Origin of the sequence: Anaerospora sp., assembly GCF_032013335.1 — a bacterium.
Classification (GTDB): domain Bacteria; phylum Bacillota; class Negativicutes; order Sporomusales; family DSM-15969; genus Anaerospora.
In genome coordinates this window covers 1-57,671 of record NZ_DALZUO010000027.1, presented here as the reverse complement: position 1 = coordinate 57,671, position 57,671 = coordinate 1, and the positions used below count along the sequence as shown (strand labels likewise).

Genomic DNA, 57,671 nt, shown 5'->3' with positions numbered 1-57,671 from the left:
TCCACAGCCAGCGCAGGCACCGGAAAACTCCAGCAGCGGCTGTTCAAACTGACTGCCTTTTACCGTAAAGGGGTTCATGGGATTAGGTTTAGCAGCTAATGACATGGCATAATCCCATAACTGCACTCCCGATAATTGCGTAGCCAACGGTTTCATGACCAGCGCTTTTTCCTTAGAAGGACAGATTTGTGCACAATTACCGCAGCCAGTGCAATCAAGGGGAGAAACGGCAATTCTGAAGCTATACTCTTTTGCTCCTATTGCAGCTTTAGCAGCAAAGCCCGCCGGTGCAGACTGTATTTCCGGTTCCGTTACTAATACGGGCCTGATTGCGGCATGAGGGCAAACATAGGCGCATTGATTGCATTGAATGCAATTGTCCTTATTCCATTCCGGTACATCAATGGCAATGCCCCTTTTTTCATAGGACGACGTTCCGAGCGGGAATGTGCCGTTCTCCATGCCGATAAAAGCGCTTACCGGCAGTTTGTCACCTTCCTGGCGATTCATCGGAACAAGAATTTGTTCAATAAACGCCGGTACATCACGTGTGGCGGCAGCTTGATCATAAGCCTCCCGCCAAACTTCAGGTACCTGGACTTTTATAATCGCACCTATCCCCTGATCAATAGCCGCATTGTTCATATCAACAATTGCTTTTCCTTTATTGCCATACGAATGCTCAACTGCCTCTTTGAGGTAACTGACAGCCTCCTCTACAGGGATGATGTCGGCCAGCTTAAAGAAAGCGGCTTGCATAATCATATTAATCCGGCCGCCTAAGCCTATATCCTGGGCAATTTTCACAGCATCGATCGTGTAAAAACGGATGCTATTTTCTGCAATATAGCGCTTCATAGCAGCAGGCAGTTTTTCAGTAAGCTCTGTTTCACTCCAGGTACAGTTCAGGAGAAAAACTCCGGACGCTTTCAAACCTTCGAGGACATCATATTTGTCAACATAGGATTGATTATGACAGGCAATAAAATCGGCTTTATTAATTAGGTAAGGTGATTTTATTGGCTGCCGGCCAAAGCGTAAATGTGAAATGGTGACACCGCCCGACTTTTTAGAGTCGTAGGCAAAATATCCTTGGGCATACATACTGGTATGATCGCCGATGATTTTAATTGCATTTTTATTAGCACCAACAGTTCCATCTGAACCTAGTCCCCAAAACTTACAAGCTTTAGTCCCGCTGGGAGTAGTGTCTATATCTTTTCCCAGTGGCAGCGAAGTGTGATTGACGTCATCAATTATGCCAACGGTAAAGTTATCCCGGGGACGTTCTTGCTTCAAATTCTCGAACACAGCCTCAATATGTCCCGGTAATACATCCTTACCGCCAACACCGCACCGGCCGCCAACAATAACCGGCTGCCAGTCCTTCCCGTAGAAAACAGATTTTACATCCAGGTAAAGCGGCTCAGCCAAGGCCCCCATTTCTTTCGTTCTGTCCAGTACGGCAATTTTTTGTACAGTGCGGGGGATGTATTTGAAGAAATGCTCAACAGAGAATGGCCGGTAGAGATGGACGGTCAGCAAGCCGACTTTCTCGCCATTCGCATTCAGATGATCTACCATTTCTTCAATCGCCTCACACATTGAGCCCATGGCGATAATCATTCTGTCGGCATCTTCTGCGCCATAATAATTAAATAAGTGATATTCCCTGCCGGTGAGTTTACTGATTTCGCTCATATAGCCTTCAACGATTTCCGGCAGTTCCCGGTAGAACCGGTTGGATACTTCCCGTTGTTGGAAATGAATGTCTGAATTCTGGACTGTCCCCCGCAAAACAGGATGATCGGGGTTAAGTGCATCACGCCTAAACGAATCAAGTGCCGAACGATCAAGCAGCTGCGCTAATTCCTCATACTCGAGAACTTCTACTTTCTGTACTTCATGGGAAGTACGGAAACCATCAAAAAAGTTCAGGAAAGGGACTCTCCCCTTAATAGCTGACAAATGAGCCACTGCCGCCAAATCCATTACTTGCTGCACGCTGCTTTCGGCCAGCAGGGCAAAACCGGTTTGTCTTGTGGCCATAACATCCGAGTGATCGCCAAAAATATTAATGGCATTGGCACCAACTACCCGGGAGCTTACATGAAATACACCAGGCAGCAATTCACCGGCAATTTTATACATATTGGGGATCATTAACAGCAAACCCTGCGACGCCGTATAGGTTGTCGTCAATGCTCCGGCTTGCAGGGAACCGTGAACAGCACCTGCCGCCCCGCCCTCAGATTGCATTTCCACAACTTTTACGGTCTGGCCGAAAATATTTTTTCTTCCCTGAGATACCCACTCATCCACACTTTCAGCCATATTGGACGACGGCGTAATTGGAAAAATAGCAGCTACATCGGTAAATGCATAAGAAATGTGAGCTGCTGCCGTATTTCCATCCATCGTCTTCATTTTTCTCTTTAAATTGCCCATACCATTCTCCCCATTAATCAATATTTAAGACTCTCCGGCTACGTATAAGGAGCGTACCCGGAGAGCTTACCTTCAGAAAGTGCGTTATTTATCTTGCTCTACTATTTGTTTTGCCGCCTGTTTTTTCCCAATACCTGTACCAAAATAAACAGCTGTGATGATTGCGCAGAATACGGCTCCAGCAATCAAGCCGCCCCGCGTATCTTCATTAAACCACATACCAACTAGCACGCACAACAAAAATACAATGGTGAAATAGTTGCTAATAGGATATAACGGAGATTTAAAAGGATGAGCAGCCATTTCTTCCTTGCCCCATTTTTCCCGGAACTTCAGTTGGCTGATACACAAGACAAACCAGGGAGCCATACCGGGTAAAATACTGGCACTGTAGATATAGACAAATAGTTTGGAGTCAGGATAAATGTAGTTAAAGAATACGCCCAGCAATAAGCAAGCAATCGTTACTTTAATGCTATTGGCAGGCACTCCGCTAGGGGAAACCTTCTTGAAAAATGCCGGAGCCTGTCCATTTGCAGCTAAGGTATACAGCATTCTGCCTGCACTATATATCCCGCTGTTGCAGCCCGACATGGCTGCGGTAAGAACAACGAAATTAATGATGCCTGCGGCTGCGGCAATCCCGACTTTCGCAAAGGTCAGTACAAATGGACTGCCAATGGTTCCCACTTGGTTCCAGGGATAGATAGAAACAATAACAAAAATGGCACCGATGTAAAAAATCAGGATGCGCCAGATAATATTTTTCGTAGCCTTACGCAAGCTGTTTCTCGGATCTTCCGCCTCACCTGCAGTAATGCCGACTAGTTCGACCCCTTGATAAGAGGCAGTGACAAGACAAAGTGCAAACAGGAAGCCCTGCCAGCCACCGGCAAAAAAACCGCCATGTTCATACAGATTGCCAATTCCTAGTGGCTGCCCTGCGTTGCCTACTCCAAAAAATACGATTCCAAAACCAACAACCAGCATAATGATAATTGTAACTACTTTAATAAGTGCAAACCAAAACTCGAATTCGCCGTAATACTTAACAGCAGCCAAATTAGCTGCAGCAACGATAGCAACACCGATTAAGGCAGGTATCCACTGGGCCAAATCCGGAAACCAGTAGTTCATATAAATGCCAATTGCCGTAACCTCCGACATCCCTACTGTGACCCACAAAAACCAATAGCACCAGGCAGTTATATAGCCAGCCCATGGGCTGATATACTTATGACCATAAGTCGCAAAGGAACCGGTGACCGGCTCTAGATATAGCATTTCTCCCATAATGCGCATAACAAAGAACATCACAAGACCAGCTAATGCATAAGCAAGTAATACGGATGGCCCTGCCCACTTAATTGTACTTGCCGACCCCATAAACAACCCGACCCCAATTGTTCCGCCCAAGGCTATTAGCTCAATATGGCGGGCTTTAAGTCCACGGGTCAGCTCTCGTTCTTCCATATTCTGTGTCCCTCCTGCTCGTTATACAATTTTTACGCAATACTGATGTTGCTCCATAAGCTCTTTAATTGCAACTAGATGATCCTGATCAGCTGTTTCCAGTTCTAATTGAACTGCAGCATTCCCCAGGGCAACTCCGCCGGTTTCCCGGTCATGGGTAACAGTCAGCACATTTGCACCTGTTTCGGCTGTCAGCTTCAATAACTGCCACAAAGAGCCCGGTTTGTCGGGAATAACAATATTAAATATTGCTTTGCGGCCCGATTTTGCTAACCCTTTATTGATAATTCGAGCCATCATGTTCACATCGATATTACCACCGCTGACAATTGCCGCAATCTTCTTGTTTTCAAATACTTCCAGTCGGTTTAAAACTGCCGCAACGGCAGCAGCCCCCGCCCCTTCAGAAATCGTTTTAATCCGTTCCATCATCAATAGGATCGTACTGGCGATTTCTTCTTCATCAACTGTTACAATATCGTCAACATAGCGCTGCACCAATTCAAAGGTTATTTCACCGGGCGTTTTTACTGCAATACCATCAGCGATTGTCGGGCAGCCGTTGCAAGTCATAATTCTCTTATTGGCAATTGCTTCAGCCATCGAAGGCATATTTTTTGTCTGTACGCCGATAACTTTTACATTTGGCCTAAGGTTTTTAATTGCTACGGCAATACCTGCAATTAAACCACCGCCGCCAATCGGCACAACTACGGCTTCCACATCAGGCAGATCCTCCAGTATTTCCAGAGCAATTGTCCCCTGACCGGCAATAACCATGGGATCATTAAATGGATGGATAAAAGTAAGCTGTTTTTCTTCTTGAATGCGGCGTGCCTCTGCATAGGCTTCATCATAAACGCTGCCGTGAAGAATAACCTGGGCTCCATAAGCACGAGTAGCCTTTACTTTTGACAGGGGTGCATTTTTCGGCATCACAATGGCAGTTGGAATACCAAACAGAGTCCCCCCCAGTGCGGTTCCCTGGGCATGGTTTCCTGCTGATGAAGCAATAATCCCCATTCTCCTCTCGGCTTCACTTAAATTCGCAACCTTATTATAGGCGCCGCGCAGCTTAAATGAACCGGTGCGCTGTTGATTTTCCAGCTTTAAATAAACTCGATTACCCGTCATATCACTTAACGTATTGGTGTAAGCCAGTTCTGTCCGGCAAACTACCCCAGCCAGCGTTTCCCGGGCTTTTTTTATTTCTTCTAGTGAGACATTCATTTCAGCATCTCCTTATTGATTGTAGCTGCAATCTCCTGTCGACAACAGCATCGCCGGGAGATCCGTGGCTTTCTCTACCGTGTATTTTTCTTGCCCCCACCTCCACACGAGAATTGAGAATTTCTTATTATATTCAGGGCAGTTACCTGCCTCAAATACGCCTATCTTAAAAACCCATCACATTTCCGGTAAATCCTTATCACGATAACTTTTTATTATTACAAGAATACAAAAAAAATAGGTAAAATCAATAAGCACATGTTTTCTTATTTGCCGGAGAGATAGCGATAAATTGTACTTTCTGAGGCTTGCAGGGTACTGGCCACCTTTGTGATGGCTCCTTTTATTTTAAAAACACCATTTGCATTTAATTTTTGAACAATCGATATTTTTTCATTGATCGACATTCTTTCTACCGGCATATCGTACTCGCCGACGATTTTATCTATTGCTGAGTCAGCTACGTTCTCAATTGAGGTCTGCAGCGATTCTACTACTTTCTCCTCTTCCGCCGCAACGGCTCCGGCAATGGAATGATTGGCAACCAAGGCATTAATCAGCTTGTCTGCTAAATTATTTACAGCCATACCATCTGGTGACAATAAGATATTCACACACAGCATACCAATTAATTCGCTGTTTTCATTTTTAATAAAATAGGTAGATGACCGCAGTTTTTCTCCACTCGCAGTACGGCTCAAATAGTTCACAATTGCACTTTGATGAATATAGGATTTCTTTTCGAGCAGTTCCAGTCCGAGATCGGTTAATGGACAGCCAATCTGCCGCCCACTGATATAACCATTGCGAATTGCAATGACAGAGTTTTGCACATCCACAACGTCATGCAAAAGAACTTCACAATTGGGACCAATAATATCTGCAATAAAATTCACTAGTGGAATGTATGTTTCGAGTAGTTTCATTACTATGCTCCTTGTATTGTCAGAATTTATTTTACCTTTAGAATATTATACAATTAATAATTAATTCCTTCTTTTATGATAAAAAATTTTTACTATGACGTAAAAAAAATAAAAAGCCTCCACTTATTAGCGATCTAAAGCGCTCTAAGTGGAGGTTTACATTCATTACTCTATATTTTTAAGAGTTAGAACTTTAAGGTTGCACCAATTGCTATTTCATCCTTGTCTGGACCATGGTCAGGCATAAAATTGGTATATGTAGCATTAAGGTCAAGGTTAGAAGCTAAGCGATAGCTGGCACCTGCCTGCAGTTCATTAAACTTGTCACCGGCTATTATTGAAGCGTGACCATTAAGCTGCGGCGCTAACGGTCCTTGCAGTCCGAGACCAAGATAAACGGCTGAATCACGATAATCAAAATCGCGGTTGCCAATTATCCCTCTGAGGTTGCCCGTAAACTCATATTGACCATAAACATCTTTCATATCGCCATAATAATCGCGGTCAATGGATTGATACCCTAGAGTAAAGCGGTCACTTAATTTATGTTCAATGTAAAATGCATCTCCACTTAACCCTATTGCCGTTTGCTCATTATCCAAGTTGTTGAGCGGAGCGGCAAAGCTTGTACCTGCGCTTAGAATAACGAATGCTCCTGCCAAAAGTAACCCTTTTTTCATTGTAAAAACCTCCAAGACTTTGTTATTGTTCATTAAGCATTACCTTAATGAACGTAACGGAATTATTTACCTATAATTACTATATCGTATCATTTTTAGAATTTCTTTAGAATTTCTAATATTTTTTTACTCCAATTGTTGGTAATTTTCATATCTTGTTATAACGCAAGATCCGAATCAAGCTCCTCTTCCTCTACCACATCATCTAACCCTACCTCAATCGGCAGTGCTGCTTTTCCAGCTACCAGCAGCTCGCGGATTTTGCCTTCAATTTCATCGGCAACTTGTTTGTTATCTTTAAGGAAATCTTTCGCGTTTTCTTTGCCCTGTCCCATACGAATGCCGCCATAGGAATACCAGGTTCCGCTTTTAGCAACAATATCCATGCTTGAAGCAATATCAACAATACTGCCTTCCCGCGAAACACCACGACCATACATAATATCAAATTCAGCTGTCCGAAAGGGTGGAGCAATCTTATTCTTAACTACTTTCACCTTGGTTCGATTGCCGATAACATCATTGCCTGACTTGATTGCCTCGCCCTTACGAACCTCCATACGAATACTAGCATAAAATTTTAAAGCTCTGCCGCCGGTAGTCGTTTCCGGATTACCAAACATAACGCCTACTTTTTCCCGTATCTGATTAATAAAAATAGTCGTTGTTCTTGATTTGCTGATAATACCGGTAAGTTTTCGCAGTGCCTGAGACATGAGCCGGGCATGAAGGCCTACATGAGAATCTCCCATCTCTCCTTCAATTTCCGCACGGGGTACAAGAGCAGCAACAGAGTCAATAACCACAATATCAATCGCTCCACTGCGCACTAAGGCTTCGGCAATTTCTAACGCTTGCTCGCCGTTATCCGGCTGGGATATGAGAAGCTCATCCGTATTAACCCCCAGCGCTTTGGCATATACCGGATCAAGAGCATGCTCTGCATCAATAAAGGCTGCAATGCCGCCCAGCTTTTGAGCCTCGGCAATCATATGAAGTGCAACAGTTGTTTTACCGGATGACTCAGGTCCGTATATTTCTATTACACGCCCTCTCGGCACACCACCAACGCCCAACGCAATGTCAAGTGCTAACGCTCCCGTAGGCATTACCTCTATGTTCATTTTAGCGGCAGCTTCCCCAAGCTTCATAATGGAGCCTTCACCGTAATCTTTTCTGACTTGCTTTAGTGCATTTTCAAGAGCCTTTTCTTTTGTCATCCCCGGTTTGTTCAATCCAAATTCTTTCTCTGCCATAATACCCTCCGCCCAGAACGTTTGTTTGTATTAACTATATCACAGAACGTTTGTTCTTGTAAATAGATAAACAACTACCCTCCTGCAGTTTTTTTACAGAAAGGTAGTTGCTACAGACTCCTGTTTAGCGGAATTCATCCAGCAGTTGCTGCAACTGGCTTATCTCAGGCCTGCCAGCGGCCTGGCACAAAGGCGTAGCAGCGAATGCTGTCGCGGTTTGATAATCAGCCCGCTCGTCACTCCGGTATACAAGACCGGTGACCAATCCTTTATGTTCCATAACCGTCGTCATTGCCTGTATGCGATTGCCTGGATCATAGCCATCAATAGATGAAAGGCTGGTAATGTTCTGTCTGTACCAGTCGTAGGTATTGTGCCTGTTGAAGGTAACACAGGGACTAAAAACATTGATAAATGCAAAGCCTTTATGAGCCATTCCCTGTTCAATCAATGCAGTTAATTCGGCCAGATTCAGGGAAAAACCCTGCGCAATAAACGTCGCACCTGCCGCCAGAGCGGTTTCCAGCGCAGCGAGCGGCGCATCTACTGCTCCATGAGGAGTCGACTTTGTTTGAAAACCGATATCACTTCGCGGTGAAGTCTGCCCTTTTGTCAGTCCATAGACATGATTATCCATGACAATGTAGGTAATATCCATGTTACGCCGGATAGCATGAATGGTATGGCCAAGGCCGATGGCAAAAGCGTCGCCGTCACCGCTGCAGGCAATGACCTTTAGGTCGCGGTTGCCCATCTTAATCCCCTGCGCCACCGGCAGTGCTCTCCCGTGCAGTGCATGAAATCCATAGGCGTAAAGATAACCGGAAATGCGGCCGGAACAGCCGATCCCGGAGACTATTGACAGTTGATGGGGCTTTAGGCCGGCATTAGCAACAGCCTGCTGAATCGCATTCTGAATGCCGAAATGACCACAGCCCGGGCACCAGTTTGGTTTGATACCATTTTTAAAATCGGCGGCATTACTCATACTAAAGCCTCCCTGCAAGCTTGATAAACCTGCGCCGGACGCAGGATGTCACCATCGTATTTGAGAAGACTGCGAATATCGTGTCCTCCCCCCACTTGCATGCGGATAAGAGCTGCCAGTTGAGCAGTAGCATTATGATCGACAACCAATATCCGAGCCGCCGTGCTGAGCAAGGGAAATAAACATGTACTTGGCAGCGGATGCAGCAGCCGCAGGTGGATATGGTTGACACGATATCCATCTGCAAGCAGAGACACAAGTGCCTCCTCAATGGCTCCCCGGCTCGCACCGGTACCAATCACTAGCAGCTCACAGTGCTCAAATGGAGCTTGCGCATAAAAAGGCACAGGAAAACGAACAGCCAGATCTTTTAACTTATTTAACCGCTTATCCATCTGGACAATGCGATTGGCAGGTGCCTCTGCAGGCTTGCCGACAGAATCATGTTCAAGACCTGTGACCAGGTACATACCATTTTCTGTACCAGGCAGCACCCGGGCAGAAATGCCGGTTACCGAAGGCTCAAACCGCTTAAAATAGGCATTGGTTTTAAGCGGCGCTAAATCACCTGCAGTCAGAATGCTTCCCCGCCTGACAGTCACCTGCTCAAGGTTCGGCGGCTCCATCGTTTGTTTGCAGAGCGATAATTGCAAATCACTTAGTAAAATTACGGGACATTGGTATTCCTCAGCTAAATTAAAAGCCTCTACCGTATCGGTGAAAGCTTCGGCTGCAGTACCGGGAGCAATCACTATTTTTGCCGCGTCGCCATGGGTTCCGAAAACGGCTGCAAGGATGTCGGATTGCTCATGCTTTGTCGGTAGTCCGGTACTGGGACCACCGCGCTGGGTATCAATCACTACTAGCGGAGTTTCCGTCATAGCAGCCAGACCGATGCCTTCCTGCATCAAGGAAAACCCCGGCCCTGAAGTTGCAGTGAAGGCTCTGGCCCCGGCATGATTAGCACCGATAGCCATGGTACAGGCGGCTATTTCATCCTCAGTCTGAATAACTGCACCTCCAAATTGCGGCAGTTTTTCAATCATGTATTCCATAATTTCCGAAGCCGGCGTAATTGGATACGCTGCCATAAAATTCGCCCCTGCTGCCAGTGCACCAAGTGCAATGGCCTCATTTCCCAGCATAAAAAGACGTTCGCCCGGCTGCGGCCGGGGCAATGGGCAGCAATTGATCAGATGAGAGCCGTACTCCCTGATAAAATCAAACCCGCCTTGCAGCGCCTTTAAATTGTTGTCCAGAACCTCAGGCTTCTTCGCAAAGGCAGCAGCAATAACCCCAGCGAAATCGGCTGGAGTCACTCCGATAAGTGCAGCCGTCGCTCCAAGGGCAACACTGTTTTTCATGAGCGGCGAGCCATGGCCAGCCGCAATCTCCGTAAGGGGCAAAATAAACAGCTCCGGCATATCCAGCGCTTGCTGCAATACGGGCCGGAATTTAGCATCAGCCAGAATAACGCCAGACCGGTTCATTTCATGAATGTTAGCAGCAATCGTTTCCTGATCGAAAGCAACCAAGATGTTGAGTTCATCGGTTACAGTGCCAACGGGGCTTTTACTAATACGTATTTTGTAATGGGTATGGCCACCTTTGATCCGGGACGAGAAATGACGGTGCCCATATAAATAATAGCCCAACTGGTTAAGAGCGGTGGCAAATCTGTCACCGGCACTTTCAATGCCTTCTCCCTGCTGACCGCCAACTGTCCAGGAGATATCGGCTGCGGTCTTTTTCAACGTCAATCCCTCCTCTGCTTATGACTTACAATTTCCAGAATAATCAGCCCAATTCCTGCTAACTGCACCTTACCAATAAAAGATAAAGGACCTGCAGCGCTCTTTTATATAACGTTGCAGGTCCTTTATCTTTTTTATTTGCAGTCGCCCGTCCTAGGAGCAACAGCCACATACTTTCTCAATTTGGACAAAACAGGCAGTACGATAACGGCTGCTACACCAATCTGTACGAGATTACCGGGAAAATCCATGCCAAGCCCTCCCGCCAAAGTGCCAAACTTGCGTTTTTATAAAATGGCACCCCCTAGCGTATCACGATCAAATTTCTTCGCTACTTCATGCCAAGACTTTTGCTTCAGCATCCGGTGCTTCTGCTTTTGACTTATTTCCCCAATAGCTGGCTAGCAGACTCCCTGTCATATACTCCCAAACCGTCATCACTGCACCTGGTAAAGCTGCCATAGGATCCAAATGTGCCAATGCCAAAGCTACAGCAAGACCTGAGTTTTCCATACCGATTTCAAATGTAACTGCCCAGGACTTTTTCTCATTCATACCAACAGCTTTACCGGCATAGTAACCTAAAACAAGGCCGGCAATATTATGAATAGCTACAGCTACACAGAGTACAAGTGCCATTGTTGCCATTTTTGCTGCATTTAAGGCGACTACAGACGACATAATTGTAATGATAAATATGACCGATACAGCCGGAACTACTTTAATCAATTTATCTACTATTTTTGGAGCTGCCGTATGCAAGGCAACGCCAATGCTGATCGGGATTAAAACAATTTTTACAATATCCAGTAACAGGGCACCAATATCAATAGGAATCATCGAGCCTGCCAGAAAAGCAAAAATATAAGTGGTAAGTACCGGTGCCAGGATTGTATTCACACTGGAAACGGTGATCGATAACGCCGTATCGCCTTTTGCGATGTACGTCATAACGTTCGATCCTGTACCGCTCGGGCAGGCTCCCAAAAGTACCATACCAGCAGCCAACGCCGGTGACAGATCCAGCATCTTAGCTACGCCAAAACCGACAAGAGGCATAATCAAGTACCGGAAAAATACGCCATAGAACACATCTTTCGGACGGGTCAACACTAAGCGAAAATCTTCAAGAGACATCGTAAGTCCCATTCCCAGCATAATAATTCCCAGCATATACGAGATATACTTGCCAACAGGCTTAAACGGCTCTGGGTTATAAAAAGCAATAACCGAAATTACGATCACCCACAACGTCATATACTTGCAGATAAATTGAGCCAGCTTCTCTAATAGTTTCATAATCCATCCTCCTAAAATGATAAATCTCAATCAAAAAACCCCTTGCCCTTTAAGTCAATAGACTTAAAGGGGCAAGAGGCAAGTTTCTCGCGGTACCACCCTTTTTACAGATATGAAAATATCTGCATCTCTCATCAGGTCTAACAACCCTAGCAGAATAACGACTGCACTCCTTGCGGAGCCGAGACCGGCGCAGCTTACTTCTTACGATTCAGCCTTGCTGTTCAGGAGTGATTCTTGTATTTCTAGCGTTGCCGGTTCGCACCAACCACCGGTTCTCTGAAACGTTCAAAATACAACGTTCTCCCTCATCACATTTACACATTATATAGTTTCAGTAGGAACATTTATTTCTTCCAAATATACATCATTGTTTTTGAATTGTCAACATGTAACAATTATATTTGCATTATGCCAACTAACGCCGGCCTATTAATGTAACTACTCCTCTGGAGACTCTTTCGGCTTTTTTACCTTTGTACGAAGAGTCGAAATCGCCATATGGACTCCCGTCAATGTAAGCAGTACCAAGCTTATGGCCGTTAGATCTACGAGCCAGGTAAACTTCATATTTCCCACTATTCCTTTGTGAAAATTTTTGGCTAAGCCGAAACTGCCAGCCGGTGGATGATGCCCGCCTTGTTGAAATTCGGCAGGTGGAGCCCCCTGACCAACTATGCCCGGTTCGGCTAATAGTAAGCCCGTAAGCGCCTCAATTAGAATAAAAATAGCAAAGATTAAACCAATATACATGTGAATCTTACGCGAAAACAGATACAATACCTTCACCTCCATTATATTCTTGCTACCGCATTATCTGACGACGTTTTATTTGTAATTATGCTCCCCCATAATTGATCCTATCCGCATCACTCATACTCTGATTTTCCTTCAGACTCTACGGATCGTTTATTGATAGTATTTTTTTTATAGTCTAAACTAAGTTCTGAGGTGATACTGATGAATTGCGAAAAAATCGGCCAGCTAATTTATCGTTTACGAAAAGAAAAAGATATGACTCAAAAGCAGATCGCCGATCTCATGAATATCAGCGATAAAACAATAAGCAAGTGGGAACGTGGCCTGGGCTGTCCGGATGTGTCATTGCTTCCGGAATTGTCACAAATACTTGGCATTAATATTGAAGAAATCTTATTGGGAAAAATAGTACTAAATGAAACAGTAGGAGGAAATATGAAAAAGATTCAATTTTATATATGCCCCCAGTGCGGAAATCTAATCACAGCAACAGGAGATGCTACCATTTCCTGCTGCTCAAAGAGAATGGAACCATTAGCTGCGACAAAAGCCGGCCAAGACCATCAACTGGATATTGAGCCTATAGAAGATGAGCTTTATGTTACTTCAACACATGAAATGAAAAAAGATCATTTTATCTCTTTTGCTGCCTATGTTACAGGTGATAAGGTCTTTATTGTAAAGCAATATCCAGAATGGAATTTGCAATTCCGCTTCCATCGCCTTGGACACGGCAAGCTTTATTTTCATTGCGTAGAACACGGGCTATTTTATCAACTGGTTTAAGCAGGTAGATTAAAGGTCGGCCAGCTAATAAAATGCCGCAAGAGGAGAGGAGCATAAAAATGAAGATTGTATTGGTCAATGGAAGCCCTAAAGGCAGAAACAGCAACACGCACATCATGGCAGAAGCCTTTTTGCAAGGCGCTCAGGAAGCGGACGCAAAGACGGTAAATATATTCTTGGCAGAAAAGGATATCCGGTACTGCCGCGGTTGTTTTTCCTGCTGGCTCAAAACGCCGGGACAGTGTATTATCGCAGATGATATGCAGCCTATTCTGACTGAAGTAGACGGGGCCGACGTCCTAGTATTGGCCAGTCCACTGTATTTCGACACCATTTCCGGTATGCTGAAGGTGTTTATGGATCGAATGATCGTCAAAGGCGATCCTCATTTCAGCAAAACGGACTCCGGTGAATCACGGCACTGGAAAAATCCAGATAAGAAGCTTCCCTGCCTGCTGATGATGTCAAACTGTGGTTTTCCGGAACGGTCCCATTTCCAGGCACTGTCACACTGGGTCCAGCGTGCAGCCTTAAATATGCAGACGGAGCTGCTAGGTGAAATCTACGCAGCGCAGGGTGGACTGCTGTCTATGGAGCTGCCCCCAGTGAAATCCTATCTACAATGGGTCAAAAAAGCTGGTTATGAAATCGGGCTGGGGCAAGCATTATCGGACGAAACAAAGCAGGCACTGGAACAGTCATTTCTGCCTGATGACGTGTATATACGAAATGCCAATCAGCATTTCGACAATACGCTTGCAGAAAACAACCTTAATAGGAATCGGTAAAAATTAAATTGACAAAAAATCCTGCAGAAAAACTTTCTGCAGGATTTTTTATTAATTCTTTCTTAACACCACTAGTTTAGTCACGCTCCCCGGAGCCCCAGCCTGCCGGTGGAATACTTTGCGGATGATTAAATACGTTCTCAGGATCATATTTTTCTTTTATTCTGCGCAGTCTGGCAAAATTGGCTCCGTAATACGCCCGCCCGAAGTCCTCAATATACTCATCTGGAACATTTACATAAGATCCTTCAACAAAGGGTTCTAACTGCTCACGTGTTCTCTCTACCATCGCAATGTTGCGACGGGCATCAGAATCTTCACTCCAAGAGGAGTTCCACTCTAAATAATATTTTGGTCCCCGCCAAAAAAATGCAGTCTCTTCAGGAGAAATCCTGGCAGCGGCACCACCCCAGTTTAGAAAGAAAAACCCCGCTTCGGTTCCGGTCGACGCTTCGAGGAAGCGGCGCATAATTTTAACTGCCTCGCAGGGCAACAGATCATATGCCCAGGCCGATGAGAATTTAGTACTCTGATCGGATCTTCCCGGAATCGGTTCATCAGGTATTAAATATTCAACAGCATCCGGATAGTCTAGTGTTTCAATGTATACCGTCGGAGAGCCCGCACTGGTCAAAGGCTCCAATAAGCAAGTCAGTTCTTGCTTAGAACCAAGAAATAGTCCTTGTGCATGCAGCAAGCCATTTACCTGACTTAACGCTTCCATATATGTGCCTAATCGTTTGTCAACAAAAGGTGCCCAGTTTTGCCATGCCTCAAAAACAATTTCCAATTGCTCCCATGGCCAAATAAGCTGGAATACGGTTGCTTTGGCAGGGGCATTGTGCACCTTAAATTTGTATGCTGTATTAATTCCAAAATTACCGCCGCCACCACCACGGGTTGCCCACAACAAGTCCGAATTCTTCCACTCGTCAGCATAGATAACGCATCCCTCATAGTTAACCATTTCTACTCCCACGAGATTGTCACTAACAAGACCAATTGACCGCAGCAGCAGTCCGATCCCTCCACCTGCCGTGATTCCGCCGATACCGACTGTCGGACTGTCGCCAAAGGGAGCCATGTAGCCTTGTTTCGCCAGCCATTTTACAAGAGGCCCTACATGGACACCGGTTTGGACGACAGCCTCTTCCTCTTCCTCATTCATCCACACCTGATCCATACTGCTTACATCAATGACAATCCCACCTTTTACTACAGAAAGATTTTTATCTAGAGCATGACGTCCACTGCGAGTCCGAATGGGGACGCAATTTTCTTGCGCCCATTTTACAGCATTACTGACATCTTCTGTACAGCGTGCAAAAACAAATACGAGCGGGAATGTGTCAACATATGGATTCCAATTTTTACAGGCCTGATCGTAACCTAGTTCTCCTCTGAAAATAACTCGCCCGGTTAACTGCGTTTTTCCTTTCATCGTTATCACTCCTATCTTTAACTCTATAGACCATGTTCGTTAACTATTGCAAAAAAACATCCATCATCTTATGATATGGTATTATGTCTTCATATGTTCCTGTCAGCCGTGAAACGCACGTAAAAAAACCTCCACTCAACAGATACAGACTTTGACCCCTGTATCCATCCAGCGCAGGCTTACATTGTCTTGAAAAAGATAACTGAATGAAGCTATACTGATAAGTAGTTATTTCGGCTATTATGGAACGCGCTTTTGAAAAGAAAGGAACAATAATGGATGAACAATATTATGAAAAGCTACTAAATATAACAACTGGGGGAGAACAAAAAAGATTTAATGAATCACCTCACTATAACAGATATGAGCCAACCTCCTACTCTGTATTAGAAATATTAACTAAGCAATATACTTTTACAGCAGATGATCATGTCGTTGATTTCGGCTGCGGTAAAGGCAGGCTTAACTTTTACATCAATTACTTCTTTGATTCCACAGTCACAGGGGTAGAAATGAATTCCTTCTTCTATAAGCAGGCTGTTCATAATCAACAAGAATATCTCCAAAAACAGAAAAAGAAAACAAATAAAATACATTTCATCAACACCTTAGCGGAAGATTATCCGATTAGCCCCAAAGATAATAAATTTTACTTTTTCAACCCTTTTTCCTTACAAATATTTACGAAGGTTATCAACACTATTTTGCTGTCAACAAAAGATCGGCAAAGAACAGTAGACATTATCTTGTATTATCCGTCCTACGATTTTTTATGTTTTTTGGAAAACCATACTCCTTTTACGCTTTTCAATACCATAAACTTTCCTAACGATCGTGACCCTCGCCAAAGCTTTTCTATTTATAGGCTAGAGCGCACTATACGAACATGAATTTTTTCTTGTTAGTGAAGGAAAATGTAGAATTATCGTGAATAATGTTGTGTGGTGCTTGCGAACAGCATAGCCAAGGTATGCTGCAGAAGGGAAGTAATACTATTAAAGGTAATTTAATAACCGAAACTATTTGCCGTCACAGAATGAAAATCATCGCAATTATTTTGATTTTCTGCGTAGAATTATCCCTTTCATTCCGATTCTTCATTCGTGAACCGGTATTTCCGATGAACATCTTTATTATTGATGCATCGAATGCTATTTTTCGCGATTTGCTGCTGGCCGGTATCTTGCTGCTTTTTAGAAACAATAGCAGCCGTATCAAACAAGTTGTCAAAGATTACTTCCCGATCGTGATTATAGCCTCTCTTTGGGTTGCCATCTCAATGGTGATTATGCATTCATTAAACTTAATTTGCAATGCAATGACAATTGTGGCCTTGCTCACAGGGGTGATCAATAACAGCCTGCTCGTACTGGCTGCAGGCTATCTATACATGAAACGGGGTACACCATTCACTAAAGCGGTTTATTTTTTTGCCTATCTGCTTACCATCTTATTTTTCTATAGTGATACCGCTTATTTTCTTGTCACATCCTCCCATATTGAAAAAATGCTGTTTGAAAACCTAAATAACTACTCCATCCTCAGCGTGATTCATACAACAGATAAGCTTATTTTTCTAGGTATCGGCATCAGTTTAAGCTTACTGATACTTTTATTCCGCGTTCCGAAAAAACTGTATTATGGTCCTAAAGGAAGCTCTGTAGCCATTATTCTATTCATTTGTATCGCTGTGAATCTCGTGAATTTTGTCACAGCCTTTTTCTATCCCCAACTGCTGGTTACCAATGGCTATGACGAGGAAGCAGAACTGGAAAGGGCAAGAAACGCATCACGCAGCCTGCTTTCCCAATCTGTAACGCTCAACCTGGCACAAGAGTTTTTGCGCAATGACGAGAGGCTGGTAGCTGCTTCCAGCCAGCTTTATCGCGTGGCTTTTTCGGAAAATGAAACAATACTCTTAAATGACCTGGGAATTAAAGTTGGCGAAAAGCCTGCTGCCGTCCCTAACGTTTTTCCCTATGATAAAATTGTTATGATCGTCGGCGAATCTTTGCATCGTGATTACTTGCATTATTACAACCCGTTGATTCCAGCAGAGACAACACCGTTCTTAGATAGTTTAGTAGCATCGTACCCCCATTCCGATCGTTATTACACCTCCAATAAGCCGACGACTCAAGGGCTCAATTCCCTCTTTCTTTCCCAACTGCTCTACACCGACGACCAGGCTTTCGAGACTAATACCACCCTATTCAGAGTTCTCGAGAAACATGGTTATGATACCTTGTTTTTAGAGGCTACAAGCCAATATTACAACGATGAATTCCGGGCTTATAAAAAACGTTTTGGGATGAATACCTACAGAGCGAAAGAAGATCTGGAGAAAGAAGGGTATATTGGCAGCAGCGGCTGGGGCTACCACAACGATGTTATGTATGAGGAAACTATCCGGATTCTAGAGCAAAACCGCAATAAGAAACTTTTTATGGTTACTAAAACAATAGACTCTCATCAACCCTACCCCTATTGCGGTTTGACTGATGAAGATATTCCGACAGCGATAAAGGAACAACCGAATAATGTTTATCTGAAAGGGATTTATTGGGAGAATATTACTTTGCAAAAATTTTTCCAGGATCTTAAAGACCGGAATTTACTAGATGATAAGACCCTGATCGTAATTACAAGCGATCATAATCCTCATCCCAGCCAGAATGCTCATTATAAACGTCTTGGTGAAGGTGATCTCACTTTAAGCTTAGCTCCCCTCCCGCTAATTTTTGTTAGCAAGAATCTGAAGCCTTTTGAAAATTTCAGCGGCGCAGCTTATGCAAGTCAGATTGACTTTGCCCCTACACTTCTAGGAATCCTTGGTATTCCTTCCCCTTCGGATTTTTCAGGAAGAAATATGATTAATGTTCCAGAGGAAAGCAGCTATGCAGTTGGCTTTTTAGGAGATACCATCTATTACTGGTCAAGTGATTTCCATATGAAGACAGACATGTATAACGGTAAAGACCAAAATGCTTCTGAAAAGGCAATCATCCATTGGGTGCAAGATTTATATGCCAAATACTTTGTTGGTGATTCGGTCCGGGCACTTCAATAAAAAATCCCTCTCGTTTGTAGTAGAAAACCTACAAGCGAGAGGGATTTTTGTCCGTTTGGATACAGGACTATTTTTTTATTTCTGTTTGATCAATCAAATCTCCATTTTGCTTGAATGCAGCAACTTTAAGTGCAGCCTGAGATGCTTCAAGTACAAGATAATTGGGCATGTCTATAGGGTTATAGTAAACCTCATCCATCGGCTTGCGCGGCGATTTATCCCATATTTTTTCCCCACTGCGCCCAGTCGTTATATAGATCGTTCCCGCAGGGTCGCGCCTGCTATTTTTGAGTGCAGCCGTGCGAGCATAGGAATGGACATGTCCCGTTAATACGAGATCAACATGATGTGTATCGAATACTGGAGCAAACATGTTGCCAATCTCGTCAAGCGGTCCATTGAAAGGGTTTTTCCATATACCCCTGTGCATAAGGACTACCTTCCATTTCTTTTGTGTTTGAGACAGATCTTTTTCCAGCCATTTCTGTTGTTGCTTTAAGAAGTCAGGATACCAGCTGCGCAATTCCTCAGCCTGCGTATTCAGCACAATAAAATGGACGTCCCCATAGTCATAAGAGTATGCATATCGTTCCAACCCAGCGGGACCATTCGCCGGCACGGAAAAAAGCGAGAGATAATAATTAGGGACTGCCATTTTCCAATCCAAATTATATGCTTCGTGATTGCCCATTACTGGAGCTATCGGCATTGCTGCAAACAGCTTTGCTGCTCCATCAAACCAGGCATTCCATTGATAGTCATCCTGCCCATTATCAACAAGATCACCCATAATGGTAAAAAACGCTGCATCAGGATAAGCTCCCCACGCTTTCTGCGCCGTATTCGCCCACTCTTTATAATCGACTGATTGTGAATCGCCAAAAATAAGTGCCTTAAACGCTGTAGATTCTGTTTCGGTTTTGAACGCCTTCCATTCCGATTGCCGCTTGCCGGTAGAAATACGATATTCATACTCGGTTCCAGGTGAAAGATTTGCTGCGTGTGCCGTATAAAGAGTATACGGCTTACCGCCATTATAAACAGGCAGATCAGTCGCCTCCGCTTTGACTATCGTGCTGTCTTTCGCATGTTTGACCCGGATTTCTAAACTGCCCGGACTACCTACGGTTGCTGTTTTCCAGGAGATCGTACGTTCATGCTTCATATCTGCAGTAATGACCTGCATGATTTGTCCCGCTTCGCTGTCGAAACCTGTATAAGCCGATTTCGATATAGAGAAAATATACAAACCAGCTGCGATACAAGCAACAATAATACCCCATATGTATTTTTTTCTTTTTGCCATTATTGACGCCTCCCTGCTACCAGTCTATATTTATCCGTTTCGAGGTCCTTCACAATGCTGATATTACTGAACTGTTACCTACATAAGACCTATTTCCTATTATATACCTCTTAAACAAATAATACATATACAGCAGGGGGTTTTATCCAATCTCAAAGAGTTATGATTACATTGCCTACAGTTCACAAAACTGTAGACTCATTTTATTGACCTAGTACTTTTCATAATGAATTCTGGCACAATCAAATCGATCCTCAAACTTATTTGAAGTAGAATAACCAATGGCCAGCATAGCAAATGCCTCAATTCCTTGGGGGAGATTAAACAGTTCTTTGATAAAAGACATTCGTTCTTCTTCCGGTGCAACCCCCATCCACACAGTACCTAAGCCAAGCTCTACTGCCGCAAGTAAAATATTTTCTGTTGCGGCAGCCAAATCCTGTTGAAAATATTGCTTGTATTTTAAATACTTTTCACTTGATAATACGATAATGCCAAGGGGGGCATTCTTAATCGGCCCAGCATAGATATGTGCTTTTGACATTTTTTGAAGCGTTTCTTTATCTTCAATTACAATAAACTCCCATGGTTGTTGATTACCAGCGGAAGGAGCCTGCATACCGGCTCTCAATAGTTTTTCAACTTTTTCTTTTTCTACTGGCCTCCCCTCAAAACTTCGGATGCTCCGCCTGTTTTGTATTGCTTCATATACGTTCATGCGTAATCTCTCCCCCTTTACTCTTACTTACCATTCATATGATCCTTAGCTCTTAGGAATCACTCTTGAACATACGGCCATTACCAGGGGTATTATGCCCATAAGCAATCAAAATGAAAACAGCCAAGTTCCTTCAAAGCAAAAAGCCTTCCAGAACCTGCCGGAAGGCCTCTTGCTTACTGTGTTCTGTTAGTTTGAGACTTGCTGGTTAGCCCTTTGCTTGGCATTTTTTCTGATTTTAATTGTACCAACAATAATTTCAGGAAGCAAAACAAAGAACAATCCGATATAACCAACTGAGCCATAACCCTTGACAACAATGTTGGTTAATCCAAAAACCGATATGCCTGTGCATAAGGCTATAGTAAAAAGAGAAATAGCAATCCTACGCGCCTTCAGGCTATTTAGTACATTCCTTTTGACAAGAACAGGCTCGAATCGGGCAACAGTGGAAAATACTAAGGATATTCCTGTGCCGAGCAACGCAACAAATAAGATGATACTGTACAAAACCTTAAGCCAAGATATGCCAAGCTGTGTTGTAACGTAATACACAGGCAATGTCTGTTGAAGAGCATCCGGGCTAAATCCTAACAGCATAATACACACAACAACCAAAAAGAGTCCATTTAACAATGTGCCAAAAAACATGAACTGATTGCATTCTTTGGTAGTTTTAATATGATGAGAAACCGAAATGATGGGCAGAACAGTAAAAGCCTGAAAGCCAATATAGATCATCATATACCAAACTGCATCCCAAAAGTTTGTACCAAAGGTTTCTTGCGAAACTACAATACGCTGAATGTTTAGTGCTCCTGTCTGGATACCCAGAAAACAAAGGATGAGTAAGGTAACAATTAAAAAATATGTTTTGAAGCTGAGAACTTTAATAATTAAGTTACTGCCAAAAATAGTCAATATCAATAACACTGCACCAACAGCTACAATGCCAATACCGTAGGGAATTCCTAAGGAGCTTTTTAATAAAGCGCCCGAACCCGCTATGGACGTACTTACTCCACAAGCAATCAGCATGATAAACCCTAACTCGAATACAAGTGAAAAATATTTCTCATATGGATGAAAAAGTGCATCTCCAAAGCTTTTATAATCATAGGTCTTATAGTCTTTAGCTAGCACAAGAGCATTCCTGTGTCCCCAGCCCAAAATTGCCATAGCGACTACAGGCAAGAATATGGAATACCAGCCGTACTTTGCAAAGTAATTGACTTCCTGATTCCCTGTAGCAAAGCCGCCGCCACTATGAGTGGCAAACCAGACAGCCGCCATCGCAAAGGCTATACTTATTGATTGATTTCCCATTGATAGAATCCTCCTAAACTAGTTAATGAGTACAAAAAGCCCCTATTGACAAATTATGTCAATAGGGGCGACGTTTATTCGCGGTACCACCCTACATTAGGCTCATTACAGCATACTTGTAAACATTGCTGTACCTTTAACGCAGATATACGCAATTACCTAAATAAGGACTCTATACCTTATTTTCAGTAACAGAATTCCCGGGTGAGTCTGTAAGTACACCTGCACCGGTTCGCACCAACCACCGGCTCTCTGAGCATCAATATACCTGCTTATCCCATTCATCATTTTTTAGCATATAGGTTTCACTTCATTACGCGCCTGCAGGACGAGTGTAACTTTGTAACTTTATCACATTATGCCATCTACATTCCAACCTGTCAAGCCTTATTAAAAACCTCCACCTAAATATAGATAGATTCTACATCTAACATATACCAAGTGGAGGTTATCTGTTTATTCTATGTCACTAGCAGTAAGCCGAGAAATTTAGTTCTTACTTAAAAGCTCAACTGCTGCTTGGCTTAGCAACAATGCAGCAGTAACTAGACTTTCTTCATCAAAATCAAACCGTGAATCATGATGCCCTGCTGCCAGCTCGGTACCAACCATTAGATAAGCAACCTGTCCGCCTTTTTGCTGGACCCGTTCCATGAAATAGGTACAATCTTCGCTGCCGCCAATGTTTCCATCGGGCAATATACTTTTAAACAAATTACTCTTTAAGGCAACCTGCTCTAAACGTGCGACAAGTTCAGGTGTATTTGTACAATTAGCCGCACCGCCCATCGGCGCCACGGTAAGTTTAACATCATACATGACAGCTGCTGCCTCTAAGATGGTAAGCGCTCTTTTGTACATATATTCATTAATCTCACTGGTAGTCCCGCGTGTTTCCAGTTTCAATATAGCCTTGTCCGGTATAACATTACGTCCGGTTCCTGCCTGCAAAACTCCAACATTGATACGGGAAGCCCCTTGGCTGTGGCGGGAAATAGCGTGCAAATTAATAGCTGCCGTGGCCGCTGCCAGTAATGCATTTTGACCGGTTTCCGGTGCTGCACCAGCATGGGCAGGAACACCGGTATAAACTGCGTCTAGTTTTGTCGTAGCCAAAAAGCCTACTGTGTTGCAAGTCATCGTGCCAATTTTCTTCAATCCGATCCCTAGATGTAAGCCAACAAAATAATCTACGTCATCAACAATACCACGGGAAACCATCGCTTTCGCACCTCGTACCCCTTCTTCGGCAGGTTGAAAAATGAACTTCACTGTTCCGGCAAGTTCATTTTTTGCTTCAGCCAAAACCTCAGCCAGAGTTAAGCCAATCGCGGTATGACCATCATGCCCGCAGGCATGCATCGCACCGGAATTAACCGAAGCAAACCCTTCACGATAAGGTCTGTGTTCTTCTAAGGTCGCTTCCAGCACATCATTGGCATCCATGTCAAAGCGGAATGCCACAACCGGTCCTGGCTGAGCAAAGTGCAGCACGCCCATTACACCGGTTTTACCGCCTTGCATTTTGCCTACCCATTTCGGATCTGCCCCTTGTGCGATCGCTCTTTCCTGATGGCTGATCAATTCCTGCTGGGACGGTACTCCCATCATAACCTCGGCATCAATCACTTCCTCACCCACTGATACTTGATAACCGAGGCGTGTTAATGTTTCGGCCACAATCGATGCTGTACGAAATTCTGTCCAAGCTGCTTCTGCATGTTTATGTAAATCACGGCGACACTTGATTAGTTGACCCTTCTTTGCCTTCACTACATCCAAAATGTCCGTATTCATTTATTACTCTCCCTCGTTCAATAAATTAACTCTGACAATTGGGTATTGTGCATATATGCTTACAATAAAACGCAGGCTGTACACCGCTATGCGCTGTACAGCCTTGCATCTTATCAGTCAGCAGCTTTCTCGTGTTATTAGTACATTAACAAGGCCATACCAATAATCATAGATCCTACCATAGGCAGCCAGTTACGTTTTGTAACTTCCATCGGATTAACACCTGCAATACCGGCTACGATAATCGTAGCACCGGCAATCGGTGACATCGTACGACCAAGCGTACCACCTAAGGTAGCCATGCTACCCATTTGCATAACTTCCATGCCAAAATCCGGTGCATGCGGCGTAACCGCCTGATTGAAAGCCATCGTCGCCGCGTCGCCTGAACCAGTGATAAAGCCCAGGAGAAACGGACCGACAGCAGCGCAAAGCTTGACAATGGCCGGATTGTTAAGCATGGCGGCAATAAAGGCCTTCACTAGTCCCATAGAGGTCATACCGGACACAAATACCCCGGCCGCAATGATAATACCAATGATTTCACCGTAGGCTTTGCCCATACCATCAAAAAATGCATTACTGAGTCCTACAGGGTTTTTCCGGGTAACTAAAAGAGACAGTGCGCAACCGATAATCATCGCCTGAGGCACATCCGTTTTTAAAGCAGGTATCAATGTAGCCCCTAAAAGCAGCAATACAATCGGAAACATTGGCATCGCAGCATACAGCAGATTTACTTTAAAGCTGTTATCCACTTCCAATCCGTCTGCATGGTATCCCTTGTGTTCTTTTTTATAGTAGGCAATAGCAGTAATTAAAATTGCAGCAACAATCAACGATGCAATATTTGCTTTAAATTGAAAGGCAATAACTTCCATAACTCCTACCCCGGCAATTTTAGCTACAACCGGATTATGGGCCAGTCCTGGATTCAGCATACTGCCATAAGTACCGCATTTAACCGCAGCCGCTGCCATGGCAGGATGCACCCCGGCAGACATCATCAGCGGTACGAAAATTGCACCTGCCGCAGCTGCTGTTCCTGCTGCACTCGGCAAAGCCACATTGACTGCAAATGTAGCAAACACAACGCCGGGAATCAAGAGGGGCCGAACTTTTCCCAAACCGCTGGCCATCAGGTTAATCAGATGTTTGTCACATTCAGTGAACCGCATAACCATCGCAAAACCCATAACAGAGCATACGGCCTGAATCAATCCGGCATTTGTCATATCTTTGGCGAAAGCATTCAAAGATGCCATAGGAGTACCTGCCACACAGGCCATAACAATACCGGATACTAACAGCACTAAACGCGCATCATAGCGTTTGATCAAAAAATAAATCGTAATAATGACCAAAATCACACCAATAGTAAGCATCATATCAAACACACCTCTCCCCTTATAGCAATAAATTCATACTACGCTATTGTTGAACTTTTCTCCTTTCTATTGATTTTCTTTTCAGCCTATTTATGGATATTTCCGTTAAACAGGTAATGAAAAAACGAGACTTGACTCGTCCTGTAAAACAAAAGCCCTCGTAAAAAATACGAGAGCGACGTTGCTTTGTAATGTTTACTATACTCGCCTTTGTTATTCTTGTCAATATGTTAAGCTGAACTTATCTTGATGATGTAAAATTCCCCAACAATAACGGTAAATTAATTTTATACAGTTTTCGAGGCCGTCCTTTATTGATCATTTCTTCTCCGGCTAATTCGGCCATCCCATTGTCCACTAAAATCGTTAATATTCTTCTGGCACTGCGGGACGTAACACTGAGATAAACGGCGAGTTCCTCTGCCCCGATAGTATCGGTATCCAGCTTATCAATCACCGCCAGCAAACGGTTGACGGTAGTAACACTGAGATTTAGCTGATCTGCAATCCGCTTACAGGCCGCGGTATCTGCCTGTACAGAATACTTAAGATGAACAGCCGAGCTTAAGGGGCCGACCACTTCCCGCTCATCGTTTACCGCCATCCATAACCCCTTGCCTTTCTGTTGGGCTATTCCCAGAGCATGAAACGCATTTTGTTCGGCATCATAGGCCGTAACACCAAACCCAATACCGCCGCTAACCGCCGCCTTCACCTGACAGGCTATTTTTTCCAGGATAGGAATAACAGTAAGCTTATTGGTACTGTTCTCGAGTATACCGCGTGTAGAATACAGAGTATACTGGCCATCACCCCGGCTTACGAGAGACCCTTTCAGCATTTCCGCATAATCGACTAAAATCTTGTATAAACACATTTCCATACGTTTTACATTGTAGCTTGAACTGGCGCGCATGATATTGTCGTATTCATCAATCGCAACTTTCTGTATTGCCAGTTGGCTGCCTTTAAAACGTTGTGCCAGGCAGGAATTGATTGCCACATCCAAAGTGGTGCGAATATTGCTTCGTGTTGTCCAAACCCGGAAAGCCGGTACACCTAATTCCTTTAGCTTTTCGTATGTGGCCAAAAAACACGTAACGGCAATATCAATCTTGCCCGCCTGCCATAATTCATAGTGATAATTCGCAAACTCCTTGGAAGATGCCACATCGGAAAATGGTTTCACGTATATAGTAGGCAAAGGCAGATCTATATCCTTAAAAGTTTCTTCTACCTCAACCTGGCTTAATGTATCAAAGCTAATCCTGCGCAGCTTCAAATTCTTGATATACGTAATTTCAAACAGGGCCCGGTATAAACTGGAACCGGAATGTGGCAGATAAAACAGTGGCTTATGTGTGGCAATAGACAGGGCATAATGGTATGGTACAATACCTGAAAATAACCACATATCAAACTCCTGACAACGGGTCTGCATAATTTCAGGAACTTGCGCTGCATCCTGATAGACAATTCCTTCAGGCAATAAGATATCACTTCGCTCCATTGCTACAGAGTAGGCCAAGGCTACCGAATCGGAAGGACCGACAATAGCCATTCGTATTTTCTCCATGTGATCTTCTCCAAATCTTTTCTAAATACAACTATCATTGCGAATATTACAATGCTGTTTGTTAGCTATTATTTATAAAGAAAACTCCACCTAATGTGAATAGACTTACATCTAATTATACACCAGATGGCGGGAATTTAATGAGAGGCATTTTGTGCCTTGCAACTCATATTTTCTCTTGGAATATGCATAAACTCAATTTTTTTGCCAGTATTTCTAAATTAACATCATCAGTTAACATCGATATATGGCCTCCAGGCGTTTCATAAACAACTATTCCACCATCAGCCAATCCGTTCCACCCAAGCTCCAGGTCGGTTTCTTTAGGAGTAAATGGATCGCCTAATGCCCGAAATAAAGTCAATTGTCCTGGATAACGTAGCGGCACATAACATGAATTTCTATATTGAACAATTCTTTGCCATCTTCTCTCCTCTTTGGTTAACTCCTTAGCTTTAGATCCCTGCTTTTCCTTAGCTATTTCTCTACACAGCCTACTGAAAACATAGTCAATTCTAGTATGCAAATTTGGCATTGCCCGCAATCGTTGCATATAAAATACTGTCCATTGCCACGGGTTTTTTCTACTTTTGGGTTTTCGCTTTAATGAGTATACTTTATGATTTCTCGTATCAAGTATAGCCAGTAAAGCCACTTTCTGACCCTGGTGATAAAGCTGCTGAGCCACTTCAAAAGCAATTGTTCCACCAAGTGAATATCCGGTTAAATAATACGGTCCCTTTGGCTGTACACGGCGAATTTCTTTCACATAATTTAAGGCAATTCCTTCAACAGTTTCAAGTACAGTTTCATTATACTCATCATGTAATCGCAATGCATATACAGGTTGTTCCTTACAAAGATATCCTGCAATTTTACGGTAGTGAATTATATGACTTCCAATTGTATCGATAGTAAAGAGCGGCGGTTTGCTCCCTGCAGTTTGCAGCGGCACTAGATGCAAATAAGGGCTAACTTCCTCTTCATATGATAAAAATCCAACTAATTTTTCAATAGTATCATGCTCATATAGTAACGATACTGGTACATATTTGCCAAAGATCGCTTCAATTTGAACTGACAAAAAAGTTGCAGTCAGTGAGTCCCCGCCTATATTAAAAAAGCTATCATTAATCCCTATATGTGATTTTTTTAGAATTTCTCTCCAAATGTCGATTATTTTATGCTCAAGTTCATCGCTAGCTGAAGTTCTCACCATTCTAGTATTCGCGATATTCACGGTAACACCCACTGCTACACCTAGTTTTTCAGCCATACCAATACGGTTGACCTTCCCAGTAGCTTCTTTAGGTATACTGTCGACAAATACAACTTTATGTGGGACCTTATAATAAATTACATGTTGACTAACGTATCGTTGTACTGCATCCTCGCTGATTCTCTTTTCCCCTTTAGTTACAATTGCAACGGCAGCAACTTCACCCAGACTTAGATGCGGAATTGCAAACGCTACGACCTCTTTTACAGCAGGGTGTGACAATAGCACTTCTTCTATTTCCCGTGGTGATATTTTTGCGCCGCCACAATTGATAATTTCTTTAAAGCGCCCTTTTATATACAAGTAACCATCATTATCGATATATCCTTGATCCCCTGTTCGGAACCATCCATTATAAAAAGACTGTACATTGGCAGTAGAATCATTCTCGTAGCCAGAAAAGACACTTTCTCCCTGGATGACAATTTCTCCACTAACTCCGGCAGGAAGCAAGTTTCCTAATTCATCCATAATCTCTACCTTACAGCCTGCAGGCTTACCAGCGGAGCCCAGTTTCCGCTGGCCAGGCGGCAGAGGATTAACAGCGATCTGGCTCACAGCTTCACTAGAACCATAGCCTTCAATAATTGGAACTTGTAAAGCATTCTCTATTTTTTGCGCTAACAAAGGTGGTAAAGCAGCTGATCCACACCTGATAAACCGTAAAGAATGAGCAACCGCAGGCTGACCCATATGCTCCCATTGTTGTAAAATCACTTGATGAGTAGTTGGAACTGCACTGTACCAAGTAGGTGATAATTCAGACAGCCACCTAAAAAAATGACTGGCTACAAGACCATTTGTACATATTATGCTGCCACCTGCAAAAAGCGATGAAAGCAATGACATAACCAGGCCCCCGGAATGAAAGAGGGGCATAACATTGAGGCAGCAATCTTTTGAAGACAACCTTAGGGATGACACAATATTTTTAGTACAACTATAAATGTTACTATGGGTCAAAGGAACAATTTTAGGCTTTCCCGTTGTTCCTGATGTAAACAGAATCAGTGCTATATCTTCCGGCTTAGAGTATGCTACTACCGTTTGACAATCGGATGATGCATTTATGATATCAAATATCCCGGCTTCATCACCTTTACATTTTACCGTTATGATTTCTATCCCAAGCTCCATCGCAGCCGTTGTTGCCTCAGTAGACAGCCCATAGGCTATAACAATCGCCTTTGCCTTTACTGCCGATAGAAACGTTTTAAATTCACTTAAAGAAGATTTCGAATTCATAGGGACACAGACTGCAACCGAACCTATTGCTAAAAAAGCAGTTGCCATTTCCGGACCATTATTCATCACCAATGCTACTCGGTCAGTATTGTTTATTCCAAATTGTCGTAAAGAACTTGTCGTTTTAACCAGGTGCTGAAATAATCGATCATAGGTAATCGGTTCTTTCTCAGGTGCTAAAATTGCTATTGCATTGGGTGTTTTCTGTTTGTAATCGGCAATTAATTCAATGAACATGATCCCACTAACTCCAATCAGCGCAAGGTTATAAAATCTTATTATTGTGCTGTAACTGCACCAGACTTCGCATTAGTGTAAGTATAGCAGTAAAATTATATATTATATTACTTGAATTTTATAAAATTTTTCTTTATTATTCAGACTATTCTTTGCTTCTTTTACAGCCTTTATTAATTGCCGAAGATTTTATCAGTTCTTTGGTTGGATAGGGAAGCGTATCCCCTCTTCCCTGTAAGGGCTCGTATTGACCATAGTCTAAGTTAAAAGAGGACAAATAAGCTAAATAAAAGGGTGGCGCATTTGCTTTAAAAAAAGCTTTGCGACACCCCTTTTTTTCATCTATTATTCCTCTTCTGCCAATCTATTCAATCCAAGCTGCAACGGGAATTAGGATGAGACTGCCTACTTATAGTCACCTTCCTTATCATACTGTGAGAACAAAATATTGCATTCTGTTTCTTTATCGAAAATGTGGGCTTTATCCATATCAATAGTGAATGTAGCCGTGTCACCACGCTGCACATTGACCGCATCCTTCACCCGGATTGTCAGCATATTTTCACAAACTCCATTGCAATATAAATAGACCTCAGCTCCAGTGTTTTCTTTAACCTCAATACAGGCCCGAAAGTTATTTTGCGAGTCTTCCAACTGAGATAATCCTGTATGAATATCTTCCGGGCGTATGCCAAAGACCACTTCTTTTCCTATATAACCTAATTGACAGGCCTTAGCACCCAACACGTTGCTCAATTTCCATTCGAAACAGGAAGAAGCAAAAAATACCTGCCCCTCTTTTTCCTTTAAAACACCGTTGATAAAATTCATAGCCGGAGAACCAATAAAGCCAGCAACAAACAGGTTATGCGGAGAACGGTAGATTTCTGCAGGGGTAGCAGTTTGCTGAATAACGCCATCTTTCATGACAACCAGGCGATCCCCCATCGTCATCGCTTCTGTTTGATCATGCGTTACATACACAGTTGTAATTTCCAGGCGTTTTTGCAGCTTGCTGATCTCTGTCCGCATATGTACCCGCAGCTTGGCATCCAAATTGGACAAAGGTTCATCCATCAAAAAGACGCGAGGCTCCCGGACAATTGCCCTCCCTAGAGCAACGCGTTGCCGTTGACCGCCGGACAAGTCTTTCGGCTTGCGCTGAAGGAGATGCTCCAAGTCCAAAATACGAGCTGCCGCTTTTACACGTTCATCAATTTCCTTCTTGAGAAGTTTTCGCATTTTTAAACCAAACGCCATATTTTCATAAACGTTTTTATCAGGATATAAGGCATAGTTTTGAAATACCATAGCGATATCCCGGTCTTTAGGGGCCATATTATTCACCCATTGATCGCCAATAAACAAATCACCCTCGGAAATTTCTTCTAGACCGGCAATCATCCGCAACGTTGTTGATTTACCACAACCTGAAGGCCCCACCAATACAACAAACTCTTTATCTTTTATCTCCAAATTCACATGATGAACTACAATAGTCTGCTCATAGCTTTTACTAATATTTTTCAGACTTACACCCGCCATGTTGTCCTCTGCCTTTCCATGTTTATTATTTTTACATTACAGCCATTTTCCATCCTGCTGCTCTGCCAGGTAAAGGTGAATTCTACCTTTTCGGTCTGATGCAAACAGGATTTTTTCGTTATTCCAGCTAAAGGTAGGGTGGCAATGGCTCTGCTGCGTACGCCATGATGTATGGTGAGAACATAAGGTTTCAAGTTTGGCCGAATTTTCGTCAAGATGAATCAGCACCAGATCCTCAACCTGATCTCCTACTAGCAGCTTATTATCGTTTGTAGCATGATAATGGTTGCAATAGTAAGGCATATCCGTGCACTTCACTATGTTTCCCTTGCTGTCAGCCAATCCAACATAAGGTATTTCAGCCGTTTCAGGCTCCACTGACGTAGCTTGGGTCTTATTGGAAGTAATAGTGCCATCATGACCTTTACGCCGGTTATCAAAGAATATTTTTCCATCACTGGTCCAGAATTCGTGCCCCACACAATCATCTTGATACTGACGGAAGCATGGAACAATATCTCTGCTTATCAGATCCAGCAGCCAAATACGCTGATTCACAAGATGCCATGGACCTTCATGGCAAAACATAGCCAAAGTGCTGTCATCAGGAGCAAATTGGAAATGCCCGAGCCAATGCGAACTTTCATGCACAGTAACAGCCTTTGAACCATCCAGGTACACTAGCGTAATCCAACCCTTTTTAATAGCGTACATTTGCTCTTTGAAACCATAATAATTAGCTCCATGATATAGACCAGGGTTTTCATTGATAGCCAAACCAATATATTTCTTGTTAGGAGCAATGAAAGGATGCCCTAAATGGGCTCCGGTGGTTTCTTCGTAGATCACTGTAGTGGTCATGGTTTTCGTATTGAGTTTTTTTATTTTGTTTCCTGTCACATAAACCACAATTTCACTGTCAGGTGTTTTCGTATGCCCGGTAGGCGTAATTCCAGCCTTTTCATCAGTCATTTGCTGAATAACCCCTGTCCCTAGATCCATCCGGAAAAGATTATATACTTCCAGACTGTTGGACGCCCGGTCAGACATAAAATAGATTTCTTTGTCACCTAACGTGAACGAATTATCGGTGAAGTAAAAATGATAGTTATTACAATCACCAGTCGTCAGCTGCCAGACAGGTTTCCCGGTTTTTTCATCAATTATTTTTCTTTTCTCTGGTGCATATTCATCTCCTATCACGATAGCTGCTCCTCCCTTGTTCCGAATGCAAAATCTTCTTGAAGTAGTGCATGACTATAGCCGTGACGCCAGGAGATATTTCCTAGCGCCACAACCGTAATCATCACTAAAGAGATTTAGGTTTTATTTCTTTCCGGCTACCATTTTGTCATATTTATCTCTGGATTTATTAACAGCATTTGCCCAATCATTTAAGAATTCTTCTACCGTTTTCTTGCCGGTCATGACACCCTGAATGCCGGGATCCACAACTTGGTCAAGAATGGAGCGATAGTCCGGCAAATACATGGGGGGATCATAGAATTTAAGATTTGAATCAGACAGGACTTTTAAAGCCATTTGCATATGCGGTAATTCTTTCGCCCATGGCTCTTTCAGAGAATCCAGATGAGTCGGTATTTGCCCTATTTTTTGATTCCAATAGCTTTGGCTTTCCTGGGAACACAGGAAGCTTACAAAGGTCCAGGCTGCCTCTGGGTTTTTGGTGGTTTTGTAGATGCCGTAACCAAGCGTATTGCCGGATTCCTGAATAAAGCGGCCATCCGCAGTTTTTGGCAGAATTAGCGGGGCGTATTGGCCCGGTTTCAGCGCTTTACTATGTTCAGAATAAGAACCGATATTATGCTGGACTAAAGCTACTGCGCCAGTGTCAAAACCGGCTACCATTTCTTTATAACCATTCGTTACGTCGCTGATCGGGGTATATGTTTTATAAAGACCAAGATATTTCTTTAAGAATTCTACATGTTTAGGGTCATTGATCGTGGTTTTCTCATTAGCGTCAAAATAGTTCAGTCCAGAATAAGCATACATCATTCTTTGTAACTGGAAGGATCCGCCATTGCCGCCGCGGATTGAAAAGCCATAATGGTTTTTATCTTTATCCGTCATTTTTTCTACAGCGACGAAGAACTCATCCCAGGTTTCAGGAGCTTTTACACTGGCTTCGTTGTACCAATCGGCTCTGTACCACAAGCATTCCAGGTTCATCGTATTAGGAATTTGATACAATTTCTTATCTAATGTCATATTACGGTTAGACTGGATGATACCAGGATTAATTTTATCTTTATCAGCCCATTTTTCATAGAAAGAATCGAGCGGCAATAAGGCGCCTCGGGCGCTAAAATCAGCTAACCAGCTAGTTTGTATTCCGGAAACATCAGGCATATCATTGGCCGCAATGGCAGCATCCATTTTTTGCTTAGCCCCGCTTTTAGGGAGACCGACATATTCTACATGAATAGCAGGGTATTTTTCCTCAAACTTTTTAATTAGCTCTTGATAATAAGGAGTCCGGTCAGGGCCGGCATTTTCGTCCCAAAATACGATAGTCACCTTTTCCCCGGCTTTATTTTGCCCGCCACCGGTTGTACTTTGCCCGCAGCCGGTCAATACAAGGGATAAAAGCAAGCCCGCAACCAAAAACATTTTGGCGATTTTGCTAAACATACATGCATCACTCCTATTTATTCTAGTGAAGGATTATCCCTTCACCGCACCACCTAAGCCGTTTACTAAATAACGTTGTACATAAGCGAACATAGCAATAGCCGGGATTAAGGCAATTACGCTGCCGGCAGCTAAAGCGCCGTAATTAATGTTAAACTCACCCATCATATAACTTAACCCAATGGAAAGTGTAAAGTTGGCATGCTTATTCATGAACATAAAGGCAAACAGGAACTCATTCCAGGCATAAATGAAAGTAAATACGCCGGTAGCTACAATACCTGGAAGCAGCAGCGGTAAAACCACATGGTAAATCGCCTGCAGGCGGCTGCAGCCATCGACCATGGCCGCCTCTTCTAGTTGTTTGGGCACACTTGTAATAAAACCGTTCATGAGAATAGAATTAAAAGGGATTTGAAAAGTTGTGTAAACCAGAATAAGTGACAAGGGATTACTGATCAGTCCAAGATTCTTAAAGATGATAAATAGCGGAATAATCAGCATGGCGCCTGGAACAAACTGCGTACATAATAAAAGCAGCATGAATACGCGTTTGCCCTTGAAACGATATCGGCTCAGCGAATATCCCACTAAAGTAGCACAAGTCACAACGGAAAGTACTGTACAAAGAGCTAAGAATAAGCTGTTTTTAAAAAACTTAGAAAAGCCTACGTTATTCCATGCGTTGATAAAATTATCAATTGTAAGATGGTTGGGTATGTACGCCAAAGGGGTTTGCAGGATATCCCCCTCCGGCTTTAATGCCGTATTCATTGTCCAGTAAAACGGAAATAAAATGAATACCATCGTCATTAACAGCGGCAAATACAATGTGAATAAACGTTCAGATGTTCTCGGATTAAGACTCATCCTTCGGCACCTCTTTCCATGCGGCTTAATTTCAGGTAAGTCATTGCAAAAATCAGTAAAATGACAAACGATACTACTGTAATTGCTGAACCATAACCAAAATTATTTTCCCGGATAGCCAGTTCAGCTACATACATAGTAAGTGTTGTTGTGTGATGGGCCGGGCCCCCGCCGGTAAGGTTAAAAATCAAGTCAACATTGTTATATTCCCATACGCACCGCAACAAGGTTGTCAATACCAGCGTATTTTTCAGTTGTGGTAAAGTGATATGGAAAAATGTTTTTACTCTTCCTGCACCGTCTACCCGGGCCGCTTCATATAATTCTTCCGGAATTCCCTGTAAAGCCGAAAGCAATGTTATTGCAAAAAAAGGAATCCCCCTCCACAATTCGGCCACAACCACTGCCGAGAAAACAGTATCTAAATCGGCTACCCAGGCGTATCTTTGGGAAATTAAATTCAGCTTCATAAATAAATCGTTAACAACCCCCATATGCTCGTTGTACATCAACGACCACATAACCGATGTCAAGACGCCGGAGATGGCCCATGGGGTAAAGGCCATGGCCCGCAAAAATGTTCTTCCTTTAAATTTCTGATTTAAGGTAAGTGCAATACTAAGCCCAAAAATCACCTGCAGCGATACTTGGGAAACTACCCATTTGAAAGAATTTATTAGACTAGGTAAAAACTGGGGATCCTCAAACAATATTGTCTTAAAGTTATCCAATCCTGCAAAGCCATTATAAAAGGGAGTATTCGCATTATAATTTTGTAAACTGTAATAAAAAACATTAGCCAAGGGATAAAACCAAAAGCTTGCAATAAGTAAAATTGCAGGTGCGATGAAAAAATAAGGGAACAACTTTTCAATATCTATTTTTTTCTGTTCTGTAGTTCGTTTTTGCGGTGTGTGACCCAATTGTTTATGGGCCTTTCGCTGCAACGGCAATTGCACATTATCACCTTCGTTTCAGTTCTTACTTATATTTTAGAAAAAAAACTTCTTTCCGGGAATTTGATTTATTAAGATAAATATTTGATATATTTAGAATATTTATCTTGTGATTAATTTCTTCAGGACGTTGGTATAAAGCTAACTCGGCATGCGCTCAGAAAAAAAAGACACGGCATAGGATAATCCATCCTAAAAGCCGTACCACTACTTGCTCAGGCTTTATTCCGGTATTCGACCGGCGATATTCCTGTGTACTTTTTAAAACAGACACTAAAATATTCCGGGTTACTATACCCAACTCGATCCGCTACCTCATATGCCTTCATACCACCTAAACGAAGTAATTGCATCGCTTTTTTCATTCGCGTTTCCAAAATAAACTCAGAAAAAGTGATGTTTTTTTCCTGTTTAAACAAGGTACTCATATACACAGGGTTCATATGCACATGCTTGGCTACTTCCTGCAGGCTGAGGCCGTTTTGAGCAAAGTTAGCTTCGATATAGCATACTGCCTCACTCACCGCAGGACAACGCTGGTTTTCGCGTTGCTGAGCAACAAAATCAGCCAAATCGTTTACCAATTCCAAAACTACATTCATAATATCTGCAATGGTTTGCATGCCGTTAATCCGATTATAGTAACGGTCAATCTCTTCGTGCTGTCGCGTCTGCCACTCTTTTGCCCATTCTTGCGCATTACTGTAGAGAGAAAGCACACATTGCACAGCAATAAAGCGAGCTTTGTTCAATGTTACCTGCTGAGTGCAGGCCATTTCTACTTCTAGTTTTTTCACCAACTCTACCGCTTCGTGAGAAAACCCCAGCCTCACTGTTCCAATGAGTTCAGATACAATCCCTTCAAATGAAAGACTTTCCGTACTAGACAAAATTTTAATATCGGCAGCGGAAATAACCTTATCTTTGCCGATCACATGGCGAAATTCCAGTGCATGCCTTGCTTCTTCATACGACTCTGCAATCGATGCGATCCCCTGAAAAAATCTGCCATATGCAACGGACACTGTCCTGCCTAACCGCTGCTTGGCGAGACTTCGCACCCATTCTGCCACCTCTCGGGCCACATCGCCTGTTTCTCCCAACCTACCTGAGGTTGCATACAGAATCATCAGCTCGTCCTGTTCCAAGTCAACTGTACATCCCAATCCGCTCTGATCCACAACTTCACAACAAATCTTTAATAAATCTTGTTTTACCCATTCGTTTACGACAGCTTCCCTATCACCAGTAATTTGATAATAGTCATCTATTTTTATAACCAGTACGGCAAAAGCCTCAGCATCCAAAGGAATGCCTAATGATATCCCCTCCTGGCGCAACTGTTCCGGAGCTTGGGCTTGCTTCAGCAGTTTTTTTAATAACTGCTGACGAAAGAATGGCATTCCTGCATTCATTCTATCCTTGATATTTTTTTGCATTTCCCACTCTATGGAAGCTTTTTTGACTTTATTCAACAGTACCTCTTTATCTACCGGTTTCAGTAGGTAATCAAAAGCCCGTAACTCAATAGCCTCTTTGGCGTAGGTAAAGTCATCATACCCAGTTAAAAGAATAATTTTCATTTCCGGATACTTTTCTTTCGCAAGCCTAGCCATTTCCAAACCATCCATAAATGGCATTCTAATATCCGATACTACCACCTGAGGACAAAACTCTTCAATCATTTTTAGCCCCTGTTCACCGTCAGCGGCCTCACCTACCAGCCTAAAACCATTGTCTTCCCACGCTATGGTATTGGCCAAACCTTTACGAATGATGCGGTCGTCATCTACAATAGCAACCTTATACATTCTCCTCATTGCCCCTTTTCTATAATGGAATGATAACTTCTACACAAGTTCCCAGATTATGTTGGCTTTCAATTTTCAGTCCGGCTTTTTTACCGTAATGAAGCCTTAATCTCTCATGCGTGCTGCGCACACCAAGTCCTACCGGCTGCTGCGCTGTACCCTTGCCTTCCAGGCTTAGGCGTACTTCTTCCAACCGTTCTTTGCTCATCCCCAAACCATTATCCCTTATTTCAAAACATATAAAATCAGTTGTTTTGTAGCCTCTTACCACTATCCGTCCACTGCCTCGTTTTTGTTTTACGCCATGATAAATGGCATTTTCAATCAGCGGCTGGAGAGTTAGTTTGATGATTCGATAGGATAAAACAGCCTCGTCTATCTCAATCTCATAAGCGAAATCATCACCGTAGCGCATTTCCTGAATAAACAAATAGTTACGTATATGGGCAATCTCTTCCTCGACACTAATAATTTCTTGTCCTCTACTAATGCTGATCCGGAAGTAATTCGATAGGGCAGTCACCATAGCACTGGCTTCTTCATTCAACCGCATGTCACACAACCCTTTTATGGAATACAAAGTATTGTACAGAAAATGAGGGTGAATTTGTGTTTGCATAACAGAAAACTCCAATTGCCGTTTGTTTTCTTGTTCTTTCTCAATTTGTTCCAACAGATTTTTAACCCGCCCAACTAAATCTTCAAGCCCTTGATTCAACACACCAACTTCGCTTAACGGATGCGTTTGCGGAGTAAAATTGAGATTTCCACCCTGAATTCGTTTCATACTCTTGGTTAAAAGAGAAAGCGGTTTGGCAATATAACTGGCTAAAGCATTAGCGAGAAACACAGCTACAAATATCAGTAGAATAATAATTGAGAGCGTAATAAGTTGAATATAGTCCAGCCTGGCAAGTACGTCCTTTTGGGGAAACACCGCCGCTAGCTTCCAGTTACTCGTAGGCAATGTATCATAAATAACGACCATCTTTTCGCCGTTTTGTTCTTGATATTCCAGTTGGCCTTCTTTCTCGAGTGTAGTTTGTAAATGCTGTAAAATATCGGCAGTAAGCTCGTATTTCTTATCGATTTTTTTAAAAGCCATCGCTTCTTCCGGGCTAATGAGCAGTAAATACCCATTTTCACTTGGCTCTGAACTATTCAGCACTTTGGCAAAAAACTCATACTTCAGATTAAATGCAATAATCCCACTGGTTCGGGCATTATTTTTACCAAACAGTTTGAACATACTGATAATTTGCTTGCCACCGTCCTGTGTATCTCTCCCAGATCTGCTTTTAATGGTTATATGACGCCAATAAATATCATATGGATGTCCTTGATAAAGCTGCCGATAATGTTCATAGGAAAACCTAGGGCGAATACTCTGATCAGCGCTGCGGAATAGAAGAAGTTTTCCGTTATAAAAGTCTACATAAATAGATTCAATTAAAGAACTATAAAAGGACTCTATCCTCTCAATTTGATAGTGAACCTGCAAATAATCCTCTGGTATCACGTTATCAGCATCCTTGGCAGCAACAGTTAAAATCGCCGGATGATTCGACAAAGCAACTAATTGTTCAAAAGCATCTGCCATCCGGTTGTCCAAATAATTTCCGGTTTGATTTACCGTATTTTTTATATTTCGGTAAGCATTATCTGTTATCTGAGCCGCTGCTAACAGATAAGAGGCGATTCCTATTATTAAAATAAAGACAATAATAATAGGAATGTACAGGCTGAGAATGGTAGACTTAAACGAAAATAGCATATGTTCTTTAAATTTTTGTTTAAGCCATTTGATCCTTTTATTGATCAATATCCAATACCTCATTATTACACCATTTTCCAAAATATTCTATATATGTTTTATTATAGCATAACAGGAATTGACTGGCTGAAGAAAAATTGCCTTGTTTTCTCATGAAAATCAGAATTTTCCCTAAGCCGATTTTGTTTCCTAAAATATAAAAGAATAACCTTAATATCTTTAATTACGAAGAATTGGAATGTTTTTTACAATAGAATGAGAAAGAAATACAATCAAATAAGGGAGCTGATCAAAATGTACAAGCAACACCGATTTTGGCTTGTTGTCCTGGCAGTCACTTGTTTCCTGCTGGCAGCGGCGCCGCTACCCTCTCAGGCAGCTAAAGAACAGCCTGCAAAGGTCCAACAGGTAATTACCATCATTATGGGTGACCCGAACTTTGCTGTTAATGGCGCTTACCACGACTTGGAGGATGGTTTGCTGACAAGACCGGTTATGGAAAAAGACATTTTTCTCTCGCCACTGGAGGATATTATTGGAACCGTCGGTGGAACATATAGCTGGTCAAAGGCCACGCAAAAGGTAACCATCGAACTAAATGGCAATACGGTCGAACTTACTGTCAATCAAACTAAAGCTAAAGTAAACGGCAAAGATACCATCTGCGATATAGCTCCACAAGTAAAGGACGGCAGCCTCTTCTTACCGGCCCGCTTTGTAATGGAGAAGCTTGGCTTCACTGTTACATGGGAGCCGAAAAGAACCAGACTAGTCATGGAAGGCAGCGTTCCGGTCAAAAAGGATAATGCACCTCTGGCAAAAGGTGGTCCCGTTACCATAGCGACCATGCTTAACCAGCCAAATGAATGGTACAGCAGCGTCGAAGCACAAAAAGTTGCCGACAACATCCTGGGCTATCAAAATCCGGACGGTGGCTGGATTAAGTTACAGCCTGACGTAAATATAACCCAGCCGGTTCTTGGTGTAGGCGATTTAAACGCAGGTAAAAGAAAATCAACCATTGACAATGATTCTACGAATATGCAAATCCGCTTACTTGGTAAGCTGTATACTACAACTAAAGCTGAAAAATATCTGAATGGTTTTAACAAAGGCTTAGACTACCTCTTAAACGGTCAATATGACAATGGCGGCTGGAGTCAGTTCTTTCCCGAAGGTGCAGGTTATCAGCGAAATATCACCATCAATGACAATGCTATGGCTAATGTCCTCGATCTCTTACGCGATGTACTTAATAAAGATGACGGTCTTGCCTTTGTTGACGCACTAAGAATAAACCGTTGTCAAACCGCATATCAAAAGGGTATTGATATGTTACTCAAAACCCAAATTGTTGTGAACGGCAAGAAAACAGCCTGGTGCCAGCAATACGATCAAAATACCTTGGAGCCCACTACTGGCCGTGCCTACGAACTCCCCTCCCTCAGCAGCCAGGAAAGTGCTAAAGTGGTTCGGTTTCTAATGAGTCTTGACAATCCCAATTCAGAAATTATTGATGCTATTCAGTCAGCGGTATCCTGGCTGGATTCAACAAAACTCAGCGGGATTAAGGTCATTACCCAGAAAGACCCAACCCTGGAATTTGGCAGTGACAGAATTGTAGTAAAAGATCCGAAGGCATCGCCTATCTGGGCACGGTTCTATGATATCGAAACAAACAAACCTCTTTTCTCAAGCCGTGACAGCCAGAAACGTACTGAGTTTTGGCAAGTATCTTATGAAAGAAGAAACAAATACAATTGGTATGTGACCGAACCGTTGGAGCTTTTAGGCAAAGATTATCCTGTTTGGCAGAAAAAGTGGGCCCTCGAGAATGTACTCAAATAAATAAACGTACTAGTAAAGACACCTGAATTTCTTCATTAGATTCAGGTGTCTTTTCTTCGTTGATTAATTTGCCGATACCTTTCCCATGGAAAAACCTCCTGTCATAGTTACCCTACGACAGGAGTCCTTTTTCCTTAACGTCCGGTTTTGAGAATACAGCCAATTCTTTAGAAGAATACTTCCATCTGGGCATATGACATGCGCTTATTGTCCGAACCGGCAATATCATTGCCATTTACAGGTTTACCATCAATGTAGAAAAGCTCAAATTTGGTATTTTTGATAAAGGTGTAATCAAAGCCAACTTCTACGCCTTTAATATTATTCATACGGGCTTTACTGGCATTATCATGACGGAAACCGGTAGTCATGTCACCACGGTCAAAACCATCTTCGGCGTATCGGTAACCAACCCAGGAAGCCCAGCTGCCCACCTTATTTTTGTCCGCCTTGCCGTAATCCAGTTTTATTTCATAGCCTTTAGGTTCGTTATTGGTAACTACTTTATCACTAATAGTATTGCCTATAGTTCCTCTAATTTTGGCAGCTCTGTTTTTAGCGTATTCGGCACTTAGTGCCAGATTGTCCCAGCCGGTATATTTAAAACCAATGCCTATTGTGTCATAACTGGCACCTGTGATCCCTCTGTCTTGGACCGGATTCTTTAACCATTGAGCAGCCATAGTGAATTCCGGGGAGAAAGCGTATTTCAGCTGAGACAATTTATACCAGGTATTTTTCTGACTGTATGCAGTAATTGCTTTAGTAGAAAGCTCGTCATTAGTAACTTTCCCATCGCTATTTTTATCATCCCAAGTAGTCGTATAAGTAGTCGTAGTATTAGTACCGCCATGCTTCATCGCATATAAGTCTAACGTTAATTTATTGCCAATCGTAACGCCCCCGCCCTCCCAGTTATCTTTATCCCAGCCGGTATAGGCATTAAAGGTTTTGAAATTGCCGCGGCCAGCAAGCACATGCATACCGGCAACATCACCCTCTATATAAGCGCGGGCCAGATTATTCGGGTTGTCACTGCCGCTGCCGCCGAATTTAGCGGCTGCCGATTCATAACGAGCCGCCACTTTCCAGTTGTCATCCAAAGCTGCCGCCATATTCAAGCGATACCGCACCTGACCGTTTTCCTTTTTATCAGAATTTGCATCGGTAAAACCAAGCACACCGTCAGCGGCAGAATCATAGCGAATGCGCAATTCGCCACCAATTGTCATTTTACCAAGGGAGTTCACTTTCTTTTCCAAATTACCCATTCGAACTCCCAGATTTTTGAGTTCGGAAGCATATTCTGCCTTAAGTTTATCAATCAAAGCCTTGTTGGCGTTATCGGCTTTATCGACGTTACTCATAGCTTTAGCAACCAACGAGGCCATTTCATAACGGGTAATTGCTTTATCCCCACGGAAATCACCATCTCCATAGCCATCAACAAGACCTGCTTTTACTAATTGAGTCACCGCAGGATATGCCCAATGATTTGACTTGACTGTTTCAAAAGGATTTTCCGAGGCAGCTAGTGCAGTGCCAGCTACAGTTGTTCCGAACATTACTGCAAGCGCCAGAGTTAAACTTTTTTTCATTTTATCTCCCCCTATTTTCTATATTGAGGAGCATTAGAATAGATTGAGTTGCCCTGTTTCCTCAACTCTTCTATTTTGCTCCAATCAACCAAGATAAGATGGTGTACCCATTGTTACTGCAACTTTTACTGTAACTTTATTGTAAATTAACGCTTATATTTGCAGAATTAAAAATATTAAGATAATTGTTTGTTTTTTTCATAAGCTGATTAAAATGGCTATGTTTTCTAAAAAAAAATCACCCTACCAACATTTTTGTTGCAGGGTGATTAAAGTAATGCATTGATTGACCATTGTAATAATTTTATAAGACAAATTGTACGGAAGCATGAATATGGATAGACCTGTCTTCGCCGCTAAGAGGGGCAGCAATGTAAACTTTACCTGATGTTTTAGGAGAAAAAGCAACGTTGGCACCTACCCCGATACCTGTCAAGTACGTATTGCCGCTTTCCCAGTTACCCGCGTAAGGGTAGACTCCGCCATGGTCGATAAAAGCATTCCCTTTTATTTTTGGTGAAGCAGTTGGAAAACTAAGTTCTGCACTTACAAGATAGCCCCTATTTCCACTGGTAAACCCTTCATCATATCCCCTGACCGTACCAGAGCCTCCAAGCGAGAATTGTTCTGATGACGGCAGTGGACGATCATTCGTTGGTGTCCACTGTCCATTAAAACGAAGGGTAAGCAGCCTATCCTTTTTGATTGCTCGTTGCTCAACTACATAGAAGTTGTACTTAGTGAAAGACTGGCCACCTTCGACAAATCCTCTCGTTACATCCTGTCTATTATATAGCACTTTGGTTTCTTTGTTGTATTGCGTTGCTGCACCGACAACAAGTGTTTTCAGCTTAGTCTCAAGTAAGGATTCCCCTGAGAAGGAGGTAGCAGATTTCTTTTGGTGTCCCTCCGCAATCAGTTCCAGTTTAAAGTCAGGACGCACAATCTTTGGATGGTTGAGAATCAAGCCAATGTCGGAGGAATCGCCTTGAATATCCAGATTTTGGAGCGGTCCGGAAATCATCGTCACTTGATTGGAATCATAAGTCAGGCTGAGCCTCGTACCTTTGGTATCGATAGCCTGACTATAGACGAAAGCACCTGCCGTCGTGCCGTGGGAATTCAGTCCAGTAAGCGCGAGCTTGTCCCTATTTCCCGTGAGACTGTTATGGATATAGGTTAGTCCGACACGATAAAGACCAATTGTGTCACGACCACTATTGTCAGTAAATAAAATAGTCTGTGTAACTTCCGGTTCAGCAATGCGGAAGATGCAGTCTGTAGTGGCCGGCAGCTCACCAGCTCTGAGTTCCACTTGGAGACGCACGTCATTCGTCTGATTGAAGCGATAAATCACCTCGTTCAAAGCGTCTAGTCTGACAAACTCCCCGCTTTGCAGCTTAATACGATCCTTAATGTATGCTTCACTTGTGGTTTTATTGCCTTCCACGATAATCTTGCCAATGCGGCCTTCGACTAAATCAATTTTTAAAATACCGTCTGTTATTCTTTGCGGCTGTAAGATTGCTTTTGATGTAACAAATTGTTTTTTTGTATAAAGGCTGTTAATTTCTTGTACGGCCTGAGATAACTCGCTGATGGATACAGACCGTCCTTCATATTTGACAGTAATGGCTTTAAGTTCGTCTGGTGTCAGAATGTCCGATCGGTTTGTGACGATAGTCTGAATATAAACACTCTCGGGAGCTTCTTGCTTTGTCTCTTCTTGAAGCACATTATGCTTGGCTTCTGCATCATCCGGTAAGATAGCTTCTTCAGCATGGCCGACTGTAGTGCTTAAGCACAGCAGGAAGGCGAGCAGCGCTTTTGTACGTTGTCTTTTATCCATTTGTATTCTGCCTTTCACTCCGTATTTTCAGCCTACACCAGTAATGCACATTCTGGTGCAGGCTGATTGGTTGGTTGAGATTATTCTGTGTCGCGTTTGTCTTCCGTGCGTTCGCCTTCCAGTATGTCTGGCTGAGCTGTTATCTCTTTATCAATCGTAGAAGTCTCTTCCGGCATCCCGGTAATATCTACATTTACCACACTGTCTTTATGGAAGATGATATTGGAATTGGTACTAACCGAATGGGATTCGGGGTAAATCGTCGGGGTCCCCCGTTTGGCGATATTCTCCAGCGGGTTATTGCTCCGCGCTACTGCCGGTCCTTGGATAAAGCGGTTGGAAAGTTTTTCAGATACACGAATAAAGCTGTTTTCCGTATCAAATGCATTCACGATGAAATCATTATCATAATTTACGATAAATGCATTCGTAGACATCTTATTATCTTTCCCCATTAGCAGATAGAACGGCTTATGCTGCGGATAAATCTGCAATGATGCATCACCAAACAGCTTCTTATGAAGGTTGTCGGCGATGACTGTCGCATGGCTGTTATTGAAATCAGCTCTGCTGCCCACCGTCGTATTGTAGAAGCTAAGTTCATCGGTTTGTCCATTGATGCGGATTTTATCGCCTGTAAGTTTATCGAAAACAATACCTGTATCGGATTGAAGATTCATGGAGATCGTATCCGCCATTTCGTTATCCTGCCCTGTGGCAGTGATGTGAAGCGGGTTCTCTCCGGTGTGACTCAAGTTGTTGATAGTGATGGTATCAGCAGTAAACACTGCACTGTTTTTAATGCTTGCATCGGTTACTTCAATTGACCCGCTCTGACTTGTTACGTCCAGAGAGTCGGCAATCGTCTTTCCTGTCATCTGAATTGCCCCCGAATTGGTGAGGACGGTGCCACCATTACCCTGGGTAATTCCGAGGACATTAAGGGTATCGGCTGTATTAACGAGTACAATATCACCGGTTTCATTAGCTGCGGTAAATTCCTGAATGGTATTATCTCCCGTCAAGAGCTGTTCACTGGCGCTCTTCGTAATCAGCTTATCGGCGATAATACCGCCGCCAATTCCCTTGTGCATAATACTTCCGGCATCGGCTTGGAGAGAAACAATATTGCCTGCAGTTATCGACGTATAGTTTATATCACCGGTAGGGCGGGATAAGTAAATATTATTTTTTGCTTGCGCCTTTACTGTTCCCGTCGTACCAATCGTCAAGGCCTTCTCCGCGGTGCCAATATTGCGCCCTGCATTAAGTTCGAGATTCGTGCCGCCGGTAATCGCCACGGGATCAGTCGATACATTGAGAATGTCCCTGTTGGCACTTAATTTAATATTTCCTGGCGAAGAGAGGTGCCCAATTTTCAGATCTTCCCAGCTGGCAAGGCTAATGGAAGATTCATAATCAACATTGACAATATCGTCACTGCTGACAAATACCGGGGTAGCTTGCTTAATAACAAGCTTGTCCCCTTCAATATGGAAGTCTTCTGGCAGTTGATCAGCAACGGTCAGAACTTTCGCTTTTTCCTCCGGTGTTAACGGAATCTCAGTAATTGTCTGTGACGGCATTCCGTTGCCTGTATTGGTTCCGCTGAAAGTCACTTTCTTGCCTTCGCCTGCATCAATATTGGGAGCGTATACTGCCGGGGTATTATTGAATTCGTACTTCGGTGTCCAGTCCGCACCCTCAATGAGTTCCTGATAGGTTCTTCCACCTGTTGACGCTGTTGGGGCTGCTGCCCGTAAAGAACTTCTCCCAGTGGTGGGTGTACCGGTAATGACAAAGGTATAGTTTTCATTATACTGTTTAAATTCCGTTCGCTCTGCCCACTTACTGCCCATGGCATCGGTGAATACATTGGTCACATCTTTGTAATAGCTGCCGGCATAGGCCCGCACTTGAGCATCGGTCGGATTATCGATACCAAGATTTGCTGCCGCCCGGTCTTTGAAATCGGTTATCGCATCGCTGTTAAGCACAAAGCTGCCATTAACAACTTTTCCGTGCTGCAGGAGCTGCCAGTATTCGCGGTAGTTGCGCTCGACGTTATACTGGTATGGCTTAACAGTATCTTGTACTGCATCAAATTCGGCTAATCTATCCTGATTGACTTCCGCTTGCTCAGCATCAACCATGCCGTGCGGAACTGCACTGACAATTTGGCCGTTGTTGGCGGTTACATGAATATTGCCTTCCTCGGACTTAATTTCATCAATTCGCATGTCGCCATTTGTCTGCTGCAAACTAATATCTCCACGGGCATGAGCATTGATCGTTCCGTTGGTTACCTTACCGTTACTATCGCTAGTAGATACTGCCTCGAAAGTGAAGTTGTTTTCTTCACTGCCTATCGCACCGGTAAGACTGACCAGATCTACATTGGCACCCTTTACCGCCGGAGTGGCAGCTGCGTTAGCGCTCAGTTTAACACTATGAAGATCGCCGGCAGCAGTTAATACAATATCACCTGCACCATGAGCTTTAGCAATCGTAAGGCTTGTTTGCGGAGCATCAATATAGATGCTGCCCTTACCGCTTACGGCAGTAAGGCTGCCTTTTAAATCAACTGCCAGAGCTTGCGCCGACGAACCAATGTTGTTATCAGCACTAATATTCAGGTTGTTCGTTACCACTGCTGCGTCCGCAGTCTGACTAATGCCCATATTTTTGCCTGTAGCTGTCAGGCTGACATCACCGACAACGTTCTTCACCTGGCCGTCGATAACAATTCCTGCAGCCGAGTCGATATTAACCGAGCTGGTAGTCTTAATTGTTCCGTCACCGCTATGGAATTGAATTTTAAACGGATTATCCGCTTTTACACTGCTTACGGCGGTGAGTTTGGCTTCGGTCGGTACTACAACCGTCCAATCACCTGAGTCCGGCATACCAAGCAGCCAGTCTCCATCACGGAAATGGAATGTTTTTGTTTGCATACTGTTGCCAAATTTATTGGTATCGACGTCTATCGTCTGCGTGTAGTAAGGATCACTTGCACTTCCCATAACAATGCCTGACGTATACGTCCATGGGTCATTCGCACCATTTCCTGCTGGTATAGACCACTTCCATTCCGTTGGCTGTGCGGCCTCCGTTAAATAATAGGCAGAACTATCCCACGTCCTTGATAATTCGGCAGTTTGTGTCCACTGGTACCGTTGGTTGGCTACAGGGTTATACCATTGAGCTCCGTTACCTGATGTAAAGTATTTCAGGGTTGCTCCTGTGTAATCACTGGCACCGGTAGTTGATTCATAAATTGAGACCCCGCCTTGCTTCATATCATACACATACCAGGTAGTAAGCGCATTGCCGGAAGGCTGCAGCTTGGCAGTATCAGCGATTTTGACCTGAGCAATATTATTGCTGCTGGTATCGATATTTCGTATCGCAAGGGCCTTACTGCTCTTATTTACTACATCAACATCACCGTAACCGGTCATAACCTCAATATTCCCCAGCGTATTGGTGCTCAAGATATGTCCGCGTAATGATACGTAGCCGTTGGTCACATTCATATCATCTACCTGGATCTGGTTCGTACTAAAGTTATAGGTCATGGTCGGATTTCTGTCGCCGCTGTCTATAACAGACCAGTACGCTTTTGGTATCTCCACTTCACCGGTAACACCGAGAGCTGTTTGCTGAGCAATCCAGCCATCAAGATTTTCGTTTATTTTGACTGAAAAATCTCTAGCCATTCCTGATTTGATCGTTCCGTTAACGTCTATATACTTGGCGTTAATGGCAATTGATCCACCGGCGATTGTCGCTTTATTTCCGATCTGGGACTTGACAGCAGACTCATCGTACCCTGCCGTTTTGGTAAGATAGCTGTTAAGATTGCCTTGATAGCTCGGAGTAAGGGTCGTACCGTAGAAGCCATGCCCATAGAACACTACAGTTGACAGAACACCACCTGGCTCTTCCCAGTCAGCGGGTTTATTGGGGAATTGACCTACGGCATAGGTGATACCGCCGGATACGGATGCCCAGAAATCATGACCAGGTTTGTCAATGTGCTTCTCACGCTGCTTGTCAAGAGAATCAGCAAGGAAATAGCTCCAGGTGAAATCAGTAAATTCACCTTCACCATTTTCAACAATTTTAGGATTTGATTTTACCCAGTTATTAAATTCGTCTTTGTAGTAGACATTCGTTATTAAATCAATGGCTTTCTTCTCCGTGCCTGGCAGTATGTTCAGGTAGTTTAAAAATCCTTCCGGCGCGCCGCCGGCAAAGTAGAATCCAGGATTATTCACAACAAAGGTACTGTTAGGAACTTCAATTCCGATAGCTTTTGCCCGAACATCACTGAACTGTGCAACTGCGCCGGATTGGTTAAAGATATTGACGTCACCACGCAAATTGGTGACATTACCTGTCAGGAAGATAGCCGGTCCGTTCGACGATGTGTCATAGGTATTTCGGATATTGATTTCCGGTGTGCCATTTTTACCAATTTCTTGTACGGTTAACGCGCCTTTACCGGCTGAACCGGTGAAGGAGACTGCTCCGCCGGGATCTTGATTCGCTATCGTCAGACCATTCACTTGCAGATATTTATTGCTGGCATTGGTAATGTTAATCTTGGGTGCTCCGTAGGCCGTAACAGTGCCTGTGCCATTGATGGCATCGGCTGCAAGCGTGACATTACCGCCTGCCGTCATAATTGGATCAACTTTGATCATATCAACATCTTTATTGGCAATAGCTGATTTTAGAATTTCAAATGTATCAATTTGGGCCTGAATGTCTTCCTTTTCTGCTGCTGTCGTTGCTGATGCCAGGGCTTGCTTGAGAGTATTAATTTGATTAGCCAGATCGTTTGCAGGGTTATAGGTAGCCTCCTGTCCTGAGATGTCCTGCTTTTTCATTTTCTCTAAAACAGCAATCCGCGAGACTAATTCCAGCTTTTCGATGCTTGTAGGCGCTTTATCGAATGCAAGTTTTAGCTTATCAATTTGCTGCTCAAGAGAATTCACCAGATTCGCCTGGTCTTTAGTCTGGCCAAACGTAATATTTCCGTTCCGGTCGATATTCACCGTCTTTTCATTTTCAATACCGGCTTTCACTACGCCATTCTGATTGAGTGTCCCGGTGCTTACGGTCTTCGTCTTGCCATCTGATTCGCTTTTACTTATCCCTAAGAAGGCAAGCGCATCGAGGTAAGGATTATGCCCGGTACCAGATGCTTTAACGAGGATACCGCCGTCTTCTGCGGCAAGTTTTACGTCCTGAAGACCTGATATGGCTGCTCCATTCGCTATATTTAGGTTGTTACTGTTTTTGAGTTCGGCATAAGCGCTGTGGGTAGTATGCAAAGGCAGTGCCGTATAGTTATATACATCGGTAACGGCGATTACGGACATGTTGCTGTCGCCGCTTCTGCCTGCCCCGGCAGCAATATTGATGTTGCCATAGCCAAGCAAATAGGCATTTTTATTGATGTTCACTTCTTGTGTCGAGTCAAGTACGGAATTGGTGCTGCCGCCTGCAAAACCGACACCGCCGTAGGTTTTTACTAATGCCGTGTTTACAATCCGGTTATTACCATAGGTTGTGATATCAATTCCGCCGATACTGACGATTTTGGCGTTAGCACCCACTGTCACATCTGCATCAAGGTTCGCAGTAGTATTGGACTCAGCAAATGGCTTCTGCGCTACACCACCGGTTGTGAGCACTACTTCATCGGAAGTAGTAATCTCATTGGCTGCCTCTAGCGTAACTACCGGCTGGTCATACCACGGCATGCCAAGAGCCGCTAAGCTGGCATTCTCACCAATCGTAACTGAACTGTCTTGGGCAATACTGCTGTTGCTTTCAACTGATGAACCGTTAAAGACACCACCGGCTCCGCCTTTTGCATTGTCGCCGATGTAGTCCTGCTGAACTTTGTTGACACTGGCAATATCGATTCCGGTCTTGCCAGTAGTCACAATAACTGTGTTATCTGCAACTTTTGCTTCTACGGCTGTGTCAACATCATTATGAGCAAAAGCTCCGCTAAAGCCAACTGCTGCTGCATTCATACTGTCTGACTTGCTATTAAATTTAGTCAGATGCTCGGCCTTCATCTTTAGATTGGTTGCCGCTATTGCATTTCCCGTGGCTCCTTTACCAATCTGGGCAAGGGTACGGTTATATGCATGTGTTCCTGCATCAGCAGCCGCTCCGGCAGCCAGACCGCCGCTGCCTGCAGTCGCTTCTGCATAGTTATCGTCCGTACCGTCGGCATGAATTTTTACATCACCGCCGGTGAAGTTGACATCGCCAATGATGGCGGTTGTACTGGTATTTGAGGTGGCGTCGGCATTATTGGAGCCAGCGGCAATCAGACCGCCCACAATACCTGATACATCGGCAGATTGCCTCGTGTCGTTTACAGCCTCTACGGTTACTCCTTGGCCGGCATAGATCCGGGTACCGGTTTCTATTGAGGCGTTGACATCGGAATTGGTTTTGGCGCTGCTGTCTGTCGCCTTGATACCGATCAGACCGCCGCCTGCAGCAACTGAATCGGATTTGGCAGTATATTCACCGGCAGGAACTTCATGGGTCGCTGCAACAGTGACGTTGCCGGCGGAGAGAAGCACGCTGCTGTTCACTTGTGCATTAATAGTCGAATCGACATTAGCTTTCGCAACAGAAGCACCAACAGCGAGAGCGCCTACATCATAGCCTGACGCTTTTGCATCGGCTTTTTCCTTGCCCAGTGCCGTCACGGCAATATTGCCGGTATTGACTACTTGATTTCCAGTCCCCAGAACAGCATTGACTTTATTATCTACATTTGCGGTGGCAACAGAACCAGAACCTGCGCCAATACCTGCCGCACCGGCTAAGGTGTATGCTGTTGCATCGCTGTCGCCTGAGGCGGATATTTGAATAGCTCCTACATATTTACCCGTCTCTCCTATTTGAACATTGTTACCTGTATATGCTGACGTAGTACTATCAACATCGGATACGGCTACTGCGGCACCGGCACCGACAAGGCCTACGCCAACACCGACCGCCCTTGCTTCCATGCCGCTGTCTACGCTTACTGCCGTAATGCCAATCGAATTCGCACTCTTAATTTGGCTATTGTCTCCAATGAAGGCTGTCGTATTTCCCGTATCGTTCACAAGAGCAACTGATGCGCCTAGTCCGCCGAGGTATCCGGCTGCACCGCCTTCAGCAGCTGCGTGAGCATTATCCTCGTCGGTTGCCCTGACAGTGATATCGCCGGTTGCATCAATAGCAGCCCCACTGCCGATAAAGGCTGTCGTATTACCATTCAAATTCGTAATACTTACAGAAGCACCAAGCGCTACACCGCCGATCGAGGCATTGATCGCCTTGCTGTCAGTGGTTGTACTCGCATCAGCCCCAACAGTAAGGTGATTCACTGTGAGCTGGCCGTTTTCACCAATATAGGCTGTTGTATTCGTATCGTCATTGACGTAGTTAGCGGCTGCCCCCAGTGCGTTGAGCAACCCGCCTGCAGACGCATAGGCGTCACTTTCCAGGTTGTGTTTTGTACCGGCCTTAACCGCTACTGTACCACCGCTGGAAAGGATTACATTTTTGCCAATGTGCGCATCGGTGTTCGCATCAAGCGTGAGCACCCCAACTGCGCCACCGACACCGTGGGTTACCCCTAAGGCTCCGCCCCCGTTCATGACACGATAGTCAACCATATCTTTAGCGTTTATGGTAACGTCTTTACCTGCACTGATCGTCGCATTGTCGCCGATAAAGGCACTGGTACCTCCCGGTACAGTTGTAGCCTCTACATTTTTTGTAACGGAGAAATCTTTGGTTTGATTCGCTAAAGCAGTGCTTACGCCGCTTGCATTCGAATCACTGTATCCCTGGAAAAGGGTGGAAACATGATTTTTCTTGAGTTGTTCGTCAGCATAACCTTGCGCATTGCCCCCATTATTGCTGTTCAGGCTGTTCTTCGCATCGGCACTTAAACCTGAACCAATAGAGTAAACCGACACACCGCCGGCAACTCCGACAACGCCTGTGGAAGCACTGACTGCAAAGCTGTCAATTTCTTTCGTAGCTAAGGCGTTTACAGCGATAGAATCAGCCGCCTTAACATTTGCGCCATTGCCAATATAGGCAGTGGTATTGTTGCTGATGACACCTACATCAACACCGCCGGATACACCCACTAAACCACCGGCGACCGAACCACCGACAGAGAAAATTTCCAGATCGTTAACAGCGGACACATTTACGGACTGGTCACTGCCAACATTGGCTTGGTCGGTATTAACGTTCGCACTTTCAGCAATATGGGCATCCGTATGGGATGTAACCGTATTGACGGAAACCGCACCGGCTACGCCTGCATAGAGACCGGCAGCTCCACTGGCGACAACATCAACAAGTTCTTCACTGCTATCCGCTTGAACGGCTACCCCCTGGAAGCTGTCATCGGTTGTTCTGCTGCCATTAGCTTGGTCTTTGTAAACCGTCAGATCACTAGTGCCATTTGCTTTCCCGTCTACAGTTGCCCCTTGGGCGATATAAGCAGTGGTATCTTTGTTAATCACGGTAACCTGGAGCGAACCGCCGACACCTGCTGCGCCAAACCCAAGACCTGCGCTGCCGGAAATAGCTGCACTGGATGTTTTGTCACTGGCTGCAACCAGAACATTATTATCGGCGCTGACTTTTGCCGCCTGGTCAATGTAGGCTGAGGTATCACTGTTCATGATAGTTACATCGAAAGCTCCGGCTACGCCAACCATACCACCGCCTGCAGCAGCTGCAACAACAGTCAGCATATTTTCTTCCGCTTTCGCGGTTACTTTTACATCTTCTGCGGCTTTGACTTCGGTGCTCTTACCGATATGTGCATCGGTATGCAGTGTGGTAACAGCCACTTGAGCACCTGGTCCTACACCGACAGTGCCCCCGGCTGCAACCGAACCGGCAATCCCAAGATGATAGTAGTCCGTCCCTGCAGCAACCATCACACTTTGATCTGCTCCGGCCTGCGCATTGTCATTGTTAATCTTGGTATTATCACCGATAAAGGCTTGCGTTTCATTGTCAATAATGGTAACCGCACCGGATCCGGCAATGCCGGCCGTACCGCCGCCTGCACCGGCCGCAACAGAAGCTTTGATATCATTTTTCGAGGTGGCTGTAACGGCGATACCTTTTATTGCAGTTGTTTCCGCTGTGGTAGTACGGATTTTAGTTAAGAGGTTAAGGTCATCTAGCTGACTCCAATACTGATCGTCTTCTTCTACGCCAGGCATAATGACTTTGCCATCCTGTACATCTTTGGTAAGCGGATTGTGAAAGCTTTCCTGGTACTCGCCTGTTTCCGCATTCATTGCTGCCTGGTTACCAAGAGCCGTTACACTGGCGTTATTGGCAATGTACGCTTTCGTATCTTTGTTAATGACCGCCGCACCGGCAGACGCACCGACACCTGCCGTGCCGCCAAAGGCGCCTGAACCTCCGATCAAGTTGGCTTCCGTATCATCTTTCGCCGCGACTTTGACATTGCCGTCAGCTTTCACGTCTGCCATAGTACCTATAAAGGCTGCCGTTGCGTTGTTGATGGTATAAACAGAGGCCGCACCGGCTATCCCTGCTGTTCCTCCACCGGCACCACTGGCAGCGATAGAACGAACCTCCTCACTGGCAATCGCTTCTACGGAAACGCTGTTACCGGCATTTACTTTAGTATCATGACCGATGAACGCTGTTGTGTCTTTATTAATTACACCAATATCTGCACCTGCGCCAATGCCTGCAGTACCACCTACAGCTCCCGCACCGCCTGTACCTACAACACTGGTGTGATCCTCTGCTTTGACATTAACACTTTGGGCAGCATTTGAGCCTAATGCATCAGCCTGGTTTATGTTTACGTTATGGTCAATATACGCTTTGGTGTCAGTATTGAGAACGGTTGTTGCACCGGAAGCCGCTACCCCGGCTGTTCCCCCGGCACCTGCACCGGCAGCTCTTGTCGTCGCTGTCTCACTGGCATCTGCTTCGACAGAGGTCGTTCCGTCTGCGTTGATGTGACTGCCTGTCGCAATATGAGCATCCGTTTGGGTGGAAATGATATTGACAGCTACCGCGGCAGCACCGCCTACCTTGCCGCCAGCTCCTACGGTGATGGCCTCGGCATTGCTTATTACATGGTTATCGGACGTCACTGCAAGATCGCCGCTGGCATCAAGGGTTACATTGTTACCAATTGCCGCATTTACGTTATGATCAGCAGCCACGACTCCGATAGCTGCACCAACACCTACTTTTCCTGCCACAGCTACACTCCAGGCCTTGGCAGCCAATACGCTTGTGTTGGCCGCTGTTACGGCAGTACTTCCTGCATCCTTAATGAAAACATCCTGACTGACAGCCGCCTTCGTATTGACCTCTGAATCGGTTACGGCCAAGGCACCGGCAACACCAATGCTTTTGGCACCGGCGCCTGCTACGGCTTCTGCATTAGCATTCTGCACCGAAACCGCGCTTACCGTCAGATCACCGGCCTTTTCAATGATAACACCGTCGCCAATTGTTGCAGTGGTTTCGCTGCGGTTGATGGTCATTGCCACACCTACACCAATACCGGTTGCCGTCAACGGATCAACAGCCTCGCCGCTGCCAACCGCTTTAACGTCAGATTTGTTTTCTGCAGCTACAGTAAGAGCACCATTGGCGCTAATGTTTCGCCCGTCTGTAATCACAGCCTCTACATCATCATTGGTATAAACCGTGCCTAATGCAGCTGCTACCTTAACTTTTCCGCCGCCAGGAGTTCCTTTTTGCGAGCTTTGGTTGTCCTGAAGCGTTTTAGCACTGGCATTAGACGGATTCACATCTTCCTTATTCAAGGCCCCTTTGGCACTGGCCGTAGATGAAGCACTATAGCTTCGATCTGCTTTTGCGATTAGTTCAAGTCCACCGCCCGACGTTACTTCACCATCAATCACAGCTGCTACCAAAGGAACTGACGCTCCGCTATTACTTAGAATGACTGCTGCCGATGCACCGACACCAACTTTTTCCGATTTGGTATCACCTGCAGCGATTGCCTCATTTTTACCGCTGGTTTGTGCGCTAATGCTGGTATCGTCATGAGTTGTAACCATGGCATTTTGTGCGATGGTTGCTTGTGTTGTCTGATTTAATTCGGTCATCGCTACTACGGCATCGATGGCAATACCGCCTGCTGCACCAGCATTTGCTTTGGTGAGAGTATCACTGGCAGATACAGCGTGAATTGAAAGCTTACCGGCATCAAGGACTTGTGCATTTTGAGCAATCGTTGCAATAGTGCTCTCATCAACCAGGTTGAGAGCTACAGAAGCACCGACACCCAGTTTGCTGCCGCCGGTTGTCCCACCACCTTCAGTCGGCACGGCTCTGGCACTGTGGCTGGTAAGAGTTTCAGCAAAAATTGCGATATCGCCCTCATGGGCATTTACTTTTGCGCCTGTTTTAATTTGCGCTTCAGCTGTATTATCGACACTGTTCAAGGCAAATGAGCCAGCGATGCCCACTTTACCTGCCCCAGCGCCAGACATCGCTTCCGCACTGAATAAACTGGTCTTATCATCAAGGGCTTCAGCCCGTACTTCGGCCCCTTTTACATGATGTTCCGCAATACCGATAGTTGCGCTGCTTGAAGCGTCTACCGTGTTGATTGCAACAGCTGCACCGATGCCAACCGAAGCTGTTCCGACAGCCGCACCATCGGCCTTAGCACTGTCGTCAGCAAAGTGCGCTGCTGCCACCGTGAGTTTACCGCCTGCATTGATGGTCCGGCCATCCATGGTGTAGGCTTCGGCTTTTGTATCCGCTACGTTTACACCTACTGCCGCGGCAACCGCCAGTTTCCCTTCACTAGTGGATGCCGAGCCGGCCTTCTTTTTCTCTCCGTCTGTTTTGCCTTGCTGGCTTTGACCAAAGCTGGTCTGTTCTTCTATGGATTTATCAACCCCGCCTTGTTCCTGTGAATCGGCTGGTGTTGCTTTGCTGCCGGTATCAGCTTTACCGCCTGCGGCGCTTGCTGTTGCATCTGCCGCCGCACTTCCGCTTGCTTTAGCATCAAAGGTGACGTTGCCGCCTGCGTTAATATTACGCGCAGTCATAGCATTCGCTGCGTCATTAATTACGTTTACTGCTATGGCAAGACCTACCGCAGCTTTACCACCGTCAGCCGCTCCTTTAGCTATTGTGATGGTGTCGCCGGTATTGCTGGCGGAAACGTTAATATCACCTGTTACCTTTAACAGATTGCCATTTCCGATTTCATTAATGCTTGCCGTAGCGATATTGTCCACTACCGACAGACCCACAACAGGCGTTATAGCGATACCTCCGGCAGCTCCGGCTTCAGCTGTGGTTCGTATCACATGGTTGCCCAGAGCTTTGAGTGTAACATCATCAGCTCCAGTGATATCTCCATTAAGTTCGGCTATTGCTTTGTTCGTTTCTATGTTCATAGCAATAGACGCACCTAAACCTAAGCTGCCGCCTGTTCCCCCTTTTCCTTGCGGAGTGGCACTGGCCTTACTGGTTGTTCTGTTTTCTGCTTCAATGGTTACGGAACCGGTATTCACGGCATCTTGATGGACATCGATTGTTGCTCCGTCTTTAATTTCTGCCGTAGCATTGCTGGTTACGCTATTTAGGGCAAATGAACCCGCTAACCCTACTTTGCCACCGGCTGCACCAGAAACTGCTTCTGCTATGAAATCGCTGCTTTGGGCAATGTCGCCTTCTTTATGAGCAATTGCTTGTACTTCTACGCTACCTGCTTCATGGTGGGCTGCTCCGATGCTCGCGCTGGTAGTAGCCGTTACCGTATTGATGGCAACGCCTGCTCCGATTCCGATGGCCACCGTTCCCGTTACCGGCTTGCCGTCTTTATCTTTTCCAATATTGCCGCCTGCTGAACCGTCTCCCTTGGCTTTGGCATCCGTTTCGTTGGCTGCCGT

The 57,671-nt window shown here is 44.2% G+C and carries 33 protein-coding genes and 2 other annotated features (1 of these 35 running past the window's edge); of the genes, 5 read left to right on the top strand and 28 right to left on the bottom strand.

Annotated features, from left to right (window positions below):
• The 10 genes from nifJ to RTR76_RS17380 form a co-directional block, all read right to left on the bottom strand.
• Positions 1–2,448, bottom strand: the 5' portion of a protein-coding gene (gene nifJ, locus RTR76_RS17425) for a pyruvate:ferredoxin (flavodoxin) oxidoreductase (protein ID WP_312523132.1). It extends 1,068 nt beyond the left edge of the window; the window shows 2,448 of its 3,516 coding nt (coding positions 1–2,448); the start codon lies at positions 2,446–2,448; the stop codon falls past the left edge of the window.
• A gap of 84 nt (positions 2,449–2,532) precedes the next feature.
• Positions 2,533–3,921, bottom strand: coding sequence for an amino acid permease (locus RTR76_RS17420; protein ID WP_312523130.1), 1,389 nt, complete (start codon positions 3,919–3,921; stop codon positions 2,533–2,535).
• Positions 3,922–3,942: 21 nt separating this feature from the next.
• Positions 3,943–5,151 (bottom strand): threonine ammonia-lyase, encoded by a 1,209-nt coding sequence (gene ilvA / locus RTR76_RS17415; protein ID WP_312523128.1) that lies wholly within the window; start codon positions 5,149–5,151, stop codon positions 3,943–3,945.
• 266 nt (positions 5,152–5,417) lie between these two features.
• Positions 5,418–6,077 carry a PAS domain-containing protein gene (locus tag RTR76_RS17410; protein ID WP_312523126.1) on the bottom strand — a complete coding sequence of 220 codons (660 nt, stop codon included), beginning with the start codon at positions 6,075–6,077 and terminating at the stop codon, positions 5,418–5,420.
• 185 nt (positions 6,078–6,262) lie between these two features.
• Entirely contained in the window at positions 6,263–6,757 is a 495-nt protein-coding gene (locus tag RTR76_RS17405; RefSeq protein ID WP_312523123.1) for a hypothetical protein, read from the bottom strand.
• A 158-nt stretch (positions 6,758–6,915) separates the two neighbouring features.
• Positions 6,916–7,977 carry a recombinase RecA gene (recA, locus tag RTR76_RS17400; RefSeq protein WP_396145402.1) on the bottom strand — a complete coding sequence of 354 codons (1,062 nt, stop codon included), beginning with the start codon at positions 7,975–7,977 and terminating at the stop codon, positions 6,916–6,918.
• A gap of 160 nt (positions 7,978–8,137) precedes the next feature.
• Positions 8,138–9,001 carry a 2-oxoacid:ferredoxin oxidoreductase subunit beta gene (locus tag RTR76_RS17395; protein ID WP_312523118.1) on the bottom strand — a complete coding sequence of 288 codons (864 nt, stop codon included), beginning with the start codon at positions 8,999–9,001 and terminating at the stop codon, positions 8,138–8,140.
• Positions 8,998–10,755: a 2-oxoacid:acceptor oxidoreductase subunit alpha gene (locus tag RTR76_RS17390; protein ID WP_312523117.1), complete on the bottom strand. Its 1,758-nt coding sequence runs from the start codon at positions 10,753–10,755 to the stop codon at positions 8,998–9,000. Before RTR76_RS17390 ends, RTR76_RS17395 begins: the two co-directional genes overlap by 4 nt.
• Before the next feature lie 336 nt (positions 10,756–11,091).
• A complete protein-coding gene (locus RTR76_RS17385; RefSeq protein ID WP_396145398.1) occupies positions 11,092–12,054 on the bottom strand; it encodes a bile acid:sodium symporter family protein in 963 nt (320 codons plus the stop codon).
• 64 nt (positions 12,055–12,118) lie between these two features.
• Positions 12,119–12,375, bottom strand: a binding site (T-box leader).
• Positions 12,376–12,495: 120 nt separating this feature from the next.
• A complete protein-coding gene (locus RTR76_RS17380) occupies positions 12,496–12,834 on the bottom strand; it encodes a hypothetical protein (protein WP_312523113.1) in 339 nt (112 codons plus the stop codon).
• 180 nt (positions 12,835–13,014) lie between these two features.
• Between RTR76_RS17380 and RTR76_RS17375 the strand changes: the two genes are divergently transcribed.
• Together RTR76_RS17375 and RTR76_RS17370 are read left to right on the top strand one after the other, a co-directional pair.
• A complete protein-coding gene (locus RTR76_RS17375; RefSeq protein ID WP_312523108.1) occupies positions 13,015–13,599 on the top strand; it encodes a helix-turn-helix domain-containing protein in 585 nt (194 codons plus the stop codon).
• 59 nt (positions 13,600–13,658) lie between these two features.
• On the top strand, positions 13,659–14,387 hold the full coding sequence (locus RTR76_RS17370) for a flavodoxin family protein (protein WP_312523106.1): 729 nt from the start codon (positions 13,659–13,661) through the stop codon (positions 14,385–14,387).
• Between the two features lie 76 nt (positions 14,388–14,463).
• On the opposite strand, the gene RTR76_RS17365 is transcribed toward RTR76_RS17370, so the two are convergent.
• Complete coding sequence (locus RTR76_RS17365) at positions 14,464–15,828, bottom strand: FAD-binding oxidoreductase (protein WP_312523104.1); 1,365 nt, start codon at positions 15,826–15,828, stop codon at positions 14,464–14,466.
• Between the two features lie 275 nt (positions 15,829–16,103).
• Here RTR76_RS17365 and RTR76_RS17360 point away from each other — a divergent pair, with 275 nt between their 5' ends.
• Positions 16,104–16,718: a methyltransferase gene (locus tag RTR76_RS17360; RefSeq protein WP_312523102.1), complete on the top strand. Its 615-nt coding sequence runs from the start codon at positions 16,104–16,106 to the stop codon at positions 16,716–16,718.
• An 80-nt stretch (positions 16,719–16,798) separates the two neighbouring features.
• On the top strand, positions 16,799–18,898 hold the full coding sequence (locus tag RTR76_RS17355) for a sulfatase-like hydrolase/transferase (protein WP_312523100.1): 2,100 nt from the start codon (positions 16,799–16,801) through the stop codon (positions 18,896–18,898).
• 67 nt (positions 18,899–18,965) lie between these two features.
• Here RTR76_RS17355 and RTR76_RS17350 read toward each other — a convergent pair whose 3' ends face one another.
• The 14 genes from RTR76_RS17350 to RTR76_RS17285 form a co-directional block, all read right to left on the bottom strand.
• Entirely contained in the window at positions 18,966–20,204 is a 1,239-nt protein-coding gene (locus tag RTR76_RS17350; RefSeq protein WP_312523098.1) for a metallophosphoesterase family protein, read from the bottom strand.
• Between the two features lie 211 nt (positions 20,205–20,415).
• Positions 20,416–20,922 (bottom strand): nitroreductase family protein, encoded by a 507-nt coding sequence (locus RTR76_RS17345; protein ID WP_312523096.1) that lies wholly within the window; start codon positions 20,920–20,922, stop codon positions 20,416–20,418.
• Positions 20,923–21,111: 189 nt separating this feature from the next.
• Entirely contained in the window at positions 21,112–22,248 is a 1,137-nt protein-coding gene (locus tag RTR76_RS17340; RefSeq protein WP_312523094.1) for a hypothetical protein, read from the bottom strand.
• A 60-nt stretch (positions 22,249–22,308) separates the two neighbouring features.
• Positions 22,309–22,542, bottom strand: a binding site (T-box leader).
• Between the two features lie 195 nt (positions 22,543–22,737).
• A complete protein-coding gene (locus RTR76_RS17335; protein WP_312523092.1) occupies positions 22,738–24,045 on the bottom strand; it encodes an amidohydrolase in 1,308 nt (435 codons plus the stop codon).
• Between the two features lie 137 nt (positions 24,046–24,182).
• Entirely contained in the window at positions 24,183–25,433 is a 1,251-nt protein-coding gene (gene dcuC, locus RTR76_RS17330; protein WP_312523135.1) for a C4-dicarboxylate transporter DcuC, read from the bottom strand.
• Between the two features lie 241 nt (positions 25,434–25,674).
• Entirely contained in the window at positions 25,675–27,009 is a 1,335-nt protein-coding gene (locus RTR76_RS17325; protein WP_312523090.1) for a GTP cyclohydrolase, read from the bottom strand.
• A gap of 166 nt (positions 27,010–27,175) precedes the next feature.
• Entirely contained in the window at positions 27,176–29,770 is a 2,595-nt protein-coding gene (locus RTR76_RS17320) for an AMP-binding protein (RefSeq protein WP_312523083.1), read from the bottom strand.
• A 405-nt stretch (positions 29,771–30,175) separates the two neighbouring features.
• Complete coding sequence (locus RTR76_RS17315; RefSeq protein ID WP_312523078.1) at positions 30,176–31,315, bottom strand: sn-glycerol-3-phosphate ABC transporter ATP-binding protein UgpC; 1,140 nt, start codon at positions 31,313–31,315, stop codon at positions 30,176–30,178.
• Positions 31,316–31,351: 36 nt separating this feature from the next.
• The gene (locus tag RTR76_RS17310) at positions 31,352–32,518 is read right to left on the bottom strand and encodes an oligogalacturonate lyase family protein (RefSeq protein ID WP_312523076.1); all 1,167 of its coding nucleotides are present in this window, start codon (positions 32,516–32,518) and stop codon (positions 31,352–31,354) included.
• A gap of 123 nt (positions 32,519–32,641) precedes the next feature.
• Complete coding sequence (locus RTR76_RS17305) at positions 32,642–33,970, bottom strand: sugar ABC transporter substrate-binding protein (RefSeq protein ID WP_312523074.1); 1,329 nt, start codon at positions 33,968–33,970, stop codon at positions 32,642–32,644.
• 33 nt (positions 33,971–34,003) lie between these two features.
• The gene (locus tag RTR76_RS17300; RefSeq protein WP_312523072.1) at positions 34,004–34,840 is read right to left on the bottom strand and encodes a carbohydrate ABC transporter permease; all 837 of its coding nucleotides are present in this window, start codon (positions 34,838–34,840) and stop codon (positions 34,004–34,006) included.
• Positions 34,837–35,799, bottom strand: coding sequence for a sugar ABC transporter permease (locus RTR76_RS17295; protein WP_312523070.1), 963 nt, complete (start codon positions 35,797–35,799; stop codon positions 34,837–34,839). The genes RTR76_RS17300 and RTR76_RS17295 overlap by 4 nt, the downstream gene beginning before the upstream one ends.
• A 212-nt stretch (positions 35,800–36,011) precedes the next feature.
• Positions 36,012–37,607, bottom strand: a complete 1,596-nt coding sequence (locus RTR76_RS17290; RefSeq protein WP_312523068.1) for a response regulator — start codon at positions 37,605–37,607, stop codon at positions 36,012–36,014.
• Between the two features lie 19 nt (positions 37,608–37,626).
• On the bottom strand, positions 37,627–39,429 hold the full coding sequence (locus RTR76_RS17285) for a sensor histidine kinase (RefSeq protein ID WP_312523066.1): 1,803 nt from the start codon (positions 39,427–39,429) through the stop codon (positions 37,627–37,629).
• A gap of 246 nt (positions 39,430–39,675) precedes the next feature.
• Between RTR76_RS17285 and pelA the strand changes: the two genes are divergently transcribed.
• Positions 39,676–41,229, top strand: coding sequence for a pectate lyase (pelA, locus tag RTR76_RS17280; RefSeq protein WP_312523064.1), 1,554 nt, complete (start codon positions 39,676–39,678; stop codon positions 41,227–41,229).
• Between the two features lie 167 nt (positions 41,230–41,396).
• Here the strand turns inward: pelA and RTR76_RS17275 are convergent, their stop codons facing one another.
• The 3 genes from RTR76_RS17275 to RTR76_RS17265 form a co-directional block, all read right to left on the bottom strand.
• Positions 41,397–42,827 (bottom strand): putative porin, encoded by a 1,431-nt coding sequence (locus RTR76_RS17275; protein WP_312523062.1) that lies wholly within the window; start codon positions 42,825–42,827, stop codon positions 41,397–41,399.
• A 304-nt stretch (positions 42,828–43,131) separates the two neighbouring features.
• Complete coding sequence (locus tag RTR76_RS17270) at positions 43,132–44,676, bottom strand: ShlB/FhaC/HecB family hemolysin secretion/activation protein (protein ID WP_312523060.1); 1,545 nt, start codon at positions 44,674–44,676, stop codon at positions 43,132–43,134.
• Between the two features lie 80 nt (positions 44,677–44,756).
• The gene (locus RTR76_RS17265; protein WP_312523058.1) at positions 44,757–57,575 is read right to left on the bottom strand and encodes a hypothetical protein; all 12,819 of its coding nucleotides are present in this window, start codon (positions 57,573–57,575) and stop codon (positions 44,757–44,759) included.
• Between the last annotated feature and the right edge of the window lie 96 nt (positions 57,576–57,671).

Bases quoted from the DNA above. Each gene is read 5' to 3' on its own strand.
- RTR76_RS17405 (WP_312523123.1), bottom strand. From the start codon at position 6,757: ATGAAAAAAGGGTTACTTTTGGCAGGAGCATTCGTTATTCTAAGCGCA.
- RTR76_RS17325 (WP_312523090.1), bottom strand. From the start codon at position 27,009: ATGGAGAAAATACGAATGGCTATTGTCGGTCCTTCCGATTCGGTAGCC.
- pelA (WP_312523064.1), top strand. From the start codon at position 39,676: ATGTACAAGCAACACCGATTTTGGCTTGTTGTCCTGGCAGTCACTTGT.
- RTR76_RS17410 (WP_312523126.1), bottom strand. From the start codon at position 6,077: ATGAAACTACTCGAAACATACATTCCACTAGTGAATTTTATTGCAGAT.
- RTR76_RS17385 (WP_396145398.1), bottom strand. From the start codon at position 12,054: ATGAAACTATTAGAGAAGCTGGCTCAATTTATCTGCAAGTATATGACG.
- RTR76_RS17365 (WP_312523104.1), bottom strand. From the start codon at position 15,828: ATGAAAGGAAAAACGCAGTTAACCGGGCGAGTTATTTTCAGAGGAGAA.
- RTR76_RS17395 (WP_312523118.1), bottom strand. From the start codon at position 9,001: ATGAGTAATGCCGCCGATTTTAAAAATGGTATCAAACCAAACTGGTGC.
- recA (WP_396145402.1), bottom strand. From the start codon at position 7,977: ATGACAAAAGAAAAGGCTCTTGAAAATGCACTAAAGCAAGTCAGAAAA.
- RTR76_RS17420 (WP_312523130.1), bottom strand. From the start codon at position 3,921: ATGGAAGAACGAGAGCTGACCCGTGGACTTAAAGCCCGCCATATTGAG.
- RTR76_RS17315 (WP_312523078.1), bottom strand. From the start codon at position 31,315: ATGGCGGGTGTAAGTCTGAAAAATATTAGTAAAAGCTATGAGCAGACT.
- ilvA (WP_312523128.1), bottom strand. From the start codon at position 5,151: ATGAATGTCTCACTAGAAGAAATAAAAAAAGCCCGGGAAACGCTGGCT.
- RTR76_RS17305 (WP_312523074.1), bottom strand. From the start codon at position 33,970: ATGTTTAGCAAAATCGCCAAAATGTTTTTGGTTGCGGGCTTGCTTTTA.
- RTR76_RS17270 (WP_312523060.1), bottom strand. From the start codon at position 44,676: ATGGATAAAAGACAACGTACAAAAGCGCTGCTCGCCTTCCTGCTGTGC.
- RTR76_RS17300 (WP_312523072.1), bottom strand. From the start codon at position 34,840: ATGAGTCTTAATCCGAGAACATCTGAACGTTTATTCACATTGTATTTG.
- RTR76_RS17345 (WP_312523096.1), bottom strand. From the start codon at position 20,922: ATGAACGTATATGAAGCAATACAAAACAGGCGGAGCATCCGAAGTTTT.
- RTR76_RS17335 (WP_312523092.1), bottom strand. From the start codon at position 24,045: ATGAATACGGACATTTTGGATGTAGTGAAGGCAAAGAAGGGTCAACTA.
- RTR76_RS17290 (WP_312523068.1), bottom strand. From the start codon at position 37,607: ATGTATAAGGTTGCTATTGTAGATGACGACCGCATCATTCGTAAAGGT.
- RTR76_RS17275 (WP_312523062.1), bottom strand. From the start codon at position 42,827: ATGAAAAAAAGTTTAACTCTGGCGCTTGCAGTAATGTTCGGAACAACT.
- RTR76_RS17350 (WP_312523098.1), bottom strand. From the start codon at position 20,204: ATGGCAAAAAGAAAAAAATACATATGGGGTATTATTGTTGCTTGTATC.
- RTR76_RS17360 (WP_312523102.1), top strand. From the start codon at position 16,104: ATGGATGAACAATATTATGAAAAGCTACTAAATATAACAACTGGGGGA.
- dcuC (WP_312523135.1), bottom strand. From the start codon at position 25,433: ATGATGCTTACTATTGGTGTGATTTTGGTCATTATTACGATTTATTTT.
- RTR76_RS17355 (WP_312523100.1), top strand. From the start codon at position 16,799: ATGCTGCAGAAGGGAAGTAATACTATTAAAGGTAATTTAATAACCGAA.
- RTR76_RS17340 (WP_312523094.1), bottom strand. From the start codon at position 22,248: ATGGGAAATCAATCAATAAGTATAGCCTTTGCGATGGCGGCTGTCTGG.
- RTR76_RS17370 (WP_312523106.1), top strand. From the start codon at position 13,659: ATGAAGATTGTATTGGTCAATGGAAGCCCTAAAGGCAGAAACAGCAAC.
- RTR76_RS17375 (WP_312523108.1), top strand. From the start codon at position 13,015: ATGAATTGCGAAAAAATCGGCCAGCTAATTTATCGTTTACGAAAAGAA.
- RTR76_RS17320 (WP_312523083.1), bottom strand. From the start codon at position 29,770: ATGTTCATTGAATTAATTGCCGATTACAAACAGAAAACACCCAATGCA.